The organism is Lapidilactobacillus concavus DSM 17758 (genome assembly GCF_001435835.1).
GTDB lineage: Bacteria > Bacillota > Bacilli > Lactobacillales > Lactobacillaceae > Lapidilactobacillus > Lapidilactobacillus concavus.
Genome location: NZ_AZFX01000094.1, coordinates 14,161 through 71,831, shown reverse-complemented (window position 1 = coordinate 71,831; position 57,671 = coordinate 14,161). Strand labels below are relative to the sequence as shown.

50 protein-coding genes and 1 tRNA gene (1 of these 51 running past the window's edge) are annotated in these 57,671 nt (G+C 44.4%); 18 read left to right on the top strand and 33 right to left on the bottom strand.

The window, feature by feature from the left end:
* Together FC15_RS08465 and FC15_RS08460 are read right to left on the bottom strand one after the other, a co-directional pair.
* Positions 1–3,086 carry the 5' portion of an MMPL family transporter gene (locus FC15_RS08465; protein WP_057825760.1) on the bottom strand. Its footprint begins 676 nt before the window's first position, so 3,086 of the gene's 3,762 nt are visible here — the first part of the coding sequence; it begins with the start codon at positions 3,084–3,086; its stop codon lies beyond the left edge, outside the window.
* A gap of 48 nt (positions 3,087–3,134) precedes the next feature.
* On the bottom strand, positions 3,135–3,701 hold the full coding sequence (locus tag FC15_RS08460; RefSeq protein WP_057825759.1) for a TetR/AcrR family transcriptional regulator: 567 nt from the start codon (positions 3,699–3,701) through the stop codon (positions 3,135–3,137).
* Between the two features lie 204 nt (positions 3,702–3,905).
* On the opposite strand from FC15_RS08460, the gene FC15_RS08455 reads away from it, so the two are divergent.
* On the top strand, positions 3,906–4,652 hold the full coding sequence (locus tag FC15_RS08455; RefSeq protein WP_057825757.1) for an NADPH-dependent oxidoreductase: 747 nt from the start codon (positions 3,906–3,908) through the stop codon (positions 4,650–4,652).
* An 85-nt stretch (positions 4,653–4,737) separates the two neighbouring features.
* Here FC15_RS08455 and FC15_RS08450 read toward each other — a convergent pair whose 3' ends face one another.
* A complete protein-coding gene (locus FC15_RS08450) occupies positions 4,738–5,211 on the bottom strand; it encodes an 8-oxo-dGTP diphosphatase (protein WP_146979109.1) in 474 nt (157 codons plus the stop codon).
* A gap of 240 nt (positions 5,212–5,451) precedes the next feature.
* Here FC15_RS08450 and FC15_RS08445 point away from each other — a divergent pair, with 240 nt between their 5' ends.
* The 5 genes from FC15_RS08445 to FC15_RS08425 all read left to right on the top strand — a co-directional run bounded on the left by FC15_RS08445 (position 5,452) and on the right by FC15_RS08425 (position 10,752).
* Positions 5,452–6,090, top strand: a complete 639-nt coding sequence (locus FC15_RS08445; RefSeq protein WP_307724955.1) for an NAD(P)-dependent oxidoreductase — start codon at positions 5,452–5,454, stop codon at positions 6,088–6,090.
* A gap of 607 nt (positions 6,091–6,697) precedes the next feature.
* Positions 6,698–7,636, top strand: coding sequence for an oligopeptide ABC transporter permease (gene opp3b, locus FC15_RS08440; RefSeq protein WP_057825756.1), 939 nt, complete (start codon positions 6,698–6,700; stop codon positions 7,634–7,636).
* Positions 7,633–8,661 (top strand): ABC transporter permease, encoded by a 1,029-nt coding sequence (locus tag FC15_RS08435; protein WP_057825753.1) that lies wholly within the window; start codon positions 7,633–7,635, stop codon positions 8,659–8,661. The genes opp3b and FC15_RS08435 overlap by 4 nt, the downstream gene beginning before the upstream one ends.
* 20 nt (positions 8,662–8,681) lie before the next feature.
* A complete protein-coding gene (locus FC15_RS08430; RefSeq protein WP_057825751.1) occupies positions 8,682–9,770 on the top strand; it encodes an ABC transporter ATP-binding protein in 1,089 nt (362 codons plus the stop codon).
* The gene (locus FC15_RS08425; protein WP_057825750.1) at positions 9,757–10,752 is read left to right on the top strand and encodes an ABC transporter ATP-binding protein; all 996 of its coding nucleotides are present in this window, start codon (positions 9,757–9,759) and stop codon (positions 10,750–10,752) included. Before FC15_RS08430 ends, FC15_RS08425 begins: the two co-directional genes overlap by 14 nt.
* Positions 10,753–10,853: 101 nt before the next feature.
* Here the strand turns inward: FC15_RS08425 and FC15_RS08420 are convergent, their stop codons facing one another.
* From FC15_RS08420 to dapD, 6 genes are all read right to left on the bottom strand, one after another.
* Positions 10,854–11,957, bottom strand: a complete 1,104-nt coding sequence (locus FC15_RS08420) for an aspartate-semialdehyde dehydrogenase (protein WP_057825748.1) — start codon at positions 11,955–11,957, stop codon at positions 10,854–10,856.
* Position 11,958: 1 nt separating this feature from the next.
* On the bottom strand, positions 11,959–13,155 hold the full coding sequence (locus FC15_RS08415; protein WP_057825744.1) for an aminotransferase class I/II-fold pyridoxal phosphate-dependent enzyme: 1,197 nt from the start codon (positions 13,153–13,155) through the stop codon (positions 11,959–11,961).
* Positions 13,156–13,189: 34 nt separating this feature from the next.
* Positions 13,190–13,939, bottom strand: coding sequence for a 4-hydroxy-tetrahydrodipicolinate reductase (gene dapB, locus FC15_RS08410; protein WP_057825742.1), 750 nt, complete (start codon positions 13,937–13,939; stop codon positions 13,190–13,192).
* Positions 13,940–13,941: 2 nt separating this feature from the next.
* Positions 13,942–14,814 carry a 4-hydroxy-tetrahydrodipicolinate synthase gene (gene dapA / locus FC15_RS08405; protein ID WP_057825740.1) on the bottom strand — a complete coding sequence of 291 codons (873 nt, stop codon included), beginning with the start codon at positions 14,812–14,814 and terminating at the stop codon, positions 13,942–13,944.
* A 28-nt stretch (positions 14,815–14,842) separates the two neighbouring features.
* Positions 14,843–16,012, bottom strand: a complete 1,170-nt coding sequence (locus tag FC15_RS08400; protein ID WP_057825737.1) for an N-acetyldiaminopimelate deacetylase — start codon at positions 16,010–16,012, stop codon at positions 14,843–14,845.
* Positions 16,013–16,087: 75 nt separating this feature from the next.
* A complete protein-coding gene (gene dapD / locus FC15_RS08395; protein WP_057825735.1) occupies positions 16,088–16,804 on the bottom strand; it encodes a 2,3,4,5-tetrahydropyridine-2,6-dicarboxylate N-acetyltransferase in 717 nt (238 codons plus the stop codon).
* Positions 16,805–17,120: 316 nt separating this feature from the next.
* Here dapD and FC15_RS08390 point away from each other — a divergent pair, with 316 nt between their 5' ends.
* A complete protein-coding gene (locus tag FC15_RS08390) occupies positions 17,121–18,500 on the top strand; it encodes an aspartate kinase (RefSeq protein WP_057825733.1) in 1,380 nt (459 codons plus the stop codon).
* 56 nt (positions 18,501–18,556) lie between these two features.
* On the opposite strand, the gene FC15_RS08385 is transcribed toward FC15_RS08390, so the two are convergent.
* From FC15_RS08385 to FC15_RS08360, 6 genes are all read right to left on the bottom strand, one after another.
* The gene (locus FC15_RS08385) at positions 18,557–19,051 is read right to left on the bottom strand and encodes a hypothetical protein (protein WP_057825731.1); all 495 of its coding nucleotides are present in this window, start codon (positions 19,049–19,051) and stop codon (positions 18,557–18,559) included.
* A gap of 99 nt (positions 19,052–19,150) precedes the next feature.
* On the bottom strand, positions 19,151–20,326 hold the full coding sequence (locus tag FC15_RS08380; RefSeq protein ID WP_057825803.1) for a cation diffusion facilitator family transporter: 1,176 nt from the start codon (positions 20,324–20,326) through the stop codon (positions 19,151–19,153).
* A gap of 50 nt (positions 20,327–20,376) precedes the next feature.
* Positions 20,377–20,922, bottom strand: a complete 546-nt coding sequence (locus FC15_RS08375; RefSeq protein WP_057825729.1) for a DNA-3-methyladenine glycosylase I — start codon at positions 20,920–20,922, stop codon at positions 20,377–20,379.
* 136 nt (positions 20,923–21,058) lie between these two features.
* On the bottom strand, positions 21,059–21,646 hold the full coding sequence (locus tag FC15_RS08370) for a sugar O-acetyltransferase (protein ID WP_057825727.1): 588 nt from the start codon (positions 21,644–21,646) through the stop codon (positions 21,059–21,061).
* Positions 21,647–21,817: 171 nt separating this feature from the next.
* On the bottom strand, positions 21,818–22,303 hold the full coding sequence (locus FC15_RS08365; RefSeq protein ID WP_057825725.1) for a universal stress protein: 486 nt from the start codon (positions 22,301–22,303) through the stop codon (positions 21,818–21,820).
* An 88-nt stretch (positions 22,304–22,391) separates the two neighbouring features.
* On the bottom strand, positions 22,392–23,540 hold the full coding sequence (locus tag FC15_RS08360; protein ID WP_057825723.1) for a glycerate kinase: 1,149 nt from the start codon (positions 23,538–23,540) through the stop codon (positions 22,392–22,394).
* Positions 23,541–23,611: 71 nt separating this feature from the next.
* Between FC15_RS08360 and FC15_RS08355 the strand changes: the two genes are divergently transcribed.
* From FC15_RS08355 to queG, 3 genes are all read left to right on the top strand, one after another.
* Positions 23,612–24,397: a tyrosine-protein phosphatase gene (locus FC15_RS08355; protein WP_057825722.1), complete on the top strand. Its 786-nt coding sequence runs from the start codon at positions 23,612–23,614 to the stop codon at positions 24,395–24,397.
* A gap of 738 nt (positions 24,398–25,135) precedes the next feature.
* Positions 25,136–25,660, top strand: coding sequence for a hypothetical protein (locus tag FC15_RS08350; protein ID WP_057825720.1), 525 nt, complete (start codon positions 25,136–25,138; stop codon positions 25,658–25,660).
* Positions 25,661–25,665: 5 nt separating this feature from the next.
* A complete protein-coding gene (gene queG, locus FC15_RS08345) occupies positions 25,666–26,850 on the top strand; it encodes a tRNA epoxyqueuosine(34) reductase QueG (protein WP_057825717.1) in 1,185 nt (394 codons plus the stop codon).
* A gap of 232 nt (positions 26,851–27,082) precedes the next feature.
* Here the strand turns inward: queG and FC15_RS08340 are convergent, their stop codons facing one another.
* Genes FC15_RS08340 through FC15_RS08330 form a run of 3 tightly spaced genes read right to left on the bottom strand, consistent with a single transcriptional unit; the run spans position 27,083 to position 29,497 of the window.
* Positions 27,083–27,886 carry a hypothetical protein gene (locus FC15_RS08340; RefSeq protein WP_057825715.1) on the bottom strand — a complete coding sequence of 268 codons (804 nt, stop codon included), beginning with the start codon at positions 27,884–27,886 and terminating at the stop codon, positions 27,083–27,085.
* Positions 27,870–28,649, bottom strand: a complete 780-nt coding sequence (locus FC15_RS08335; RefSeq protein WP_057825713.1) for a type I 3-dehydroquinate dehydratase — start codon at positions 28,647–28,649, stop codon at positions 27,870–27,872. The genes FC15_RS08340 and FC15_RS08335 overlap by 17 nt, the downstream gene beginning before the upstream one ends.
* A 14-nt stretch (positions 28,650–28,663) precedes the next feature.
* A complete protein-coding gene (locus FC15_RS08330) occupies positions 28,664–29,497 on the bottom strand; it encodes a MerR family transcriptional regulator (RefSeq protein ID WP_057825711.1) in 834 nt (277 codons plus the stop codon).
* A gap of 284 nt (positions 29,498–29,781) precedes the next feature.
* Here FC15_RS08330 and FC15_RS08325 point away from each other — a divergent pair, with 284 nt between their 5' ends.
* On the top strand, positions 29,782–31,143 hold the full coding sequence (locus FC15_RS08325) for a hemolysin family protein (protein WP_371861345.1): 1,362 nt from the start codon (positions 29,782–29,784) through the stop codon (positions 31,141–31,143).
* Between the two features lie 111 nt (positions 31,144–31,254).
* Positions 31,255–31,327, top strand: a tRNA-Ala gene (locus tag FC15_RS08320).
* A 471-nt stretch (positions 31,328–31,798) separates the two neighbouring features.
* On the opposite strand, the gene FC15_RS08315 is transcribed toward FC15_RS08320, so the two are convergent.
* The 3 genes from FC15_RS08315 to FC15_RS08305 all read right to left on the bottom strand — a co-directional run bounded on the left by FC15_RS08315 (position 31,799) and on the right by FC15_RS08305 (position 37,536).
* Complete coding sequence (locus FC15_RS08315) at positions 31,799–32,776, bottom strand: polysaccharide deacetylase family protein (protein ID WP_057825707.1); 978 nt, start codon at positions 32,774–32,776, stop codon at positions 31,799–31,801.
* Between the two features lie 320 nt (positions 32,777–33,096).
* Complete coding sequence (locus tag FC15_RS08310) at positions 33,097–35,748, bottom strand: cation-translocating P-type ATPase (protein ID WP_057825705.1); 2,652 nt, start codon at positions 35,746–35,748, stop codon at positions 33,097–33,099.
* 207 nt (positions 35,749–35,955) lie between these two features.
* On the bottom strand, positions 35,956–37,536 hold the full coding sequence (locus tag FC15_RS08305; protein WP_057825703.1) for an ATP-binding cassette domain-containing protein: 1,581 nt from the start codon (positions 37,534–37,536) through the stop codon (positions 35,956–35,958).
* 126 nt (positions 37,537–37,662) lie between these two features.
* Here FC15_RS08305 and FC15_RS08300 point away from each other — a divergent pair, with 126 nt between their 5' ends.
* The 3 genes from FC15_RS08300 (at position 37,663) to FC15_RS08290 (ending at position 39,610) form a co-directional block, all read left to right on the top strand.
* A complete protein-coding gene (locus FC15_RS08300) occupies positions 37,663–38,709 on the top strand; it encodes an Rgg/GadR/MutR family transcriptional regulator (protein WP_057825701.1) in 1,047 nt (348 codons plus the stop codon).
* Positions 38,710–38,846: 137 nt separating this feature from the next.
* Complete coding sequence (locus FC15_RS08295) at positions 38,847–39,224, top strand: iron chaperone (protein WP_057825699.1); 378 nt, start codon at positions 38,847–38,849, stop codon at positions 39,222–39,224.
* Positions 39,225–39,262: 38 nt separating this feature from the next.
* Complete coding sequence (locus tag FC15_RS08290; protein ID WP_057825697.1) at positions 39,263–39,610, top strand: DUF2200 domain-containing protein; 348 nt, start codon at positions 39,263–39,265, stop codon at positions 39,608–39,610.
* 88 nt (positions 39,611–39,698) lie between these two features.
* Here the strand turns inward: FC15_RS08290 and FC15_RS08285 are convergent, their stop codons facing one another.
* The 8 genes from FC15_RS08285 to FC15_RS08250 all read right to left on the bottom strand — a co-directional run bounded on the left by FC15_RS08285 (position 39,699) and on the right by FC15_RS08250 (position 47,256).
* Positions 39,699–40,283, bottom strand: a complete 585-nt coding sequence (locus FC15_RS08285; protein WP_057825695.1) for a peptidylprolyl isomerase — start codon at positions 40,281–40,283, stop codon at positions 39,699–39,701.
* Positions 40,284–40,409: 126 nt separating this feature from the next.
* Positions 40,410–41,348 (bottom strand): competence protein CoiA, encoded by a 939-nt coding sequence (locus FC15_RS08280; RefSeq protein WP_057825693.1) that lies wholly within the window; start codon positions 41,346–41,348, stop codon positions 40,410–40,412.
* A gap of 105 nt (positions 41,349–41,453) precedes the next feature.
* Positions 41,454–42,152, bottom strand: a complete 699-nt coding sequence (locus FC15_RS08275; RefSeq protein WP_057825691.1) for an adaptor protein MecA — start codon at positions 42,150–42,152, stop codon at positions 41,454–41,456.
* 226 nt (positions 42,153–42,378) lie between these two features.
* Entirely contained in the window at positions 42,379–42,777 is a 399-nt protein-coding gene (gene spxA / locus FC15_RS08270) for a transcriptional regulator SpxA (protein ID WP_057825689.1), read from the bottom strand.
* A 338-nt stretch (positions 42,778–43,115) separates the two neighbouring features.
* Complete coding sequence (locus tag FC15_RS08265) at positions 43,116–43,850, bottom strand: MBL fold metallo-hydrolase (protein WP_057825687.1); 735 nt, start codon at positions 43,848–43,850, stop codon at positions 43,116–43,118.
* 26 nt (positions 43,851–43,876) lie between these two features.
* Positions 43,877–45,937, bottom strand: coding sequence for an FtsX-like permease family protein (locus FC15_RS08260; protein WP_057825685.1), 2,061 nt, complete (start codon positions 45,935–45,937; stop codon positions 43,877–43,879).
* Positions 45,915–46,688 (bottom strand): ABC transporter ATP-binding protein, encoded by a 774-nt coding sequence (locus FC15_RS08255; RefSeq protein WP_235803373.1) that lies wholly within the window; start codon positions 46,686–46,688, stop codon positions 45,915–45,917. Before FC15_RS08255 ends, FC15_RS08260 begins: the two co-directional genes overlap by 23 nt.
* 67 nt (positions 46,689–46,755) lie before the next feature.
* A complete protein-coding gene (locus tag FC15_RS08250; protein WP_057825683.1) occupies positions 46,756–47,256 on the bottom strand; it encodes a nucleoside 2-deoxyribosyltransferase in 501 nt (166 codons plus the stop codon).
* A gap of 475 nt (positions 47,257–47,731) precedes the next feature.
* On the opposite strand from FC15_RS08250, the gene FC15_RS08245 reads away from it, so the two are divergent.
* The 3 genes from FC15_RS08245 to thiD all read left to right on the top strand — a co-directional run bounded on the left by FC15_RS08245 (position 47,732) and on the right by thiD (position 50,512).
* Positions 47,732–48,406 carry a response regulator transcription factor gene (locus tag FC15_RS08245; RefSeq protein WP_057825681.1) on the top strand — a complete coding sequence of 225 codons (675 nt, stop codon included), beginning with the start codon at positions 47,732–47,734 and terminating at the stop codon, positions 48,404–48,406.
* A 78-nt stretch (positions 48,407–48,484) separates the two neighbouring features.
* A complete protein-coding gene (locus FC15_RS08240; RefSeq protein WP_057825679.1) occupies positions 48,485–49,561 on the top strand; it encodes a sensor histidine kinase in 1,077 nt (358 codons plus the stop codon).
* A 138-nt stretch (positions 49,562–49,699) separates the two neighbouring features.
* On the top strand, positions 49,700–50,512 hold the full coding sequence (gene thiD, locus FC15_RS08235) for a bifunctional hydroxymethylpyrimidine kinase/phosphomethylpyrimidine kinase (RefSeq protein ID WP_057825676.1): 813 nt from the start codon (positions 49,700–49,702) through the stop codon (positions 50,510–50,512).
* 353 nt (positions 50,513–50,865) lie between these two features.
* Here the strand turns inward: thiD and FC15_RS09195 are convergent, their stop codons facing one another.
* The 4 genes from FC15_RS09195 to FC15_RS08215 form a co-directional block, all read right to left on the bottom strand.
* Positions 50,866–51,036: a hypothetical protein gene (locus tag FC15_RS09195; protein WP_157051258.1), complete on the bottom strand. Its 171-nt coding sequence runs from the start codon at positions 51,034–51,036 to the stop codon at positions 50,866–50,868.
* Between the two features lie 894 nt (positions 51,037–51,930).
* Positions 51,931–52,515 (bottom strand): anaerobic ribonucleoside-triphosphate reductase activating protein, encoded by a 585-nt coding sequence (gene nrdG / locus FC15_RS08225; protein WP_057825672.1) that lies wholly within the window; start codon positions 52,513–52,515, stop codon positions 51,931–51,933.
* Positions 52,516–52,601: 86 nt separating this feature from the next.
* Entirely contained in the window at positions 52,602–54,824 is a 2,223-nt protein-coding gene (nrdD, locus tag FC15_RS08220; RefSeq protein WP_057825670.1) for an anaerobic ribonucleoside-triphosphate reductase, read from the bottom strand.
* Positions 54,825–55,189: 365 nt separating this feature from the next.
* Positions 55,190–57,337 carry a heavy metal translocating P-type ATPase gene (locus FC15_RS08215; RefSeq protein ID WP_057825668.1) on the bottom strand — a complete coding sequence of 716 codons (2,148 nt, stop codon included), beginning with the start codon at positions 57,335–57,337 and terminating at the stop codon, positions 55,190–55,192.
* Positions 57,338–57,671 lie beyond the last annotated feature (334 nt).

Here is a 57,671-nt window from a genome sequence, read left to right as displayed (position 1 = left end):
ACAATCGTGAATTTCGTGATCTTCTTGTCTTCAGACATATAGTTCTTGATTGCAGGTGCGAAGGATTTGCCGTGAATCTCGCTCTTAGGAATATAGAAGGATAACCCAGCGGCTGAATCTTGTAACCCAGTCAAATAACTGTTGGCTGTTTTAACACCGTCACCGATTGTAGTTAAACCGTCAGAAGCAGCACCGAGGCCACTTTGCAACTCACTCATTTGTTGAACGGTGCTCTGTAGCGTCGTGTACATTTGTTGCTGACCATCACGAACTTGTGTCAATCCGCTAGTCAAAGTTGGAATCTGACCATTTAATTGCGTCATACCACTGGCTAATTGACCAGCACCACTCTTAAGCGCACCGGAGTTAGCATTCAATTGGCTAGCACCTGCTGCAACTTGGTTAACACCATCGATATACGTGCGCATTCCAGATGATAATTGGTTCAATTGTGACAACATCGTCGACTGACCAATCGTTGCCTCGATGGTCTGTTGGTTCTTGATGTTGACGCCTTGTCCATTAACACCATCGTTCAATTGGGTTGCAACAGAGGCAGCCTGATTTGAAGCAGTCTGTAACTGTGACAAAGCTTGTGTTAATTGAGTCATGGCAGATGACAATTCCTTCAACTTCGAGGCCTGCGCGGTTAAACTCTCGGCCTGGCTCAACAACGAGTTAGCTTGTTGAATCATCTTTTGGACATTTGCAAGTTGTGCATTAATTTTGGTAATCTCCTTGTCTGACGGCATAGCCTTCATCAATTTTTGCATATCACTCAATACTTCTGAATCAATTGTCAATCTTGAGAGATTCTTCGAAAGTGCCTGTAAAGTTTGACCGTTAGCTTGGGCTTTACCAAAAGCAGTTTGCGCTTGCTTGATAATATCTCCAGCTGCAGCCTTTGCATCAGCAGAAGATGATGGATCTTTTGCAATCTTTGTCGCATCAACAATAATCTGTTTATTAGCTTTAGCACTCGCCGTGTCATTATCGCCCACCGATCCTAAAGCTTTCGTCAAATCTTGCTTCATCCCTGCTAAATCACTTGCAGTTTGAAGCAAGTCTTGCAATTTGGGACCGTCTTGTTGTAAGAGCGTCAATAATTGGGACATGTTTTTTAGTTGACCACTCATTCCACTAAGTGAATTGAGCTGTGCTTTCATCTCTGAAGTTGCTTCGGATAAGCTTGAAATCTTGCCCTCCATGGCTGCAAGCTCATTCAAATCAGCAGATTTCGATTTCAAAACCTGATTCAATTGGTTGACGCCATTGTTAATGCCGTTGTTATAGGCTGCTAATCCAGCAACAGCCATTGGCAACTGTTGACTCTGGCTCACTAACGTCTGGATACCAGAGGTGATTTTCCCAGAATTACCCGCTAATTGTGAAGTCCCGTCGTACAATTGGCCAACACCAACAACATACTTATCAAGGCCGTTATTCAGTGTTGCGGCTCCAGAAGCTAATTGAGTGGTTCCTTGTTGTAAGGTCTTCCCGCCTGCGAGCAACTGATTAGTGCCTGCCACTAATCGCTGCACATCGTTCAAGCCACCAGCCATGTCACTAGCTGCAAGTTTCTGATTAGCTTCAGTCAACCCGGAATTAATCGTCTTGATGCCTTTACGCGCATCCTTCATGCCATCAGTGACCGTATTCATTTGATCTTTCACGTAAAGCTTCTTGATTTTGCTACCACCCGGCTCTGTAACCGATGCAACTGTTTGGACTCCATCAACCGCCTGTAGGGCTTGCGTCAATTGATCGATGGCCTTCAGATCGGCTTCATTATCTAAAGTGTGGTTGCTACGAAGATAAATAGTCGTTTGCTCTGCGGTCCCTTTCGAGAAGTGTTTCTCAACGACTTCGAACCCACGTTTTGCGGCGACATCATCGCCTAATTCTTGTAAGTTGTCATAATTCAAACTGTTGTTATACGTGATAACAAAAGGCACCGTTACGACTAGTGCAATTGCCAACGCAATTAAGGGATGTAACACGCTTTGAGTAGCCAAGCCATGCCACATCTTGCTTGATGAGTGGCCGTCAAAGTTCTTGGATGGCCAGAACATTTTTTTACCCATTAAACTCATGAAAAATGGGTTCAAGGTCAATAGAACGGCAAGGAGTACAATAACGCCGACGGCAACACCGACAGCTGAACGATAAATAGAGAACTTTGCCAAGCCTAGAACAGTGAACCCAATGAGAATCGAGGAGCCCGAATAAAGAATTGTCTTCCCAGCTTTATGTTGTGCACGCCGCGTTGCTTCCCAATTCGAGAGGCCTTGACTCAGTTCCTCTTTGAATTGATCATAGAGCAGAATGTTGTAGTCCGTCCCAATCCCGAACAGAACCACAACCATAAACACTTGCGTAAAGTTAGAAAATGGAAAACTAAATTTATCGACTAAATTAGTCACGATACTCAATGAGGTGATCAGTGAAACACCGACGGTCAGTAATGAGATCACCGGCACGATTGGCGAACGGAAAACAATGATCAACACGATGAAGATGAAGACTGCCGCAATCACTTCTGTTTTCTGGATCCCACGCTGTGTCTTCAAGTCGAATTCATTGTTTAAAATATCTGCACCGGTCACATAAGTTTTGACACCCGGTGTTTTAACAGCTTTCATGAGTTCGTCGTTGACCTTCGTGACGGAACCATCATCATGATCCTTGTCAACCAACAATTGAACCAATTGTGTTGACTTATCTTTTGAAATCAACTGTGCTTTCGTTTCGGCATTGTCATTCGGTGCCAGCACAGATTTGATCCCGTATTTCTTTTTATATGCACGTAGATCATGAATTGTTTGCTCGATCCGCGCTTTTTGCGTTGCAGATAGCTTCTTGTCACCATTATTAAAAATTGCAACAATCTGTCGTGTATTTCCTTGTCCACGACCCCAATCATCTTGGAATAGATCGGCCATTTTACTTTGAACGTTATCTGGTAATTCCGTTTGGCCTTTATCATGAACCAGCTCAGTGATGTTTGGTAACATAACGATAGCCACGATTACAGCGATGAGCCAGCCAATCAACGCGCCAAAATGATTTTTGAAAAATTTCTGCATAACTTAATTTCTCCCTTAATCCTAAAATCGATTCCCTTTTAAAATGATTCAGACAAAGGCATCCGTTGTGATTTCTAAAACGCGACGAAAGCTCTCGTTCGTGTGTGGCACGTCATAAGTTTCAAAAAGGCCCATTGATTCGACCAAGGTAAAGCCAAGCACTTGACTAATGAAGGCCTGTAGAAACGCCACGCGATCAATCTTAATATTCTTCTGACCATCGATGATCTGCGAGATGATCTGCAGAACTTGCTCCATCGCCTTCACGAAATCAGAATCACGTGGATAATTCGGTATGGTATGAATCGTTCTGACGAGCTTGCCTTGTTTCAAGAAAAATTGATGCGCAATTTCACCATATTTCAACAAAGCCTCACGTCCGGAAAGTCCAATCAAGCCTGTGGTTAACTCTTCATATAAGGCATGCATCAGATCTGCGCCTAAATATTCGAGCAGCTCATCGGAATTGTGAAAGTAATTATAGACGGACTGTGATTTAATGCCTAACTTTTTTGCAAGATTACCAAATGTTAAAGCCGGCATTCCTGAAGCCTTTACGATCTCTCGAGCAGCATCAGCAACCTTGTTCTTGTCCAGGACACGTCGTTGAGTCATGAGTTTGACCTCCTTCACTAATTTACATTTACAAATAATATACCTACGATTAGAAGTTGTCAATCTACAAATTGTAGTTTGTTGAAAAATATTGAAATTATTTGTTTAACTTTGAAAACAGCACAAGTATGACCCTATTTACTTACTTTAAATTAATGATGTATACTTAGAACAGTTTTCAAAACGAAAGGAGCACTGACGTTCATGAATTCAGCCATCGAACATCAATTACATCACCGCACCATTCGTGCCTTTACCGCTCAAGAAATTCCCGCGACAACTATCGACACGTTAATTGACGTGGCAAGACACACCGCGACCTCCGAATTTCTGCAAGCTTTTAGTGTCATCAGCGTCACTGATCCCCAGTTAAAAAAAGCGATTGCCGCAATTTCTAAGCAAACTTACGTCGGCGACAATGGCCATCTTTTTATTTTCGTGGCGGACCAACATCGTAACGCTCAGATTGGTCACGAAATGGGACAAGACGAAAACAAAGTCGGCGGCACTAACAAGTTTCTCGCGGCTGCCTCCGATGCTATCTTAGCCTTGCAAAATACCGTCGTTGCCGCCGAAAGTATGGGACTGGGCACGGTCGTTCTCGGTAGCATTCTGAACGATGCCGGTCAGCTAATCGACTTGCTACATTTACCACAACTAACCTTCCCAATACTGGGTTTAGCCATAGGTTATCCCGATCAGGAACCGCAATATAAACCACGATTACCGAAAAAGTTCATGCATTTTGAAAATAGCTATCAGCTTTCGACACCTCTGATTCCGCAATTAAAGGCCTATGACGCCGAAGTCCACGAATATTACGATCTGCGCGAAGCAAACCGACGTGTTGATACGTTTACGAACCAAGTCAACCGCAGTCTGCTCAATGTTCCTGAGAAGCGTCATGAACTCTTACAGCTCCTTCATCAACAAGGTTTTCTGTTAGAATAAAAAAGCTTTTCACTCAGACATGATTAACTCATATCTGCCGTGAAAAGCTATTTTTATGTCGCAAATCTGTGTTCGCTCAACTCGATTAGTTGAATTGCGTCGTGCTATGACCCATTTGATCAGTTAAATAAATTAATTCAGAAATTTCAGGCGTCTCAAAAACCGTCAAAAAATCAGACATTCCTCCGCCCAATTGAACCTCCCGTAACTTCTTCCGTGGCATCCAGTAAACTTCACCCTCACGACTTGCTTTTAACTCCCCCTTGAAAGTTTGTGTGCGATAGAAATAGATCACACGGCGAAAGTCCACGTCTTCTGCACTCTGATCAAGGTATTGGCACAGACCGACGAGTTGAAGCTTGGCAATTTCTAAACCAGTCTCCTCACGAGCCTCCCGAACCGCAGACGCCACGAACGACTCATTAGGTTCCACGTGTCCGCCCGGAAACGTAATTCCCGGCCAATCTGGCTTACGTCGATTCTCAACCAGTACTTGATCACCATCTTCAATCATAACCATATTCAAAAATAATGCTTTCTCAGGAAAATGCTTTGCCATTTCGTCACCTCCAACAACCAGTTATTCTTAGATCTTCTTTAAAAGATAGTTTAACGTTTTTTAATTCGAAAGAATAGTCGCCCTAAAGTCAAAAATAAAATTATTTCTAATTTCACAGGCCGTTTTCGCTTGTAAAAACATCCTAAGTCGCCTATGATTAAGTTATCTTGAAACCGCTATCAACAAATCGGTTTTATGGATTGAAAAGTAATTAATCTACCCTTAAAAGGAGATCGATGAATGATGAAAATTGGAATTATAGGTGCAACTGGACATGTTGGTTCATTCTTGACGGAAGAGGCGTTGCGTCGCGGGCACGAAGTTGTTGGCATCGTGCGGAATGCGCCAAAAACAATCGTCGAAGACAATCTGACTTTTCTCCATAGCGACCTGTTCAACTTGACCAATGAGAATATCAAAGACTTCGATGTTTTGATCAGCGCCTACAATGCACCTGAAGGCGAAGAAATCCAGCATCTCGCAGCCATGAAGCATTTAGTTGAGATTTTAGCAGGCACCGATGTTCGTTTACTGGTGGTTGGTGGAGCGGGCAGTCTTTATGTCGATGCAAATTTGACCAAGCATCTATACGATACAGATGCTTTCCCAGATGCCTTCAAACCAACCTCGATCAATATGGGTAAAGCCTTCGACTATCTTCAGGCGTCCAAAGATGTTCGCTGGACTTATTTAAGTCCTTCTGCGGATTTTCTCGTCAATGGTGCTCGAACTGGTAAGTACAAGGTCGGTCAGGAACAGCTTTTGATCGATAAATATGGTAAGAGTGAAATTAGCATGGCGGATTATGCGATTGCCATGTTAGATGAGATTGAAGCGCCAGAACATCAACAACAACGCTACACAGTTTGCTCAATCTAACTGAATCTATTTCTTCATACGTATAGACGAGTTGAACCAATTGTTTGAATTGGCACAGCTCGTCTATTTGTCTACACCAAGCACTGCAACTCAACTTGGGTGTGCCATCAAATTTTCTTCATGAATTCGTCGAGGATTACTCGATTTTGTGGCAAATTTATTTCATAGTCAGACCTTATAATGTAAATATAGAAAGTTGAGGTTGCAATCGACGACTTACCCGGTCATTGACTGTTGCACTTCAAATTAGCTTTCTATCTCCCAATAAGCTCAATTACGTTAATTTTTTTCTTTTTTATTCCTCCCTTTTAAAATTTTGATTGAAGTGCCCGCTTTGATCATTGTTTGTACTTCCTCCAAAACACCAGGTTGCCCGCCTGGTGTTTTTTTTCGTGTCTTAAGAACACGCACGTCAACTGCAACTTATTCAGGGCCAATGAGTTGCCATGATTTTACAAACAGTAAGTAAACAGGTAAAATTTTAGGGAACGCACTATCAATAAGTTAGCTATTCGCCTCGCTTTTTCAAAGGTCGATTACTTTTTTAGAATTATTCATTCAGATTAAAATTTTAAACCATCATATTTCAAGTCAGGAAGTGGCATCTATGGGGAAATATATTCTCAAACGTGTGGGGTATATGATTCTCACACTGTTCATTATCGCGACGGCGACATTCTTCTTAATGAAGCTGATGCCCGGTTCACCTTATGCCAATCAGGCGAAGATGACGACTGAACAAATTAATATCATGAATCATCAATATGGCTTGGATAAGCCAACCTTTCAACAGTACCTCATCTACCTTGGGGGCTTATTACATGGCGATCTAGGCACATCATTTCAGTTCAACAATCAACCTGTCTCTTATTTAATTGCGAGTCGAATCGGGCCTTCGATGCAGATTGGCTTGCAAGCAATCATTCTAGGTACCTTATTGGGAATTTTATTGGGTGCCATTGCCGCAATTCGCAAAAACTCGTGGGTAGATACGGTTGCCACATTCTTTGCCATTATTGGTCGTTCAATCCCCAACTTTGTTTTTGCCGTCCTGCTTCAATTCTTCTTGGCCTTTAAATTACATCTATTCCCAATTGCATTGTGGGAAGGATTTACCTCGAGTATTCTGCCAACAATTGCTCTGGCGATGGCGCCACTCGCAACGACCGCACGTTTCATGCGCACCGAAATGGTCGACGTCCTAAACTCTGATTACATCGAATTAGCACGTGCAAAAGGTAATACCCCTTGGCAAACCGTCGCTAAACACGCTTTGCGTAACTCTTTGATTCCCGTCGTCACGATTATCGGGCCAATGGCGGTCGATTTGATGGTGGGATCAATGGTGGTCGAAAACATTTTTTCAATTCCTGGAATCGGTGATCAGTTCGTTAAGTCAATTACAACCAACGATTATTCGACTATCATGGGATTAACAATGCTTTATTCAACTATGTTAGTCGTTGTTATTTTAATCGTGGATATTCTATATGGCTTGATTGATCCGCGAATCAGACTTAGTGGAAGCGAGGGGTCACAATCATGAGCGAACAAGCAGATAAATTAGAGCTCACACCAGATTCATTTAAACGTGTTGGCGCCAACGATACCGATGCACAAGAGAAGATTTCTGCGCCATCATTAACCTTCTTTCAAGATGCCATTCGACGTCTGAAACAAAATAAAGCCGCCATTATTTCTTTCTGGTTATTGGCAATCATTATTTTAATTTCAATCGTTTCAATTTGGTGGACACCTAGCGATCCCAACGCGCAACATGTTGCCTACGCAAATTTGCCGCCAAAGATTGGCAATGGTATTCCCGGTTTCACAGGTCAGGCCAATGTCGGTGGTCAACTTGTTGACAAGTATGCACAGGCCAATGTTCCCAAGGGAACGTATTACATTCTCGGAACCGATTACTTAGGGCGTGATTTATTTTCACGCTTGATGAAAGGTATCGCGCTGTCACTTTTGATTGGCATGCTCGCAACGCTCTTTGATCTCATGATCGGCGTGCCCTATGGTATTATTTCTGGCTGGCGTGGGGGTCACACTGATACGATCATGCAACGTATCATCGAAATTATTTCTTCGATCCCGAATCTTGTCGTTGTCATTTTGATGTTGTTGCTGTTCACGCCAGGGCTTGGGTCCATCGTCGTCGCAATGGGGATCACCGGTTGGATCACGATGGCTCGTTTAATTCGAGCAGAAACGCTGACGTTGAAAACGCAGGAATATGTTCTAGCGGCGCGCACAATTGGTGAGTCCCCCTTCAAAATTGCAACTAAACACCTGATACCAAACCTTTCCTCAACAATTATTATCCAGACGATGTTTTCGATCCCGACTGCCATTTTCTTCGAGGCCTTTCTAAGCTTTATTGGGATTGGTATTCCAGCACCCAACGCGTCTTTGGGGACGCTACTTTCCGATGGACAAAAAACATTCCGTTTCTTACCTTATCAGATGTGGTACCCCGCTGCCGCAATCAGCATCATCATGATTGCCTTCAATTTACTTGCGGATGGCTTACGTGACGCTTTTGATCCAAAGACTAACAACTGACGAAAGGAGTAGACACACCGATGGAAAAAATTCTAGACGTTAAAAATTTACAGATCAATTTTGCCACGTTTGCTGGCCAAGTCCAGGCTATTCGCGATGTCAGCTTTCACCTGAATAAAGGCGAAACACTCGCGATCGTCGGTGAATCCGGTTCAGGTAAATCCGTGACTGTCCGCAGTATCATGGGTCTACTCGCCAATAATGCGCATATCGTTGGTGGCGAAATTGATTTTAAAGATCAAGATATCTTGAGCATGACTGATCGTCAAATTGAAAATCTTCGTGGAAATGATATTTCGATGATCTTCCAAGATCCGATGACTTCCCTCGATCCCACGATGCCGATTGGTAAACAAGTCGCCGAACCACTTTTGATTCATGGTCAGATGAACAAGGCAGCCGCCATGGCAAGAGCGGAAGAAGTGCTCGAGCTGGTCGGAATCACCAATGCTAAAAATCGAATGAAGGACTACCCTCATCAGTTTTCCGGTGGACAACGTCAACGAGTCGTCATTGCCATGGCAATCGTCAATTATCCAGAAATCCTGATTGCGGATGAACCAACAACTGCGCTCGATGTGACGATTCAAGCGCAAATCATTGATTTGATGAAAGATCTTCAGCGTAAAATCGACACCTCCATTATTTTTATCACTCATGATCTAGGTGTGGTTGCTGGAATTGCCGATCGTGTCGCCGTGATGTATGCGGGCAAAATTGTCGAATACGGAACGGTCGACGAAATTTTCTACGATCCCAAGCATCCCTATACTTGGGGACTGCTGAACTCAATGCCAACACTTGATACCCATTCTGAAAAACTGTACGCTATTCCCGGCACACCCCCAAATTTATTAGATCCGCCAGACGGTGATGCCTTTGCCCCACGTAACCCTTATGCGCTAGCCATCGATCATGAAGCTATGCCACCTTTCTTCAAGGTGACAAACACCCATTACGCGGCAACTTGGTTACTACATCCAGATGCACCGAGTATTGAACCACCTGCTGCAATACAACAGCGCCAACAGCTTTATCGTGATTTGATTGCGAGTGGTCAAATTGGCACGTTTCCACAGAAGGAGACCGATAAAAATGTCAGCAACTAATTCGGATCGTCCTCGCAAAAAACTTGTTCAAGTTCAACACCTCAAACAATACTTCAATCCTGGCAAACCTAACGAAGTGAAAGCCATCGATGATATCAGCTTCGATATCTATGAGGGTGAGACATTTGGGCTGGTGGGTGAATCCGGATCTGGTAAGAGTACCACCGGACGTAGCATCATTCGGCTGTACAATCCCACCAGCGGCAAAATTTTGTTCGATGGTCAAGACATCAGTCGTATCAAACATCGGGATATGCTGGAATTTCGTCGTGAAATGCAGATGATTTTCCAAGATCCGTATGCATCCTTGAATCCACGGATGAAAGTGAAAGATATCATCGCAGAAGGCTTAGACGTCCATCACCTTGTCAAGAACGACCAGGAACGCGATGCCCGTGTGAACGAACTTTTAAATTTAGTCGGACTCAGTCGTGATCATGCGACTCGTTACCCGCACGAATTTTCTGGTGGACAACGCCAGCGTATTGGGATTGCACGCGCACTGGCTGTTCAGCCTCGCTTCATTATCGCCGATGAGCCTATTTCTGCATTAGATGTTTCCATTCAAGCCCAAGTGGTCAACTTACTTCGAGAAATCCAACAAGAGCAAAACCTGACGTATTTATTCATTGCGCACGATTTATCGATGGTTAAATATATCTCTGATCGAATTGCAGTGATGCATAATGGCCGCTTAATGGAACTGGCAGCCGCGGATGAAGTTTACAATCATCCCCTCCATCCCTACACAAAAAGTTTGCTCTCTGCGGTTCCTAGACCCGATCCAATGTACGAACGCAGTCGACACCGAACCGACTATGATGACAGCATCGAGTTCGACAACCACCCCCGGACACTACAAGAAATTGTCCCTGGACACTTCGTCTTTGCGGCTGCAGATGAGCTTGCGGATTATCAAGCCACAGCTGAAAAATATTTACATGAAGCTTCTGCACTCGGTAAGTCACCGCTGAATGCCTAAAAAGTTCCTCCGAAATGAAATTATAATTTCATTTCGGAGGAACTTTTTTGATAGGCTTCAAAATTTAGATTTTTCCCGTCGGCGCCCCACCATTCAGGTCATCACTCAGTCGCAAATAATGCAGCACTACCCTCTGGAACGCGGACAAGATCATCCGCAACTAATCGTTCTGCAATCTGAACAGAATTCCACGCAGCGCCCTTCAACAGATTGTCTGCAACAATCCACAAATTGTATGCCCCCGGCGTTTCTAAATCAGGGCGGACGCGACCAACAAAGGTTTCACGGCGTCCCTCCGCCGTTTTAGGTTGTGGATATAATTGACTAGCCGGATCATCGACCACGACGAGTCCAGGGAACGCAGCCATCGACTGATGCAACTGAGCAATGGTCGGCTTTTGTTGATCCGCAACTTCAAACCAAACCGATTCCCCATGCCCGACAGATACGGGAACACGTACACACGTCGCCGTTACTTTTATCTCGGGCGAATTCTTATCTCCAAGCATAATTTTCTTCGTTTCATGGATCATTTTCCATTCTTCGTGTGTGTAACCATCCGCTTCGAAGACATCAATTTGTGGTAATAAGTTAAACGCCAGTTGATAATGATGTGTGTCGCCTTTAACTGGCAAAATTGCTGGCGTGACCTTTTCTGAATCGCGATTTAAATAAGCTTGTGATTCAGTTTCGAGTTCATCAATTGCAGACTGACCTGCACCGCCAGCTGCTTGATAGGTCGAAACAATGACGCGCGTGAGTCCATATTTTTGGCGCACCGGTTCGAGTGCCATGACCATTTGGATCGTCGAACAATTTGGATTCGCGATAATCCCGTGGTGCCACGCAAGATCTTTTTCATTCACTTCGGGAACGACCAGCGGTACTTGGTCATTCATCCGAAAATAAGACGTGTTGTCAACACAGACGGCCCCGCGTTTAACGGCTTCTGGCAATAGACGCGCTGAATTCGAACCACCCGCTGAGGCCAGCACCAGATCGATACCATCGAATGACTCTGGTCGAGCTTCTTCGACAACGATGGACTTGCCATTAAAGCTCAATGTCTTACCAGCTGAGCGTGCTGAAGCCAGTAAACGGATCTCACCGACTGGAATCGTAGATTGTTCAAGTTGTTGGATCATGCGTGTTCCAACCGCACCCGTAGCACCTAAAATTGCGACACGATATTTTTCTTTTCCCATTTTAAATTCCCTCTGCTTGTTTAGCTTTCGCGGAGACATACTGCTGAATTCGACGACCAGCTTCTTGAAGATTTTCGGTCGAAGCAGCATAAGAAAGGCGAACGTAACCTTCACCACCTGACCCAAAAACAGAGCCAGGTGTCACACCAACTTTGGCGCTCCTCGCGAGATCATACGAGAATTCAACATCATTTTGAGTCAACGTTGCCGGAATCTTTGCAAAAATATAAAAGGCCCCTGCAGGTTTTGGTGCGGTAAAGCCTGATTGTGTCAAAGCCGCCATGATGAGTTGTTGCCGTTGTAAATAAGTTTCGCGCATTTCTGTTGTCGCGATTTCACCGTGCGCTACGGCTTCAGTTGCAGCCATCATCATCGGCGAGGCCGCCGTGGTGACTAAAAATTGATGCATCTTGCCCACCATTGCAATCAATTGACGCGGTCCCGCGAGATAACCGATTCGGTAACCTGTCATCGCTTGAGACTTAGAAAAACCACTGATCAACACCGTCTGTTCTGGTAACAATTTTCCCAAACTTAGATGTGATTCCTGATAGGTCAATTCTGCATAAATTTCGTCTGAAATAACGACCAAATCAGTCTGACGAATCACTGCTGCCAATTGCTCGAGTTGTTCATGAGTATAAGTCGCACCAGTTGGGTTATTCGGGTAGTTCAAGACGATTCCCTTGATCTCGGGATGCTGGGTCAAGACTGCAGTTAATTTCTCTGCGGTCAATAAAAAGGCTGGCGCGGTATTCACTTCGATCACTTGAATGCCATTTACCTGTGCTACGGTCTCGTATAAAGGAAAGGCCGGTGTGGGTACAAGGATGGTCTCACCGGGATTAAAAAGGGCAGAAATCGCCGCATAAATACCTTCAGTGGCACCGACTGTCACAACAACTTCATGTTCGGGATCATAATGTGCTTCATATCTGCGATCAAGATATTGACTAATCTCTTGGCGGAGTGCGATGAACCCGAACGATGGTGCATAATGCGAGTAATTTTCGTCGATGGCCTTTTTTGTCGCCTGTTTGACTTGATCTGATACAGGAAAGTCCGGCTCCCCCAACGTCAACTTAATCAGTCCAGGGATCGTCGTAATTTCATTGTCAAATTCACGAATCGCGGAAGGTGGCACTGTTGCTAGTCGGCGATTACCCAAATCCATTAAACTCTTTTTTAATTCTGGCATGAAAAGATCCTTTCTTAATACAACCAAAATTCATTTACAGCAAGGCGTCTAATCCAACCGTTAAGCCTTCAGGTAATGTTCTAATTTGGCGTACCGCCAAGAGAACGCCAGGCATGAACGAAGAGCGATCAAACGAGACTTGTTTGATACTCAGACTCTCGCCCTGACCACCAAACAAAACTTCCTCTTGGGCGACATAGCCAGGTAAACGCAAAGCGTGCACAGGGACATCATCCACCCATTCACCACGTGCGGGTTGACTGGTTTCTTCTGGGGCGATTGGTGATTTTTGACGAGCAGCGCTAATCAATTGTGCGGTCGCTCTCGCCGTACCCGAAGGCGAATCGACTTTGTCGGCATGGTGTGCCTCGACCACCTCTGCGTCCGGAAAATATTGTGCAGCCTTTTCAGCAAATTGCATTAACAGCACGGCTGAAATCGCGAAATTCGGTACAATCAATAAGCGCTGGTGATGTGCCACCGCTAATTGACCCAACGCCTTAAAGTCAGCTTGATCTAAACCACTCGTGCCAATAATCACGTTGAAATCATGCTGCAATGCCCATTCAGCGTTCACTTTTGCGACCGATGCAATCGTAAAGTCGACCCAGACATCGGCTTGAACATTAATGTCCTCAACTTTTTGAAAAACTGGAAGCTGACTGGCCAGATTCGTCTGACGATCCAGCCCACCGACAACTTTCAAGTCATCAGTTGCATCGATGGCGGCTTGGACGCGCCGACCCATACTTCCATGAATACCACCAATAAAGACGTTTGCCATGACTACTCCGCCTCCAAAATCGTATTGACTTCTGCTGCCTCATTCTTAGTTAGGGGAATCATTGGCAAACGCAGATTATTTCTGATCTCACCGCGTGCTGCGAGAACCATTTTAACTGGTGCTGGTGAAGGAAATGCGAAGAAAGCATCCATACGTGGTGCTAGCCGTGCCATTTTCTCATCCGCAAGCTGGTCTTCGCCGTGCTCAGCAGCTGTGATCATGTCGTGCATTTCGTTGCCATACACGTGTGAAGCGACCGAGATAACGCCGCGCGCACCCACTCGGAGCGCCGCTAACGTCTGCGTGTCTTCGCCGGTATAAACAGCGAAATCCGGATCCGTATGCTCAACTAAATACTGCAGATCACTAACCGTGGTGCATTGCTTAACCCCTTGAATATTGGGATGTTTAGCTAACTCGATCAACGTTTCATTGTCTAGCCTCACAACAGTTCGTCCAGGGATGTTGTATAGCATAACGGGAACGGCCGAGGCTTCAGCAATGGCAATAAAATGAGCCTTCATGCCTGCTTGACTCGGCTTACTGTAATAAGGATTAACGGCGAGGACTGCAGTGATGCCAGCAATCGCACTCACTTCTCTGGCTAAATTAACTGACTCCGCCGTATTATTATTACCCACATTCGCAACCACAACCGCACGATTGCCGACATAGGTTGTGAAGTGGTTAAACAATTCAATTTTTTCATCATGAGTCAAAGTTGGTGACTCACCCGTGGTGGCACCGATGACGAAACCATCACTATGCTCTTGGATCAGGCGATCAGTCAGGGCATCAAGTGCTAAGTAGTCAATCTCATTTTTATCTGTAAATGGTGTAATTAAGGCGGTTAAAATTCTTTGATTCTCTAACACAGAATCACTCCTCTATTCATGTTGATGATTAATCGATGGACATCCGATGTTCCAGATAACGTACAAAGGCTGCTACCCCGGGCTGTAATGCTTGTTCATCGGGATTTAGTTGTGCGCTGTGCAACGTATGTTTCGGATCATTAACGCCAAGCCAGACCATTGTACCTGGAAACTTCTGCGTCAAAAAGCCGAAGTCTTCGCCGGTCATTGCCGGTTCAGCAAGGGCAAAATCAATGGTGGGGTCTTTCGTCATAAAACTGATTAAATCGGTAGTCAGTGCAGCCGCATTTTCTACCGGCATATAGCCACCCTGAATCAATTTCAAGTCAGCTTTTATGCCATAAGTCTGTGCGACGCCTTCTGCAATTTCGCGAACACGTTGCTGCATCATCAGAATATCCGATTGACGAAAGGCTCGAATCGTTCCGGCTAGTTTTGCCTCGCCAGCAATCACATTCATCACTTCGCCCGCATGCAAACTCCCAATCGTCACAACACCACCGCGAACAGGATCCACGTTCCGTGAAACAACCGTCTGCACCTGCATCACAAACGCACTTGCTGCAACCAGCGCATCTTGTGCCAGCTGTGGATAAGCTGCATGGCCGCTTTGGCCTGTAAACGTCAGATGAATCTCAGTCGTCCCGGCAAAGAGTGTTCCCATTCGTGTGGCGATTTGTCCAGCCGGACGTGCGGGATCATCATGAAGTGCAAAGAATTCATCCGGGCGCCACTCTCCTTCAAACGCGCCGGCCTGATAGACGCGATAGCCGCCATAATCCGCTTCTTCCGCAGGTTGAAAGAAAAAAATCAAATTGTCTTTTGGCGGGTGGTTAATAAAGTGTCGTAGAATGCCCAGTGCGACCGTCATATGAACATCATGCCCACACGCGTGCATTTGTCCGGGTAACGTGGACTGAAATGGCAGCCCTGTCTCTTCAGTGATAGGTAACGCGTCTATATCTGTCCGGTAACCAATCGTACGTTGGGGATCCGTCCCCTGTAGGCGTACCAATATCGCCGTCGGGACTTCAGGAATCATCTTGATCATCATTCGCTCGGTTTGCCAAGCCGTCAGTACCTGCAACAGATACGTATGAGTTAGAGTTTCATGCAGGGCCAATTCAGGAATCGCGTGTAAGTCACGTCGAATCTTGATCAATTCATCTGTCTTTAAATCATGGCTAAAATCAGTCAACTCATGACTTCCCTTCAATACCTTTGAACGTCTCAATCAAAAATCAGAAACATTGTGGATGGTGATTTCTCAGGACTATAATTGACGCAAGGCATCGATCAAGCCTGTTTTGTGCCATGTCTTTTCATCTTTCATCTTGATGATCTTAGCTGGGACACCCGCAACGACTGCATTATCTGGCACGTCATTCACCACGATGGCACCTGCTGCCACGACAGCACCCTTGCCAACGTGCACGCCTTCCAGCACAACGGCGTTCGCGCCAACAAGGACGTCGTCTTCAATGATGACCGGTGTTGCGGAGGCAGGCTCAACAACGCCAGCCAGAACAGCACCAGCACCAATATGGCAGTGCTGTCCAACCGTTGCTCGTCCACCGAGCACTGCGCCCATGTCGATCATTGTCCCTTTGCCAATCACTGCACCAATGTTAATGACAGCTCCCATCATGATTACGGCGTTGTCATCAATCGTCACATGTTCGCGGATAATCGCACCGGGTTCAATTCTGGCATTGATTGATTGGATATCTAAGAGTGGCACACCCGTATTACGACCGGTAACTTCGCAATGAATTTTTGTGATCACTGTTTGGTTCTCGGCGAGCCATGGCTGAATCGTACCGGCATCGCCGAATAACTGACCAGTTTTGACGTCTAAGAAACTCTCGATTGTTTCAGGCACTGGTGTTAATCGCGCAACCTCCCCCGCAAAAATCACGTGCATTGGTGTTTTTTTAGGTGAATTAGCAATGTATTCAATAATTTGTTCGGGCTGAAATTTCTGTGCCATCTCGTCATTCCTCCGTAAATTTTTAGTTTAAAAAAAGTATAGTCTGTTCCCTCGCCATTCGCAAACTAAGGGCGTTTGAGCCTCAATATTTCTTGCTTTAATTGTTCAATCTTAGTTTACCAAAACGGTGTGAAGAAAGAATGACGATGACCCAGTTAATTCACACAAAATCCACAAAATTATTTCTTGAATTGTTCATCTTTTTTCGCTAGCATGAAGTCAATTAGGCAATGTGAATTGGTTACATGGTTTTTGCTTCGTCAAATTCATTACAACCGCCACAGCCGTTCCACACGCAGAAAGTTAGGTAATCAACATGAAAGTGATCAAATTCGGCGGGACTTCTCTCGCAACTGGTGCACAAGTTCAACGCGCCATCGCCATTGTCACGGCAGACGCTGACCGCCGCGTCATGGTCGTTTCTGCCCCAGGTAAACGCCAATCTGATGACGTTAAAGTCACCGATCTTCTCCAGCAGCTCGCTGATCGCGTCGTTGATGGCCTCAGTACCCAGCCAATTGCAGCCCAAATTATTGCGCGTTATCAAGAAATTGCGACCTATTTTGGCTTACCTGCAGAAACCGTCGACTATCTCCAAAAACATCTCGACCTAATTATTCAGCGAGTTTATCCTGATATTCATTATTTATACGCCGCACTGATGGCACAGGGTGAATTCATGAATGCCAAACTAATCTCAGCAGTGATGCAGCATTTAGGCTTACCCGCTCGATTCGTGAGCCCGCGTGACCTTGGATTGATCGTCGATGGCCAACCCCAGGCTGTTCGTATCCGCGAAGAAAGTTATGCCCACATCGCTGATTTTCAACTTACACCTGACGAAATCATCATTGTTCCTGGCTTTTTTGCTTACGACCAGCAAGGCCAGATCACAACATTTGCCCGGGGTGGTTCCGATATCACCGGGTCAATTCTAGCTCGTGGCTTCCACGCTGATCTCTACGAAAACTTTACTGACGTTTCTTGTGTGTATGCCGTGGATCCTAAAATTGTTGCTCATCCTCGTGCAATTAATACACTCACTTACCGAGAAATGCGCGAACTTGCTTATTCTGGCTTCTCCGTTTTCAACCACGAAGCCATCTTGCCGGTTATCGACGTTGGCATTCAAGTCAATATCAAGAACACCAACGACCCGACGGCACCTGGCACGCTGATCGTGCCCGATAAAGATATCAATCATCATCACCGCATTACTGGGATTGCCTTGAACAAAAATTATATCGGTCTTTATCTACATCGTTACTTGATGAACACCGAAGTTGGTTTTACCTTTCGGCTCCTAAAAATTCTGCGTAAATACTCAATCAGCTATGAATATCTGCCTTCTGGCATTGATGACCTCACAATTGTCATCAATAAGGATCAATTACCCGGACATCTTAAAGAACGCCTCTTAACTGATCTCAAAGCTGAGGTTCACCCAGATCAACTTCGCTGGTTCGATGATTTCGCGGTGTTAATGATTGTCGGTGAGGGACTCTACTTACACGCAGATCTCTTGGCAATAATCATGACCAAGTTCTCCGAAAAAAACATCATTCCTTTAATGATCAACCAAGGCGCCTCGAGAATCAGTTTAATGATCGGTGTTCACGCAGAACAGGCAGAAGAAGCCGTTCGAGCAATCTACACGCTCAGCGAACAGCATCAAGACGTCACCACCAAAGATTGACCTCACTTCAAACGAGTACAAAAAAACGACAATGACTTGTCGTTTTATTTTTTGCTTTAATTTTTTGCTTGCCATTCATTGAGTGAATGAGCTGCCAATAATAAACTGATCACGGCGTCCTTTGAAAGATGACTCTTGATAAATTCTGAACCACTGATGGCGACAACAGCGCCAACCACTTCTAACCCGTAAGTAATCAAATTGAGATCTTGGCGTGCGGAATAACCGCCAGTGAAGTTATCTTCGTGATTATAGGCAAAGTTGAGATTATTCTCAGTCAGTGAACCATCTACATGATTGATCAAAATGCGATCCTGCAGGTGACTCATGGGTTCATCCTCACCTTGCAGCGTTAACTTATGGTCAGAAACTGTTCGGTAATAATCATCCTGACTCATCGTGAGATAATCGTTCACAGGACGATCAAGAATTCCAAGTTGTTGAACTAGATCAAATAGTTTTTGAGCATCAAATGCGATTCGGCGTGCAATAATATCGCTGCTATTTTGCTCTAACCAATCTGCATATTGCTTAATGACATCGCGTTCCATGAATGTCCTCCTCGTTGTTTCTCTTTCATTTTACAAGCCTCTGGTTCAGTAAACAAGCTCTTTCGACAAATTGATTCGCAGCCATTAACGCTTATTCACTCAAATCAAGGTATGATCATCACCCATATAATGATGATCAAAAGTCACTTCAGCGGTGACATCACCCAAGATTTGACGTAGGTCATGATTAATGGAAACCAATAATTCATCGTCGCTGGTCGTAATTTCTTCAGGCACAACGACATCAAACTGAATCAGCTCATCTTCATTTGCTAATTCCTCAACGTGAAAATCGTGCGTCGTCAAGCCGAGATCATAATGTTTCACAACGGCTTGTACGGCCTCATAAATCTTTGCATATTTTCTATTATTAATATCAATCGGATCCAAGTGGCACACTAAATGGATTCGTAATTGATGCCAAAAATCGTGCTCGATTCGGTCTGTCACTTGATGCGCGCGATCGAGTGACCAACTGCTGTCCAACTCAATATGGACGGACGCAAAAATCGTATTGGGACCATACTGATGAATCAGCAAATCATGATAACCCAAAATATCATCATAATTAACCAGTTGATGCGTCATGTTTTCAACCAGTTGTTTGGACGGCTGATGACCTAGTAACTCACTAATAAAAGTACGAATCAGACTCACCGCACTGAATAGAATATAAATTGCAACGCCTAGACCGACCCAACCATCCAATTGCCAACCTGTTTGCGCTTGAATCACAGCAGAGAACAAAACAGCAATAGTCGTATAGATATCATTCAAACTATCTTTTGCCGTCGCCAATAAAGTCTCCGATTCAATTTCTTTAGCAATCTGATGATACACGATAACCTGCGCCAACTTGAGGCCAATTGAAATGACTAAGACGACATAGATTGGCCAGCTCATATGCACCACATTGGGGGCAATGATCTGGCTTAACGACGACTTCACGAATTGTAAGCCGACAAAAGTAATCACGATTGAAATTAAAAAACCAGCAATTGACTCCGACCGTTCATGACCATATGGGTGATCATGATCTGGCTTTTTCCCTGCCATCTTAAAACCAATGATAGCCAGTCCAGACGAGAATGTATCCGACAAGTTGTTGACCGCATCCGTGATAATCGAAATACTACCCGAAATCAGTCCAATGATTACCTTGATGACGAAAAGAATTAGGTTGGATCCCAAGCCAATACAACCTGCAAGAATACCGTAGCTTGTTCGTCGCTGGAGTGCTGTTTGATTTTTGATTTTACGTTTGAACCAATGCATCAATAGAAACATCAAATCACCTTTTCATACGTATGTTTGATTAGGCAAGCTTACTTGGCAGAACAACCAACAAGATGATCATTGATCAGTCCAGCGCCTTGCAAGAACGAGTAGATAATCGTTGGGCCAACGAATTTAAAGCCGCGTTTCTTTAAGTCTTTAGAAATTCGCTGCGATAAAGCCGATTGCGCAGGCACCTCCGACGCCGTTAGTGGTTGGTTAACAATCGGCTGCCCCTCAACAAATGACCATAGATAGGTTTCAAACCCTTCGATTGCTTCGAGTTCAATCAACGCTCGCGCATTGATGACAGTGTCTGTCAACTTTAAACGATTGCGGATGATCCGCGGATCCTGCATTAATCGCTCAATGTCGGCGTCAGTCATTTTTGCGACTGATTGAGGATCGAACTGCAGGAAATCTTCTCGAAATGCCGTACGCTTCTTCAAGACTGTCTGCCAACTTAAACCAGCCTGATAAGTTTCCAAACAAAGTAATTCAAATAGTTTTTGAGGATCGTATTGTGGCTTTCCCCACTCCTGATCATGGTAGATTTGTAATTCTGGTGTTGCGCTACCCCAAGGACAATCTGTCATTGTCTGCCTCCATTTAAAATGCATTAACGTTGCAAAATTGAGTCGTTCGATGTGATTTTAGCAATTCCCAAACACCCTGATCCGTATTTACTCACTACAGCGATTGACGACTCAGCTGGAACCGATAAGCGTTAATTTAGAATTGTAATGGTTCGAGATGATCTGCTGCCGTGATTTTTCTGAGGACACGACAGGGATTTCCAACCGCGATCACACCGGCTGGGATGGTTCGCGTCACAACGCTTCCCGCGCCAATCACACTGCCTTCACCAATTTCCACACCACCACAGACGGTCACATTTGCCCCAATCCAAACATCATCACCGATCGTAATCGGACTTGAGGTGCCGATTCCTGCAGCTCGCTGTTCAGCATCGATTGCATGTCCTGAGCAAGCGAGACAGACACCGGGCGCAATGAAAACATTTTGACCAATATGTACAGGTGAAGTATCTAAAATGACACAATTATAGTTGACAACTGTGAGGCCACTAGTATGAATATTGAAGCCGTAATCACAATGGAAACTAGGTTCGATAAACGTTTGAGGATGACAATCACCTAACAGACGCTGCAGTATCTCAGCCCTTTTCTCAGTCTGTTCTGGACTAGTTTGATTATATTGCCAACAAAGCATTTTCGCAGGGCGCTGCAGCTCATTTGGCATGTCTTTATTGTAGCTACTATAAGCTTGTTCTCGTTTCATGGCATCTAAAATAGTCATCGATACACGCCCCTCAGTTTCAAATTTAATCCGATTATTAATTGCATCTGTTTATGAATCTTCCTACTTTATAATTACCCGTTTTGAGACTCAATCACTCGAAAAGTTATCAAAGAAAAAAAGCCGCAACAAAATAATTTGTCACAGCTTAGACGACCTTATTTCATCATTTTATTTTGCCTTATGGTACTCGTTCTCTAAATCCGTCCTGACAATGAGCACATCACAGAGTGCATGCCGATTGACATACTCAGTGACAGAGCCAACGAGCACACGTTCAATGGCGTTCAACCCCGTTGCCCCGATCATGATCAGGTCATTATGATGATCCTCTGGGAAATCACGTGAGATGACGATCTTTGGATTGCCAAAACGCACGTGGATATCAATATCATCATCCTTAAAGCCTTCATGTTTCAACGTGGTTGCCTTCAAATTTTCCAAGTAGCTCTGTGCATCCTCGGCAATTTGATAAATGGCATCACCAGTCAATCCACCGCCGTAATTACCGACAAATTGTTTCGTATCCAAAATTGTTAAAATATCAAGGTGGGCATTGTTGGTCTTGGCCACGCGTTTAGCTTTGGTGAACGCTAACTCTGCTTCAGGAGAACCATCAACTGGGACCAAGATACGTTTATATTCTTGCTCTGACACGTTAACACCTACTTTCTTTCCTCTAAGCAAATCATAACTTTTAAAGGTCAAGAATTCAAGAATTAAGGCATCATGAACCGCTTTATTTTTAGATTAGCTTAGCAACTTCGTGAGTTGTCGCGATTAAGCTTTGTTCCAGTTCGCGATTAGCTGTTGTGACGGTTTCATCGGCAACTGGTAACTTAATGCCCATAATTTTAGGTAAGACAAACGTACTGACATGCGGTAAATTCCATGCTTCGGCTGGTGTGATTCGAATCAGTGTGAACAAGATCGTCCGAATCTGTTGTTGATCGAAGAAGCGTGCCAGCTCGCCAACAAATGATGTTGGAAAACGCGTTTGATTGACTTGATCGATGGCGAGGAAGGCAACGTCAACATCTGCGAAGACTTCGGCAAACTTCAATTGCTCAAATAGCCAAGCATAAGTGCTATCAGTGATTTCAGCCCCGAGACAAGCCAAGGCTCCCGCAATCCCGCCGCCTGCACCAGACCCACTAATCTGGGTCAAATCGAGCTCGCGTTCTTTTCTCATCAATCGGTTGAACGCTGCACTCCGTAAATCAAGACGAACGAGATGTTCTGGTAAAATACCGATTTCCTTACCGGTCTCGACGAGTTGACTATTACCGCCTGTGTAAGTTGACGTTTCACGAGCAAGCACGGTCAACTTGACCCCTTTTAGTAAGTCATCCGGCTTCGAAAAATCAATCTGGTCAAAATTGATCAGCGGATTTTCTCCGACTGGGATTGGATCGCCGCTCTCGTCAGCGATTAATGCGCCGAGAGCTTGCAACATGCCAAGGCCGCCGTCAATCACACACGTGTCATCAATCAGTAAGACCACCTCTTGCGCCTCATTCGTGACGGCATCAAGAATCAATTGCCCCAAGCCATAGCTAGACGCATGGAATAAATCATGTTCATCATAGTGACTGATCGACTGACGATTTGCGAAAACAGAGGTATCGATAATTGCCGTCAACTTACCCGATAATGTCGTCAATAAATAAGTGACACGTGCACTCTCCCAATTCGGCCCGTAGTATGTAAAATCGACTAATTGACCTGAATTCCATTTCTGTAAACCCGCAATTAGATCTTCTTGCTGACCGTCGAAAGGTAATGAAATCAAGTCTGCACCGGCGTAATCAGCAAGTCCTTGCTGCATTAATTGACGACCAACCGCCGCAGAAAGATCAGCAGAAAGATCCTGACTAGCTAAAAGTATTTTCATGAATGACACCTACGTTTTATTTTTTCTGTTATGATTAAATTATCTATTTCAAGAAAGGAACTATCATATCAATGAATTCGAGACTTTTAAAGATTCAAAACGGCTTCAACTTTCGCGAGCTCGGCGGTTACCAAACGCAAGACGGACATCACGTGAAGTCACATAAAATTATTCGTTCCGGTAAATTAGTCGATCTTTCTGATCAAGACTTAACTTACTTGGCCGATTATGGCGTCATCGAGAATATTGATTTCCGTTCACCTAAAGAAGCAAAAAATGAACCTGACCGTTTATCGAAAGGCATGTCTTACATCTTCGACCCCGTTTTTCGCTATGATGAAACTGAAAGTTCTCACGCCGAACAAAAAGAAGATGATGACATGGCAAAAGTAGCGGGTCTTGGTCACAAGAATATGATGAGTGCCTACCACAATCTTATCACGGACACGCATCCACAAAAAGCCTACCAACAATTTTTTGAACGACTCTTAACAAATACGCAAGATAACCAGTCCATTCTATTTCACTGCTCCGCCGGAAAAGATCGCACGGGTATTGGTGCTTATCTATTCCTGCGCGCACTTGGCGTAGATGCTGCAACCGCGAAACAAGACTACCTACTCACCAACGAAGTGACACGTGCGGCGATTCAGGCAAGCCTCGACCAACTCAATTCTAAAGAGCCAATCTTAGTCGAAAACGTGAAAGCCTTGAATTCAGTCAACGAAGATTATCTTGCGCAAGCCATGTCAGATCTCAAACTAATGTCTGGTACTGTCGACAATTATCTTCAAGAAGTTCTTAATTTAAGCACATCTGATCTAAATGATCTCAAGAAAATTTATCTGACCGCATAATCTTGTTTTAAAAAAAGATTAAGTTCTTTTTTAAAATAATTTTTATTCACACTTTTTTCACGTCCATGAGTTATGATATTTAAAGAGTCATGAGAGTGACTTCTCCAATAATTTTGAAGCACAATTCTTTTTCATCATCCCCCCAAGATTTGAAAAAGAGCGTTCATGCTGAACGCAGAAATAGCGGCTGTACGGAGCCGCTATTTTTGTGTTCTTTTTTGCTCGCTCTGGGGAAGTAAGTCGATTAAGGATGAACCCTGCTTCGATCAACTAACACAATCTTATCGATGAACCCAACTACCCTCAACGCTTGTCCAACGTTGAAGATTTAACGTTATCGCCAACTTTTAGAAACAGAAAGCCAAGCTGAGAATGGACAGCTAATCAAATGACGATAATAAAAGTAAAAAAAAAGCCCAATCATTGGGATTATGGTTAGAACTAAATGCGAAGGATAAGTTTTCAACTGATTTATGAAGAAAGTGTAAATTTTAATTGAATTTTTTATGAACTTCAATTCTTGGGTTTATCACTTTCAGCCTCTTACGGTTCATTTTAACAGCTTTTGTTTTTGAATACAATTTTAGCGTGCATCTTTAATTTTTGGTATCTCGTCTCTTGTCCCGAACAATTTGGAATGATTTCAAATTGTAGGTGTATTCGTTATCATTTCGATTAATTTTTGACCCAGATTGTGCTATGATGACGATAATTCTAAAATCCATGATGAGGTGTATTGTGGGACAGACAACAGCAAAACGAATCACCTTTATTGCACTAATGGCGGCCTTAGCAAGTTTGGGCAGTCTAATGACGATCTTTTTACCAAACTTTTCAATGATCCTCGCTTTTTTCTTACTAATCACGACTTTTTCCGGCTTTTCGACGGCCAGTTTAGTCATGATCATCACGATTTTAATTTCCAACCTACGTACAGGCGGTATCGGGCCTTGGACGATCTTCCAACTCATTAGTTACTTATTGATTCTTGGTCTCTGGCAACTGTTCCTAACTAGCCATTTCAGCAACCGTGTGACTTTACAAGTTTCAATTGCTGCGCTGTTGGGGTTCAGTTTCGGTTTTTGGAACGCTATTATGACGGTCTTGTTCTATCATCTTCCTCATTTTGGCATCTACTACGCTCAAGGGCTCTACTTCGACCTCTCGCTGTGTGTAGCGACCGGCATCTTTTATGGTCTTTTTCAACACAGCTTGCTGCCACTTCTTAATCGAAAAATTCCAGAACTTGCCAAAGGGAGATGACGTCGATGAGGCACGATCAACTCAAACAACAAATCATTGATGTGAGTAAAAAAATTGGCATCGACAAAATTGGCTTTACGACTGCCGATAACTTTGAGCACTTACGCCCAAGTTTACTCGCTCAGAAAGCTGCTGGGCACACCACCGGTTTTGAACATCAAAATCTAGACGAGCGTTTGAATCCTGACTTGATTTTTGATCAGCCGAAATCCATTATCGCCATCGCCTTAGCTTATCCCACAAGAATGAATCAGCGGCCAGAACGGACGGCTTATAAACGGGGGCAATTTGCACGCGCTTCTTGGGGAATCGACTATCATCGCATTCTTGACGAAAAGATGGCAGCCTTGATTGAGACGATTCGCGAGTTAATCAGCGCTGAACCATCGATTACTTTTAAGCCGATGGTTGACACGGGGGAATTAATTGATGTTGCCGTTGCCCAGCGCGCTGGCCTTGGTTTCATCGGGCGAAACGGTCTGTTGATCACAGAGGAATTTGGTTCCTACGTTTACTTGGGTGAAATCATCACAAATATCGACTTTACGCCAGATCAGCCGATTGCAAATCAATGTGGAACTTGTCGTCGATGCATTGAGGCTTGCCCGCCTAGTGCGCTACTGGGCGATGGTCGTTTGAACGGACAACGCTGCTTATCTTATCAAACTCAGACGAAGGGTTTGATGGATCCTGAATTTCGCCCGATGATTCGCAATGTAATCTATGGCTGCGACATTTGTCAGATTGTCTGTCCATTTAATAAAGGCAAGAACTTTCATTTTCATCCCGAAATGGAGCCAGACCCCGAGGCCGTCATGCCAGAATTGGTTCCCATGCTCACAATGAGCAATAAGACTTTTAAACTCAAATTTGGGCCAATGTCCGGATCGTGGCGTGGTAAAAAGCCACTTCAGCGCAATGCCATCATTGCCCTAGTCAATCTAAGAGATCGTAGTGTCATTCCCAAGCTGCTCGAAGTCATTGATCACGATCCACGACCAGTTATTCGAGCAACTGCCGCTTGGGGCGTTGCCGAATTGTCGGATTTACAAAATCAGGAACTGTTGCAATTTTTAAAGAATGCAAAAGCACGTGAGGATTCTGCAGAAACAGATATTCTCAACGAATATCAACAGGCAATCGATAAATTAGTTCGCTTGCCAAAATTACCGCAATCACCCGAAAACTAGTTGACTTTCAATAAAAAATTTAGAGAGACAAATTTTCTTGAGACTAAATAAGTGCCCCATCATTGTGGGATATGATCTGCCCCAAAAAGTTAGACCAAAAATCTAACTTTTTGGGGTCAGGATAATACCACAACGATGGGGCACTTTAGATTGAGGCTGATTTCAGCGATTGATTGATACCACCAGTTTTGATGTTTCCGCTTTGCAGGTAGCCATTGATTCACTCACCCATTTAGTCAACACTGTCTGGCATTTGATTCTTGACGTAAATGCTGCTGCTCTGATCTTTGTGACTAGTCAATTGGGTCCATGCTGAATTGACCTCATAACTCTCCTGAGATTTAACCCCATCTTGAGTCGTCAACGTCAAGGTCAATTGGCTTGGATCATTCTGTGCCAGCTCTGCCGTAAACGTCCCACTTTCGACTGTATTGGTCTGTGTGCTAAATCGTTGATAATGACCATCGGGATCGAAATTTGTCGTCAAACGATCAGCAGCATCCTCATCCGTATTCATCCACGTTCCAACCAATTGTTGTGCTGGCGTTTGTGGTGTGGTGTTGATGACATTAGACATCTCTGTTTTAGCAGATTGCGTCAGATTCTGAATCTTACTTTTCGGCGTAAATTCACCAAACCCGACAATATACAACTTTTGATCATTATCACTGAGCTTCATGCCTAAATAATTGCCGATGCCACCAATTGCTTGATCCAGACCATGTAATTTCAATAAGAGTTGCTTTTGATAGGCACCAGCTAGCTGAAATGTCCCACTTGCAGGCGAAGTACTCGTCGACTGATAGGTCCACTTGCCATCATTGCCAAATGAAAAAGTCATGCCATTGGTACTCTGCCATTGACCAATCATCTGAATCGTCGAAAGATCAGTTTTTTTAAGTTGACTCGACTTCACACGTGCAGATGATTGGCTGGCGCGACTCGACGTTTTCGCTTGCTGCTCATTTTGACCACAACTGGCAAGTAAACAAACGCTAGCTAAAAGTGTCATGATCAAACTAACTTTGTGTTTCATGATTGAATCCTCCTTCAGCGTGATCAATTAATAAATCGTCTAATTTTGTTAAGGAGATTTGGCCCGGTGCCGATGCAATTCCGACCGCGCCGAAGCTTAGAACTGAGCCGAATACTGATCCAACTGAGCGTGAGACCTGGCCAGGTTCACCCATGCCCATCGTGATGAGTGAAATAGGTGTGTGGGCACTGACCTGTAATGTCGCGTTCAATAATGATAACATTTCTTGATCGTTATGAACGGCGACCGCTAATTTGACGACGTCGCTGGGTCGTGCCCATGCCAACAGCCGCTGCATAGCGGCCACGGAATCTGTGTAGGTCGAGTGCTGCAAGTTATGATGACTCAAAACCAGTGACCCAGAATGAAGCTGCCACAATGTTGTCCTAGAAATATTAGGCGGTAATTGCGCAGGCATCACATCCAACAAGTCAGCCTCTAAATGCGCAGAGATGAATTGTAATTGTTGCCAATAATCTTCGGCCTTCAGTGCTAATTGGCCACCTTCTGCTCGTGTTCGTAATGTCAACAACAGCGGTTGATTGGGAAAACTAGCACGCAAATACCGGTTGGCACGTTGTAGCGTCTCAAGCTGGTTCAGTTGTCCGACTGGCCAATAATCTAATCGCCACTCAATCAGCAAGGGGTGACGCAGTTTAATCTGCTGAATCGCCTCACACTGTGTCATCAACGCCTGCATAGTTGCTGCGGTGATCGAAACGCCGAGCCATGGTGAGCTAGATGTGAAATCAAACCGTCTCATTGATCGCCTCTAGACTATTTGGACAACATTTTTTGCCACCATGATTTTTTCTTACCATCATGAGCTTGATCGGCATCCTCATGATCAGCAGCAACCGTTGCTGGCGTTAGATCGGTCGATGTCTCACCTTTGCTAGGATCTGCTTGCTCTTGTTCGTCTTCGAAAACCAACCGGTGCGTCTCAACTGCAGTTGATTGATCATCAGCTGCAGCCGTTGGTTCCGTGAATTTCAAATCCGATTCAGTTTTTTCTTTCGCTGGTGCCTCAGTCGTTGGTTCAACCTTAGTGACTGGCGCAGCCGAGGTTTCAGTTGGTGCTTTTTTCTCGCTGTCGTCAACTTTCTGAAGGGTTGATTTCCCTGCCTTGCCGGCTTTTTTGAGGCTTTTGTCACCCTTCGCGTCATGGGGATCAGTCGCAAGCTTGGGAGTTGTATTTGGTTGTTCGATTTGATCGAGTCGCGCACGTAGTTGATCGACTTGAGCCTGCAGTTGTTTAACCGATGTTTGGAGTTGCTTGACTTGAGCATTCAATTTCTGATCGGTCACTGCAGGCATTTCTGAGCCACTTTCTTCGGTAGTCACAACAGCTTGATGATCGCCAAAAATATGTGCGGCCGCTTTCTGCAGCGTTAAATTTTCTTCTTTGCTATAATCAACAAGATGTTGAATATCTTGTAAATTCTGTTCGCTGTATGCCCGCACGTTCTGGTGATTACGCGGGAAATAATTGGTATCATGAGCCGCCTCTTCAATGAGTAGCGAATATTTACGTAGCGTTGGAACACTAATATGTAATTTTTCGGCAAGCTGTGAAGGGGTATAGGTAACGTCTTGTTTTTGATTGTCCATATGAACACTCCTAATGTAATGTGAAGTTGCGATGATTGATGAGTTAGGCGATGATCTGTTCAAAACAGTTGATAAACAGTACTCACGTGATGAAAGACACCGAAATGGGTTCGCGACACTCTGCTTTCATTATAAGCGCCGTTATAACGTCACGCAACAATCACGACGGAATTATCGAAGATATTTCTAGGTTGGTCACCTCATTTGTCACGAACAATGCTAGAATGTAGTTAATCGATTTCGAGATCACGAAATCAATAGAATGATAAATGGAGACTTCTTGCGTGACAAATAACGATTTACTGACTAACTTACTGATTATTTTAATTACTTTTATCGTGGCGTACTTCTTCGTTGCTGCAGAATTTGCCCTCGTTCAAACACGAACGAGTCAAATAGAAGACCAAATGGAACAAGGTTTAGGTAATCGAGCTAAGCTTACACGAGCCTTAAAAATGGTTCAGAATCTAAATGAGTACCTTTCGACCACTCAGGTAGGGACAAGTCTGACTGGTATTATTTTGGGTTGGATCGGTGAAACAACAATTGAACAGTTACTCGTTGATTTCTTCGGCTGGACTCACTTTGCTTCTGGCAACACACTGAACATCCTTGGTGCGGTCCTTGGTGTGATCATCTTGACCTACTTAGAAGTCGTCCTGACAGAAATTGTGCCTAAAAACATCAGCATCGATTTCCCATTGAAGATCTTAATGGCCGTCGTGACACCACTCTACTGGTTCCACACCATTTTTTATCCCTTCGTTTGGTTACTGAACACCTCTGCATCGCTCATCGTGCGTCTCCTCGGATTACCCGTCGCCGACGAAGAGAACGAGGTCTTCTCGCAATCAGAAATCCTACGCTTATCAAAAATCGCCGTTTCTGGGGGTAGCCTCGATAAAAACGATCTACTTTACATGGAACGTGCGTTTGATCTGAATGATCGTGACGCGAAGGACATTATGACCGATCGCACGCAACTGACCGTGATCGATGTTTCCCAGAGCACCGAAGAAGCCATGGGTGTTTACTTGAATGAAGGGTATAGCCGCATCCCCGTGACCAAAAATAACAATAAAGACAATTTGGTGGGCTATATTTATGCTTATGATATCGTTCAACAAGTTGAACAAGGTCATGGTAAATTAGCAATCAGCCATATTTTACGTGCGTTGATCAACGTACCGGAAAGTATGCCGATCCACGAAATCTTGAGCCTCATGATTAGTAAGCAAACGCCAATTGTTGTCGTGGTCGATGAATACGGTGGTACAAGCGGTATCGTCACTGATAAAGACATTTACGAAGAGTTGTTCGGATCTGTTCACGATGAAATCGATGACGTTTCGGATGAATACATCATTAAGCAGCCCGACGATTCGGTTAAAGTCAACGGTAAAACGACGTTATACGATTTTGAACGCTTCTTTCGCTTCAAAGTTCCCGAATTTCAAGACTCTGATATTATCACCATCGGCGGCTACTTCATGGAAAATAATCCAGAATTAACAGTTGGTGAATCAATTCAATTGGGTGGCTTCAACTTCAAACTCATCGAGATCGAACACGGCTTCATGAACTGGTTCAGCGTTACTAAAGTCGTTGCCAACTTAACGCCGGTCAGCGATGACCTTTCAGACTAAGTGTCATTTTTTACACGGCCTGATTTTAAAGTTAGTTGATCAGCTCACGCCTGCTTTTTGAATTTAGGACTAGGCAAACACATCTTTTTGCGCTAAACTAGTCTTATTCACGGGCCTGTAGCTCAGTTGGGAGAGCGCCTGCTTCGCATGTAGGAGGTCATCGGTTCAAGTCCGACCAGGTCCATTTGACATCGAATAAGAACATTTTTCAATTTTAATAAATGCCTTAGAATCAACATTTGTTTAGCTATAACTAATCGAGGACCCACTAAAAAACACTAGATTATCAAATTAGTTGGACAAAAGTATTTTTAAATAATTGTTGTCTATTAACTGATGGACCAGCTTTTTAATACGAAAAAACCGCCGACCAATTTAGGTTAGCGGTTATTTTTTTAAACATCTAGACGATCTCTTAACGCTTCAGTCAAAACTTCGGAGAAATTCAAATTTTCTTTTTTACCAATGATCATTTTGAAATACCCAATATGGGAACGATATGGCAATGGAAACATCAATATGATCTTCATGGATATGAGGGTCCATAACCTCGTGATATCAGAGATAAAAAGACGATTTCATCATTAACGATGAAATCGTCTTTTTTAATTTAATTAGCTTTTTAACTCAACCGAGATGATTGAGTGCTAAATCCTTATGAAAGAATACCGAATTGATAACCATGTTGTTTGTAATAGTCGATAATCTGAGGCAGAATCTGTAACGAAAGTTCTTTGCCAACCGAGTCATGGATCAAAACAACTTCCACGTTAGATTGTGGGAATGAAACGAGTGTCTTTGCATGGTACTGCAACATTGCTGCCGCTGTCTTTGGACCAGAGGCGCCTAACGCGTCCCCAACTGCTGCGTTCCAATCCATCCATGTAATACCTTCTGCACTTAAATTGGCATCAGAAGCCGCTAACCCTCGCCAAGACATGTGGCCGCCTGGATAGCGCCAAACTTTTGAATCAAATTTAGGGCCAAGCACATTTCTCATCGCCGATAGGGTTTGATAATATTCGCGAATGGCACCGCCGGAATTACCGGGTGCATTAAAATTATACGGATGGGTGAAACTGTGAATCGCAATGCCATGACCACTTTCATATTCCTGTTTCAAAACCGGTGCCGTCGTCGAATTAATGGTGTTCCCAACGATGAAGAAAGTCGCATGGACGCCATATTGCTTCAACGTCGCCAGCACACGCGGAGACATACTCGTGTTGACACCATCATCGAAAGTCAGGAAAACAACCTTATGATTGATCGACGTCTTCGCACCTGTCATTGCCACGTGGACTGTCGACGCAGGATACGCATAGGCGTTCGCTGAGGCGATGTGATTCGTACCACTTTGTGTTGCAGCCACAGTTTGGACAATGGCGGATGAACTTGACGAACTGCTTGAAGAAGCACTGATACTGGGCGAACTGCTACTTGAAGACTGGCTTGAGCTAGACCTAACAGATTCCTCGGCAGCCTTCTTCGAACTCGAGTGATGCTTTAGTGATTTTGCTGTCTTCGAAGAGGAAACTGCTCCCTGCTGCTCTGTTCGATTAAAACAACCCGAAAGTCCGGCCACCCCTAAACTAAGCGCTGCGACAGCAAAAAATAAGTTACTTTTTTTCATTCGTGTTCCCCCCTTGAATACTGAATGAAGCTTTGAAGCCAAGAGAACATTGATTCACCCAAAATTTTAGTCCAAACATGATGGACAACATATGACATTTTGACGCATCCTGTCATCTTTGCTTCATCAGAATTGTAACACATCATCCCCTGAAAGCGGCTTAATTTGTCCGATGCTTTAAGTAAACTTTAGGTTAACCTTGATGACCGTTTTTCGTTCCTGAACACCACAAAAAAGCGTCCTAGGAAGTCAATGCACCCTACTCGCTGCACTGATTCTGATCGGACGCTTGTTTTTAAATGATGGCGAAACGATAAAACCTAAAATTCACTCAGTTCTCGCAAGTCATCGGTTGGGCGTACCCAGTCGCTCAACTCGTGTCGATGTTGGAATCGTTTGTAACCTTCAACGACGATCATTGGGATCACCACACTGATCAAGATGACCAGCCAACTCGCGATTGGCATCAGGACAACGCCGAAGATATTGGCAAAGATTGGCGTTAATCCAACGATGAATAAAGCGAGAATCGTACCGAAAATACTGAAGGTCAGCACAGGATTGCTGGTGAACGTTCGCCGACTCATCGGTTGACGAGACTTGATCGGGAAAATATCGATCGCCGAACCTATCGCAAGAACGAAGAACAGCATCGACATGCCTAACACGATATTGTTATCACTTAATACAAATCTACCAAGCGCATAAACACCGAGAATCAAGATCACATAGGTAGCCGTTCGCACGGCCACTCGCTTACCTAGACCCATTTGCCAGATACCAACATGACGTTTGATCGGTGGCAGATTCATGATGCCCGGTTCCGCAGGCTCTTGACTCAAGAAGAAGCCCGGAATCCCATCGGCAAGAATATTGATGATCAACATTTGCTCAGCGGTCAGTGGCGCGCCCCAGCCAATCAGAACGGCTAATAACAACGTAAAAATCTGCGAGAAATTGACTGAAACTAAGAACTCAACGGCTTTCAGGATATTTTGATAGACGGTGCGTCCTTGACGAACTGCAGCGATGATCGTTGCAAAGTTGTCATCGACTAAAATCATATCCGCTGCATTTTTTGAGACATCGGTGCCCGTAATACCCATCGCAATCCCGACGTCGGCTGCTTTAAGTGCCGGTGCGTCATTAACGCCATCGCCGGTCATCGCGACCACTTCACCTCGCTGCTGCCAAAGTTTAACGATTCGTAGCTTGTCACTCGGAGTTGTCCGGGCAAAAACACGAACGTCGTCAATTTTATCAAGCAATTCAGTATCCGACATTGTCGCCAATTCGTCGCCTGAAATCACCAATTCATTCGCCTGCAGGATGCCAATTTCAGTTGCAATCGCACGTGCCGTCTTGACGTGATCGCCAGTAATCATCACGGTTCGAATGCCCGCTTGATGCGCTTTCCGAATCGCTACCGGCACTTCTGGACGCGGTGGATATTGTATCCCCACAAGACCAAGTGGTTCTAAGGCCGTTGCTTGTTCCGCCCAATTTTTACCAGGATAGGCGTCAAAGATCTGGTAGCCAGCGGCCAAAACCCGTAAGCCTGATGCGGCCATCTGGTCGTGGCCGCGCTGTAACGTTTGTTCTAATCGTGGACTGGCAAACTGCAGTCGATCAAATGCTCCCTTGACGACGACCAAATATTTATCCTGATAAGCGTGTAAAGTTGCCATCGATTTCTTTTGCGAATTAAATGGATCTTCATCGAGTTGTGGATATGTCGTCAGAACACGTTCTGCAGTGGGACCAACTTGCTGCACAAATCGCAAGACTGCTAACTCAGTTGGGCTTCCCACATCTTCGTGGGCATCAGCCGTCAACTCCGCACTTGTCGCCAGTGCCCATAATTCAAACCATTCAGAATCACGCTGTAAGGCTTCTTGAGCGTCTTGCTGATTGGTGTGAAGCATTTTACCTTGCGGCGTCCAGAAACGCACGAGAGTCATTTTATTCTGGGTTAACGTACCAGTTTTATCCGAAGCAATGACGGTGACGTTACCAATCGTTTCTACAGCTGCGATTTGACGGACGATTGCATGTTGCTTTGCCATCTGACGCACACCATAGGCCAAACTGAGCGTAACGATCACCGGCAGTGACTCTGGGACGGCCGCAATGGCTAAACCAATCCCGATCATCACACTATCCGCCCAGGAATCACCATACATGAGTGTCGCCATTAAGATTGAAATCATCCCGCCTAAGACGGCAATCACGGATAATCGCATCCCCAGCGAATTCAGTCGCTTTGCTAATGGTGTCTCCTGCCGAACCGTTTCGTTGAGCATGCCAGCAATTTTACCCATTTCAGTCGCCATGCCTGTCGCAATCACGACTGCCTTGGCATTACCCTGCAAAACTGAAGGACCAGAAAAGATCTGTTGCTGGCCGGCATCAGCGTTGGCAGACGTGCGCTTTTCAACTGGCTCACTCTCACCCGTTAAAATCGCTTCTTCAACTAATAAATCTGTAGATGTGATTAGCTGGGCATCAGCTGCTAGGGTGTTGCCGGCCTTAACAAACATGATGTCCCCAGGCACTAGCTCTTGCGCATCGACTTGTTGCCGCGCACCATGACGAACGACCTCAACCGTTTGGGTCGTCATAGATTGTAAACTCGCGATTGCCTTTTCGGCGCGACCTTCTTGCAGTAAACTGATGCCTACATTGATTGCGACGATGGCCGCGATCACCAGCGTTTTCGTCCAACTACCGCCACTCGTCACTGTTAAATAAGCAGACAACACCACGGCAAAAATTAAAACTAGAGACGTGATATCTTTCAAATGACGAAAAATGCGGACAAAAATATTTGCACGTCGTCGTTCAACTAGCTGATTGCGTCCATTTTGTGTCATTCTTCGTGCCGCTTCCGCGTGCGTCAGCCCTGTCTCCGTATTCGTTTTTAAGTCCGTTAACCATTGTTCCGTCGTTCGTGTTTCAGTTCGATCCCCCATGGCCAGCCGCCTTTCTCAATGATCTCTCAAGAATTTGACATGGTAAAACACATGCAAAATTCTCTGCAAGATGATTATATCGAGATTGTGCTGAAAGACTCAATCAAAACAGACGTTATCAAATGACAATCACTTCATACTCGCTTGATGATTTTTCTCCGCAAGACATGCAGCAATACTCAAAAATAATGATTGATTCTGAAAAAACTAACCTAGATTGATGACCTGATCAAATTGATTCTCCCATTCTGGACTGATGTGATGTGCTACCTCGATCACGGTTTGACCAGGTCGGAAAAATTCTTGGTGAATCTCGTCAGCCAGTTTTTCATCCAATGCCGAAGTCGCCTCGTCCGCTAATAAGACCGAACGATGATGTAAGAAAGCACGGGCAATCTCCACGCGCTGAATCTGACCACCGGATAAGTTGTGCCCAGACTCACCCACCTGATAATCCCAACCTTTTTCAGCAATCAAGTCAGTTAAATGCGCCCGTTTTGCTGCAGCGGCCAGTTCCTCATCACTAAAGGATTCCCCCAGCGTTAAATTGAAGCGTAACGTTTCTGCAAACATAAAGGGTGTTTGTTTGATCAAACTGAAATTCTCAATCAGCTGCTGTGCGGGTAGTTGCGCTGCATCTTGGTCATTGATTGTGTATTGTCCCGCAACTAGCGGCACCTCGCCTTGCAAAGCATGTAGAATCGTCGTTTTACCAAAGCCGGAAGGTGCCTTGAGCAAGATATGTTGTCCTGCTTTCACAGTTAAATCAAAGTCTGAGATAATGGTTTTCTCTCCTCTGACCAAACGCACTCCAGACAGTCGCAGTTCGTTAAAATCCGCCGGCGAGATTGGTACTTCTACTTGTTTTGACTGTGGATGAGCAGCCTCGATGCGTTTCAGAATCTGGCGGACCGTATTGCGCTTATTAATGGCGTTCATGCCACTCAGCAATGGATTCGTGATCGAATTTGATAACTGCACGACGCCGATGAATCCAGCGACCGTTAATGCACCAGAAATAATTCGGGCAATCCCCATACCAAAAGGAAATAAAAGCCCAATGGTTAACGCCAAGTAGCTCATAACGACTTCCGTATGTTCCACCAGCGTATTCATCTTTTTGACACTAGTTTCTAATTCCTCACTAGCCGTCGTCATTCGCGCTTTTGCCATCTGATTTGCCTGATAAGTTCGAACCGTATCAAGGCCCGTTAAGATATCCTTTAACCAGCTCGTATAATGGGCATTCTGAGTCGTCCAAGCCATTGACACACGATCAATCGGTTTTTGGGCGATCCCGGAAATCACTACTGGAAATAGTGATCCCAGTACAAAGATTAACGTCGTCAACCAATCAAACCAGATCCCACCAGCGATGGCAAAAATTGCGGTCAAACAATTTTCTAGCAATGTTAACTCACTCTGGATGCCGTTGGTCTCGAGTAGCTTCAAATCATTCGTCATGAACGAAATCGTCTGACCATTATCAGTCGACAAGGGCTCATCATCGATGATCTGCGCCGTCATTCGTCGCTTGATCGTTAAGTTTACCTGCTGTACGACTTGATTACGAATGGTGGCGTGAAACCAATTCATTAGTGATATTATCGTGAATCCGCCGATTGAAATCCCCGCAGCTCTCAGAAAACGTCCCATATCTCCAGCAGTTCCGGCAGCGATAAACTCACTTAAGATCACCGCAATAAAAACCATCTGACCTGCAACAAAGAGGTCAAAGAATATCAACAAAAAGAATTGCCATTTACGTCCGTATTTCCAAATAATCATCTGTTCCACCTCATCTTGGTCATCAATAATTGCAACATTGACTCACCTAAATTTGTAATTTCATTATAGCTGGGTTAAAATTTGATGAATCAGAATTTTCGTATACGAAACGTGAAGGTGAAATTAATGTCAAAAATTCAAATTGGTGCCGCCAGTGAGGCTACCCACACCTCTCCCAACAACACCGAATCAGTGTCGCCACAACTAGGTGAACTGGTCAGAGCAGTTCGGCTCAGTAAAGGACTGACACTTGCTGAGATTGCCGACGAAAAAATCTCAGCCGCCGCATTATCTAAATTTGAAAATGGTAAGGCCGATTTAACACTGACAAAATTTGTGCATTTATTGGAACGCCTGTGGATCACGCCCGAAGAGATGATCTACCGTTACTTTGAAAACATGCCAACTGAAACATTTAATTTCAACGGCTATCCGAGCCTAGGAAATTTATTGACTCGCTGGATGCCTTTTGATCGTGGCGTCACCTTTTCAGATCAACCAGAGGATCAGGCACAGACCGACCAGGCTTTTCAACAATATATTTCGCTGGCCCGTCAGCGTGCCGAACAATCGACGGATCGAATCGTCCAACTGGCATTAGACTTTTGGCAGATGATGCAGCAATTCACGATTGATCTCACACAAGGTCACTTCGGGTTACCACAACCTCAGTATGTCAATCCGGTGCTCCGCTATCTCAATCAGCTTGATGACTGGACCGAGTTTGACCTTTTTTTGTTCACCGGCTTTTCCATTGGCATGACCGATCAGCAGAGCTTGTCCTTGTTTAAGCTCGTCTTATCGCGTGGGCAAAAGTATTTCCACTTCCGTTCAGAACAAGATCTCCTTTTTCGCTTAATCGAAAATCAATTCAATCTGATGATGGGTCATCAAAATTACGAACTGGCTGAATATTATCTCTCGACGTTCCATGAGAACCTTGAAAAAGCAAATAATGCCAGCAATCATATCACCTACTTATTTGATCGCGGCTGGTTCAACCTGCGTGCCGGCAATCCTATCGATGGTGAACGCGATTGTCAACAGGTCCTTACAGTTGCTCGTTTTCTTGATCTCTCGGATCTTGAAGCTGATTTTAAATGGCGATTACATTTCTTTCAGACTCACCCAAGTAACCAAGATTGGAAGACTGTCCAAATCTACCTCAACTAATTAATGTCGCTGTACGACTTCGTTCCGCGTTTTTCAAGTGATGGCCACAGGTCTTTCGTTGACTTACACCCCCTTTCTTGCGTATAATTCAGGCAACTTCAATCAACTTAATCAAACCATCAAGGAGGCAGATTGCTATGGTAAAATATGAGAACTTACCGGAATCCCTCGCCGCAATTCCTGAGACGAAATACGCTGAAAGAATCGCAGATTTCATCAAATGGGTACAGGCGGAATTTCCCAACCTACAATTACGCCTTGCCTGGAATCAGCCCATGTTCACTGACCACGGCACATTCATCCTTGGCCTTAGCGCCGCTAAGAATCACATGGCAATTGCCGCCGAAGATCGTGCCTTCACAAAATTCTTACCTGAAATCGAGGCCGCTGGTTATCCGCACACTAAACAACTCTTCCAAATACCTTGGACCGCCACGATTGATCATGACCTTTTAAAACGTCTGATTCGATTCAACATCGATGATAAAGCCGATGTGACAACGGTCTGGCGTTAATTTAAGACCAACTTTTCTAAGCCAAAGGAGGGGCAGAGATGACTAATTCTCGCCTTTATCAAATGTCATTTGCGAAGATCTATCCACTTTACGTTCAAAAAATCGAACGTAAAGGGCAAGACATCGCCGATCTAAACAAAATCATCGAGTGGCTGACCGGTTATGACGCCACCACGATTCAATCGAAGATCGACCAGGATGTCGATTTGGAAAATTTTTTTGAAGCAGCAATGATTCATCCAAATGCCCAGTTGATTACCGGCGTTATCTGTGGCGTTCGCGTAGAAAATATTGAAGATCCATTGATGCAAAAAATTCGCTACCTTGATAAACTTGTCGATGAACTCGCCAAGGGCAAGGCAATGACTAAGATTTTGAGATCATGATTTAAGACACACAAATACCCCATCTCGTTCACCACTGAAACGAGATGGGGTATTTAAAATGTCATTCAAATGAATCAATGTTTAAAAATTAGTCGGTAATCTCAATCGAAGTCATGACAACATCTTCTTTAGGTTTGTCTTGCGCATTTCGAGCAACAGCACTGATTTCTTTAACGACATCAAGACCAGCGAAGACTTGACCGAAAACCGTATGACGATGATCTAGCCAAGGTGTGCCCCCGTTCTTGTAAGCTGCAATGATCTCGTCTGGGTATCCAGCAGCTTGCATCTGGCTAACCATCTGTGCGGGAACATTCTCATTTGAAACGATGAAGAATTGGCTACCATTCGTATTTGGGCCGGCATTAGCCATTGACAAGGCTCCCTTGATGTTGAAAAGTTCGTCAGAAAATTCATCTTCGAACTCACCACCAAAGCTACTCTCGCCACCCATCCCAGTGCCGGTGGGGTCGCCACCTTGAATCATGAAATCAGGAATGACACGGTGAAAAATAATCCCGTTGTAATAACCTTTTTTAGCAAGCGCAATGAAGTTTGCCACAGCTTTGGGTGCTTGTTCAGGGAACAACCGAATCTTGATCTCACCATGGTTGGTTGTGATCGTCGCAATTGGGCCTGTCGTTGTTGCGGCATCTAATTGTGGAAATGACATGAAATACCTCCTAGAGTTAACCTGTAAATTTAAACCTGAACCTATCTTACCATAATCTCAACTTGAAAATGACGCCAAGTGCTTCCAACGAAATGATTCTCAACCCGTCGACCTATGCACAGCCGTCTAATTAAGCAATGGCCAGTGCGTCGTCAATAATAATTGACTGCGGGTTGCCCAATCTAACGTGCCATTTTGACAAAACCAACTCACTTGTCGTCGAAGTGGTGTGGTCCAACTTAAATAAAGTGGTGGTAAACGTTGAGGTAACCACAGCTCCGACGGTAATTGTTGTAATGAGAATCCATGCTCATAACACTGTGTCTGCAGGGTCAACCAGCTTGATTGTTGAAAATTCAATTGTTGCGCGAGAAAGGCACTCGGATTGAAAGTCAATGGCAGATGGGGTAAGTCAGCTAAGAGCTGACGAGGCTGCTGAACCACGCGGACAAACTCACGCAATGATAATTGTGCAACTTTGAATCGCAACCCAACGTGCGGTGGTTCAAACGCCAATTGGCGAAACAAACGGATCTCACCAAGGTCAGGCAACCAAAAGGCCAAGTAATACCCCCATTCAGACCGATAATCCATAAATTTCAACGCGTTTTTCTTCGGCTGATAACGATTTGTACTCAAATAGGTCTCGCCGAGTAACCAAACATCTTGTGTTTGTAAACGTTGATAGGACTGATGTCGTTCGCGTAACTCCGCCGTAGATAAACTTGCACATTGAAACTCAAACGCGATGGTTTGCCGTTCGGTTAACCAGAGTACATCAGCACGCCGTTCCGAATCGCCGACACTAATCTCGGATTCAACCACCCCGGGCTCCAACTGCAAATAAACTTGCAGCTGTCGCTTACCCTCAACATGTAATCGACTTTCTTGACGCACGACCAATTCTGGCGACTGATGACGAAAATAAGGTCGCCGATGTTCACGCGAATCGATCCACTGAACAATCTTCTGACATTGTGGACAAAAATAATGCTCATGTTGATTCGCGTTGATTGCATAAATCAGTTGATGTTTCGAATCTAATGCCGCATACAATTTAATCACCCATCATCAATTACCCCAAAAAGTTAGAATCTCCTTTCATTCTTGGGAAATTGATGGCACAAAAAAACTTCACCGTTTGCGAGGGTGAAGTCCTTTGTCGTTACGTTATAAGAAATAGTGTCGTGTTAATTCAAGTGCCGTCTGATCCATGATCTTCTCGCCATACTCACTTAAAACTTCAGGCGTGACAGTCGTTTTATTCCCATATTCCTTGGCAATCGTCAAGGCATCATCTGGGTTCATCTCGCGCATTTCATCCGTAAACAAGACCAGCTGAATATAATACGTCCCACGGTAACGATAGAGATTGGACATGCCGGCCTCTAAACGTAAGGCATCGGCTAGTTGAATCATTGCTTCGAAATCGGGGAGTTGCAAGACAACATCCCGAACGTCCACTTCTTCATCGTTTAAATAACGTTCCAAATCATCTTGATCATTGTCATCTGCATCCGAACCTTGCAAAATCTTCTGCAGATCATTTAATTGATGTTGATTCTTAGTCGCATTCTTTGCGCGCTTCAAAACAGCTTTATTCAAAGAATCTTTATCATTTATTTCATCTTCGTCTAACCGACTAATCAATAATTCAAGGCCATTGTGACTAGGCATAACCTGAAAAGTGACTGCATCGTTATCTGCAAAGACGTGGTCGGCATCGACTTCTTCGAGAATACTGTAGAAAAACTTCTCGATTTGTTGATGATTCCCAAGCAGATCCAACATGGTCACACCACGTGCTTCCAAATCGTCGCTACCTAAGACGACGCGAATCGTATTTTCATCGACTCGTTCCATTTCCATCAGGTCCACCTCATTTCTTCAGACCAATTCCATTCAACTTCTATTGTAGCGTTTCTCTTCTTGAGTATACTACATCAACACTGCAAAAAAAACAAAGAATTAAGGTCGACGAGCATGCGAACGCCTCGTCAATTTTCAATTCAGCCACAGATTCCCTAAACTCAGTGCTCAGAAAAACAAAAAAGCCGAGGTATTGCGCCCCGACCATTTCTAAAATCATTATTTGCTAAAATCCTGCCATGAGTTGTGCTTGTTGTAATTCTAATGCGCGAATCTCACGTGGTAAGAAACGACGAATTTCGTCTTCGTTATAACCTACTTGAAGACGTTTCTCATCCATAATAATTGGACGACGCAATAAGCCGGGGTTTTTCTCAACCAAGTTCAGCAATGCATCCATCGTCAAATCATCAATCTTAATCCCTAGTTCTTGAAATACCTTCGAACGAGTTGAGATGATTTCTTCAGTGCCGTCTTCGGTCATACGTAAGATTTGTTTTATTTCATCCTTCGTCAAAGGGTCAGAAAAAATATTCCTTTCTGTAAAAGGTATATCATGATCCTTTAACCATGCACGCGCTTTGCGGCAGGATGTGCAACTTGGAGATGTATATAAACTTACCATACCACTCACTCCTTCACCCACAAATCTATGAAGTTCGATTAAATATCCTCTAATCAATTCACAATTATATTATATCGTTTTTCGGAGTGAATTTCTACCCAATTTAAAAAGAATTTCTATTAAAAAATGAAATAATCAGTCTAAAGTCTTAGGCAAAACCCCATTCTATCAACTTTTTTTATAATCCACGTTACTTTAAACTAAAAGGATTCAATTAGAGATACTTTTTATGTTAACAATAATTTTTTCAAATATTTCAAATGCTTTTTGTGAATTTTAATGAGGACGAAACGCGGTATGATTGGGTTTTGCTTACTTTTTGACAGTGAATAATAAATTCAAATTTCAAATGACATTCCTGTTTGCGCACAGACAATTGGTCTACCTGTCACTTGTTCGGTTGCTTCTTTCAAAAGTTGTTGGTGATCGATCTGTTGTGGCAAATGACTCAGTAAAACACGTTTAGCGCCAGCTTGTTCTGCCAACTTACCAGATTGTGCTGCCGTCATATGCCATAGCTTGCCGGTTTTCGTATGATCAAAGTTGGTGTCGGTGATCAACAGATCCGCATCACGAGCAAAGTCTGCTAATTCTGGGAAGTAGCGTGTATCTGCGGTAAAAACAAGGACCTTTCCCCTGTCATCGACGATTCGCATCGCAAACGTTGGCACCGGATGGATTGTGCGCTGAAAAGTGATCGTTAATGGCCCCAAGTTTAAAGTTGCCTCAGGATCATAAGAACGTCCCTCTGTCGCACCCGCCCAAGTCAGGCTGGCAAAGTTTAGTGGGTCTTCTGTATGCCCATAGATGGGTAACTCAGGCTCCTGACGCTCACCTTGTCGCAATTGCCAATAATACTGCAGAACACCCACGTCCGCGATATGATCGTGATGATAATGCGTCAAGATTGCGGCGTCGAGTCGCAATGGATCCAAGTATTGTTCGAGTACTTTTAACACACCACTCCCACAATCCAATAACAGATGGTAATCACCAGCTGTTAATAAAAAGCCGGTCGTGCCTGCTAGTGGTGTTGGATACCCTCCGTAATAACCTAAGACAGTTAACTTCATGATTAAAAGAATCCTCGCTTCCTAAATTATTTCAGCCGTTGTGTTGACGGCTTGAGTTGTTCGATGATTCGTCGATAACGGCGAATCGTAAAATGATGAAATCCTTCATAAATGATCAGGATAATTCCCGTCAAAAGATAGAGTAATCTGAGTTGTAGATGGTCTAAATTACCGCCGACGACTTGCATGATCAAGAGCCCATTGATGGTGCCAAATAACACTGGAAGCAAATAGACAAAGCGGTGATAATTGACCACAAAACGCGTTAAAGCCGATTGACTGATCCCTATTTTTTTCATGGTCAAATATTCGAAACGATCATTCTGCGCCTCAGCCAGCTGGCGAAGTGAGAAGATACTCGCCCAAGCAAAAGTTGTTAAGATTCCTAAAGTTCCGACGACAAAGACAGCCAAACCCAATGAGCGCTCGATCAAAGCATGAACTGGCCCGCGTACATAGTAGTTATTGCTGAGATAATCGGCCTGATCATCCTGAGGCTCATCGCGTAGCAATGTCATTTGAACATCCTTAAGATGCTTGGCATCGTGATAGATCAGCTGTCGCATCGCGCGATCTTTGAAAGAAGCTTCATCGAGTTCTGTCAATGTTTGGCCGGCTGGCTGTAGTCGCTTCACTTGGTAGGCTAATAGCTCCCGGCTGTTTTTAGATGATAATTGATCGAAGACAGAATCATTGACCACCAACAAGTTATTGAAGAAGAGATAGCCTCCGAGCGGATAAGATCTTGAAAAAGCCTTGATCTGCAAATCAGGAATCCCTGATTGTGCCAGTTTCACCTTATTTTGTAGTAGGACCCGCTCCGGAACGTGCTGTAAATAAAAATCTCGGGAAATATACATACTTTGCGTGCGTTTCAAGTTTAGTGGTAACAAATCATTCTGATGGCGACTCGCTTTTTGGTAATCAGTCAGCGAAATAATTTCCAGAGGCAACGTATGCCCCGCCATAATTTGCTCATGGCGGGGGCCGGTTAATTGTGCTGGCGCAATTTTAATTGAGAAATACGTCAGACGCTTGCTGCGACCACCGGCATCCGCGATCTTCTTCAACACTTGTGCTTGATGTTGGCGATCCGTGACTAAATCAATCGGCACTTCTTCTTGAAGTGAGCGATTTCCGAACGCAAACATTGCCGCCGCAGAACCCAGCATGACGATTGAAGCTGTCACGAATAAGGTCGTTAGACTCAATGATTGATAATGCTGACGAAACTTTTTACCGGCAACCGCGAAATCTAAGAGATGGCGGCGTGTGAATGCCCAGTGTTGACGACGTAACCACGATAAGAAAACTGGCAGCGCATTGCGATAGCACAACCAGACGCCAACAAACAATGCAAAACTAATGAAGTACAACGCAAACGAGCTGGCTTGATCAAAGCGCATGTTTTCGATTGTTGGAAACCAATCAAGTTTGAATAAGCCAACATAGCTGGCAATTAATAGCGCCAAGCCCACGCAAGCAAGTGCAAAATCACGACGTGGATGTGGCGAAGTTGTTCGACTAACACGTCCGTAAACCAGCTGTGCAAGTTTCAATCGCGAAATTCGAAATGAATCGATCAGTGCAATGACAATAAAAATTACTAAGAAGCCAACCACCGTCATCCACAAGGCTTCAAACGAAAACCAACGATCAATCTGCGCTGAAACATTCATTAATCTCAAAAGTAACATGCCATAAAGTTTGCTGAACAGCATGCCTAAGACTAGTCCCGCAACCAATGCTAATCCCTCACCCAGCACATTTTCATACGAAAAAAGGCGGGCAATCTGTCCGCGTGATAGTCCCGAAAGTATCTCAACACCAATTTCTTGATGCTGCTGCTGTAATAAAAACCGATTGGCATAGAAGATAATCAACAAGCTGAAGACCAAGATGGCCACAAATAACACTAGCAACATGACCAACATTGGATTGGAATTAACTAGTGTACGTAAGTGTTCATCCGTATACGCAGTTAGACTCGCATAGGCGGCCATCACGAGTAATGAGATTGCGACCATATACAAACTCCGACTAGCGATATGACGGCGAAAATTTTTAAAAGCGGTTTGTGCGATCACGCCGAACACCTCCACCGATAGCTGCCTGCATGTCAATGATCTGATCGAAGAAATGTTGACGTGAGCCTGAACGCACAACTTCTGAATAGAAAGCACCATCTTTAATAAAAATGATGCGATTGCAGTAACTGGCCGTGAACGCGTCATGGGTCACCATCATGATCGTCGTTTCATCATCCAAATTAATTGTTGCTAAGTATTGCAAGAGTTCCGTTGCCGATTTGGAGTCCAAACTGCCGGTCGGTTCATCGGCAAACAAAATTTGCGGCTTGGTCATTAAAGCGCGCGCTGCGGAAACACGCTGCTTCTGCCCAATCGACAATTCATCCGGATAGCAATCCAATAGATGACCGAGTTCCAACTGTTGACTGAAGTGAGCCAAACGCTTCTGAATTTCTTGACCTGGAACTGCGGTCAGAGTCAATGGAAAAACAATATTCTCTCTAATCGTCAGGGCCGACAATAAATTGAGATCCTGGAAAATAAACCCAATTTGATCTCGCCGCAACGTGGTCAGATCCGATTCAGGTAAGTGGGTAATCTCTTCCCCGGCTAAATAAACCCGCCCTGTTGAAGGCTTGTCAATCGTTGAAACAATATTCAATAAGGTTGTCTTCCCGGCACCGGAAGGCCCCATGATGCCGACAAACTCACCGCGATCAATCCTGAAACTCAGATTATTCAATGCGCGCACGAGTGTCGAACGTGCGCCAAATGTTTTGGAAACTTGTTGAACTTCAACCATACGCATCTTTAAACACACCCCGTACTTAAATCAGACTTCCTTAACCATGACTGATTGCCGGCCGTGAATCAACTTAATTGACCTCACCGACAAAGTCACGTTGTGGAATTTGGTTGAAATCTAATCGCCGCAGATCTAACAGATTCTGGGTGAAATATGTGGTTGCCTTGGCAAGCATCAAGTTAAGCTTATCAGTCGATTGTGCTAATAAGACCACCGGTTTAGGCGTCGCGCCATTCGCTTGTTGCTGAACTTGATTCATCGCATACCAATAGCCCACTTCAAATGCCGTCCCATCATCGGAACCATTCATATTTGTTTCGGAGTCGGCAATCACAACTAAGACGTCGGCTGCCAGAAGCCCTTCCAAGTCGTGTTCGAAAACCGCCTGCTGCCACTCAGCCGACATGAAAGTTAATTGACTGATTACTGGATCCGTGACGTCCTCATCTTTGGGACTGAAAATCGTGTCCACGGTCTCATTACACGAAAGGACTGCCTTAACCTGCGCAACACGTCGTGCTTCAATCCCGAACTTGTCAAAAAACGGACCTGCTAAATAGACTTTAACCACAAAAATCACCTAGTTTCTTGATCAATAATTGACCTATTACTTTGAGCATACTATTTCATCAACAAAATACAATATCAGAATACGAACAGTTTTGTAAGTTTGATTTAAAACCGACGTCATTTAAGCAATAATGGCGTTAGCTTGGACTTTAATCGGCTTCAATTCGACTTTTCAATCTTTACAAATTTTTTTTATGAAGATTGATACGCTAAATGTGACCTTCTCTGTCCCTCCTAAAATTCGTTCATCATGCTGACAATTTTTATTTTTAAATCCTGATAAACTTTGCTGTTTTTCATGCAGTCAGATTTGTATTTTCATCGCAAAACCAGTAACATAAAAGCCAGAATGAAGCTTGTCTCATCGCGTTCATCAGGTCTGTCTTCACATTATCATTTCCATCTTTGAAAATGATTCCGATCGAATTGAGAATCGATGACATCTAACTAGACTAATTATAGGAGGCTATCTCGCTGTGTTTAAAATCATGATTGTCGAAGATGATCGTACTATCGCTAAGTTAATTGCTGAAAATCTTGAAAAATGGCAATTGAAAGCCTACCTCGTTCAGGATTTCGATGAGGTCTTCAATGAATTCAAGTTACAGAAGCCAGATCTCGTCTTGACGGACATTAATTTGCCGGTATATGATGGTTTCTATTGGAATCAAAAGATCCGGGAGAATTCTGAAGTACCCATCATTTTCATCTCATCGCGCAACACCAACATGGATATGGTGATGGCGATGAATATGGGCGCGGATGATTTCGTCAACAAACCTTTCTCGATGGAAGTACTGCTGGCAAAGATCAATGCCCTACTGCGACGAACCTATGACTACCACGAACACAGTACCAGTTTCCTCGAGCATAACGGGCTGAAACTTAACTTACAGAACGGGAACGCTCAAGTTGGCGATCAGACGATCAATCTCTCCAAAAACGAATATAAGCTGCTCCAATTCATGATGCACTCACCAGGAAAAATCATCTCGCGTGACCGGCTTTTACGTGAGTTATGGGAAGACGAGCGCTTCGTCGATGATAATACCCTGACAGTCAATGTTAACCGCCTACGACGCAAAATAGAGGCAACTGGGTTGAAGGATTATATCGTCACTAAAGTTGGACAGGGTTATTTATTGCCTTAATTATTTCACCTTGATTGTGCTTCCTCACCCCATCAATTTAAATCCATTCTCGCCGCTCGTCTGCCTCAGGAGGTACTTATGACTTTTCGCGATTTCTTACGCGACCATCTTTCTCAGATTGCTTTTTGGTTCATTGGTTTGTTTCTACTCAATCTCCTCATTTGGCTTGAGCCGGATCGCGTGCTTTCGTTCGTTAACTTACTCTACTTGGACCTCTTAATGATTCTCGTACTCGCCTTACTGCTGGGAACGATCTATTTTAATCGCATCCATTGGTTTAAAGAAATCGAGCACCGCATCAAGGATCCAGACAATATTTTGAACCGACCACTCACAAATGCCCACTCGAACAGTGAAAAACAAGTTCAGAAATACGGTGAAACCATGATTGAGACCCACCGCCAAGTATTGAATCATGTGGTCGCAGAACAAAATGACCAACGTGAATTTATCGATGGTTGGGTCCACGACATCAAAGTTCCCCTTGCTGCACTTCAACTGATCAGCGATGATTTGGAACTTGATATTGGTGAAGAAAAGTATTATCAACTCACCGATGAAATCAACCGCATCAATCATTATGTCGAGCAAGTGCTCTATTATTCTCGTCTAAGCAATTTTGCCAACGACTACTTGATTCAACAATACGATCTCAAAACCATTATCAATCCCGTCATTCGCGACAACATGAACTATTTCATCCATAAACACATCCAACTTGAGCAAGGCGACTTGAATTACACCGTGTTGACGGATCAAAAGTGGCTGAGCTTCATCTTGCAACAATTAATCACGAATAGCTTGAAATATACGCCGGATTCTGGCACGATCAAAATCAGTGTGACCACGACACCTAATGATCTCCAATTACTGATTCAAGATACCGGCGTTGGCATCCAGTCAGCCGATCTGGCGCGTATCTTCGAGAAAGGTTTCACCGGCGAAAACGGACGCCAAGTCAATACCCGTTCGACCGGGCTTGGCCTCTATCTTGCCCAGAAGCTAGCGCAAAAACTAGGACATGAAATTACAGCGTCCTCAATCGTCGGGCAAGGCACCACACTTGTTGTCCATTTTCCAACCTTGAGTTACTACAACAGTCCAGGCAGTAAACAACAACTCAAACGTTCAACGCATTCAACATTTGCTGATTAGAACAATTAAAAAGTTAGGATAATTAAACGATGATTTCAATTCATTCCCCAAACACAACCAGCTCGATTATCAGGAGTAACGTCTACACCCAGCAACAAATTTTGCATCAACATTTCATTTCAATCGAGGTTTTTTAAAATGACAAACGATTATATCCAAGCATTAACCATTGCAGGTAACGATTCCGACGGCAGTGCCGGCATGCCCGCAGACTTACTCAGCTTCTTCCGCCGTGGCGTTTACGGCATGGGACTTTTGACCTCAGCGGTTGCTGGCAATTCTTATCAAATCGAAGCGGCGGAGATCATGACCGCAGACTTCATCACTCAACAATTCAAGACGCTGGCAAAAGATTTTCATATCCGTGCAAGCAAGACCGGTATGTTAGCAAACGCCGAAGTGATCGAAACCGTTGCTAAAAATTATCAGGAAGTTGACTTCGGCCCGCTAATCGTCGACCCTGTCATCATTACGAAGCACGGCGCGATGTTGCTCGAACAAGAGGCCTACGAAACTTTCCGGGAAAAATTACTCCCAATGGCGGCTGTCATCACTCCCAATTTCTATGAAGCCCAGAAATTGACCGAATTACCCCTTGCGGATAAATCAGAAATCGAGCACGGCGCCAAGCTTTTGCAAAAACTCGGCGCCAAAAACGTCATGATCAAAGGCCGCCACGATGATGCGGAACAAGATGTCGTTAGTGACTATGTCCTTCTCGAAAATGGCGAACACTTCTGGTTGACCGAGCCTTACGTTCATACGAATCGCGTCAACGGTACTGGTGATTCGCTTTCTGCCGTCATCACTGCAGAAATTGCCAAGGGCCGCGATGTCGCTACAGCGATCAAAATTGCCAAGAAGTTTGTCCACCAAGCAATCGCAAACCCAATTGAAGTTGGGCATCAATTTGGCCCTATCAATCACTGGGCACCAACTGACGAAGACTAGATGGATTAACGTGCAATCACCTTCTTCAAGCCGCAACAATTATGGGATTACAATTGTTGCCGTTTAAAAAACAAGCCCGGACTTAAAAATGCGTCAATTTGTAAATGGTGAAATCGAAAGATGACCCGTTTATAAATTGGCGCTATTTTGATTGACGTTTTGAATTTTTATGCTTTTCGCGGTAGTTGCCGAAGCTGCTTTGGTATGCGTTGAACCGAAGTTGCTACAGACAATGGGCATGCTAGCCTGTGGGGCAGGCTGCAGCTCTTTTTGAAACGCGTGAAGCAAGGCAGCAGTCTGCGCTTAACAACAATTTCTAAACGATCCGCAAGCGAATCATTCAGAAATTATCGTTAATGCTCAACTGCAACCCGCCTTGCTTCACGCTCTACTTCAAAAAGTAGCTTTCGCCTAAAAATGAAGCCTTTGTTTTTCAAAGTCTTCATTTTTACCCGTGCTGTAAGCTCACTCACGTGTTGCACACGTTCGTCAGCTAACACCACTGTCACTGCAATCATGCCCATTATCTTTCGCAACTTCTGATTTAGTCGGTAACTCAAAATAACGGGGTGTGATTTGCTGGCAGCCTATTTCTTCGAATATTAAATCATGATCACGTTTAAAAATCGTGATTGCGTCAAATGGCGAAATTTAGATACGATAAATATTCAAATTCACGCCAAATTACTTGCACATTTCGATCGAAAATGACAAGTATTTTGGCGTGAACATTTGTATTCTTCGTGTGTCCAGAATGACAAATTGAGAAAATCGAGTTTTTTTATTGCTATTCACCGAAGTTGCTACGGAAAACGGTCGTTCCTGCTGTGGGGCCGGCTTCCGCCTTTTTGCTGCGCGCTTCGCTTGCTGCAAAAATGGCTCCAGCCTAAAATTGGAGCCTTCGAAATTCGAAGTCTCCAATTTACCCGTTTTGTAAGTCTGCGAAAGGCGTGCAGACTTACAAAACTTTCACAGCATCACAACCATTTTCTTCGCAACTTCCAGTTTAGTTTGAACCATTGAATAACAGGTTCAGTAATCTATGCTAATTTCTACTTCTTAACCTTAAACCACAGTTCCGCCTTCACATCTGAGTCAGGGAACGAAGTGGAAAGTTGTTGCCGTGCTGTGAAATGCAGTTGTTTACGAAAGCTTGCTTTCGCAAACTTACTGCAGGGTCGTATTTGAGCTTCTGCGCTGCAGAATCTCAAATCGAAGGCGGAAGATTTATTCGCCGAGTGCGAAGCACGAGCCGAATAAACCTGCAGCCGGCCCCACAGCGAAGGCAACAACTTTCCACGCAGTGGACTGACGGGTCTGACGGGTCTGACGGGTCTGACGGGTTTGACGGGTTTGACGGGTTTGACGGGCCCGATAGATCTCACAATACCGAGGAGATTGAAGCTAGATAAACCAGCTCATTTCACCAGCTTATCCCAAATCACCACCCGCTTTTGTGCAAGTGACTGCTGCACATCGATAATCCGCTGATTACTACTACCGCGGAATTGCAGTGTCAAATCCTTTTTTGCAAGCAAGAAACGGCCGTCAACAAGAATGTCAATTTTCTGAAGCAATTCCAGCTTGTCTGGTGTTTCCTGCATTAATTCTTCCCACGTATAACCGGTCCACGACCAAACATCTTTGGTATGGCCGTAACGCTCACGTAGGGCATCCACTAATTGTAGGCAGACTTGTGTGTTAACAAAAGGCTCGCCGCCAAGCAGAGTCAATCCTTGCACGTAAGATTGCCCCAAGTCGGTTAAAATTTGTTCTTGCAACTCTTCGGTGTAAGGTTTACCGTAATGAAAATTTTGTGCGGCAGCGTTGTAACATCCTGGACAAGCAAATCGACAGCCAGAAACGTATAAGCTACAACGTACACCTTCCCCATCAACGAAATTAAATGGCTTATAGCTGGCAATATATTTTTGGCTTAATTCTTCGGCTCGCCATTCACCGGGTTGGGGATTTTTAGGTAATTTAATTTTTTCGGTTGGCAAATGGCTTCTCTCTTTTCAACTTGTTTTTTAACTTCAACCCTTAACGTCACTAGTTGGATGATAATTCTGATGCGTTCAGCCTTAACTTAGGCATTGCGGTGCTCGTTGGCCACTTGATTATTGCTGAAAGACAGGTGCTTCACGCGATGAATGATCTCTTCATGACGGCCGTGTACCATTGGGCGTTGGTTGGGATTACCCAAATAACCACAAGTCCGCTTGACCACATCACAACTGGCTGGGTCGCTGTTCCCACATTGTGGACACTTAAAGCCCTTTTCGGTCGGCACGAATTCACCCTTATAACCACACTTGAAACATTGGTCAATTGGCGTATTGGTGCCTAAATAACCGATTCGATCATAGGCAAAATCCCAAACGGCTTCCAAAGCTTTCGGATTTTGTTTGAGGTTAGGATATTCACAATAATGAATAAAGCCACCAGAACAATACTTTGGATAATCTTTTTCGAAGTCGAGTTTTTCAAAAGGTGTTGGATTCTTACGCACATCGTAGTGGAAACTATTCGTGTAGTATTCCTTGTCGGTAATATCCTTCACCTTGCCAAACTTCTGCGTGTCTAAGCGACAGAAGCGGTCGGTCAAACTCTCGGAAGGCGTGCTGTAAACGCTGAAGTGATAACCATATTCTTGTTCCCACGCCACACAGTGATCGTAGAGTGCCTTGACCACGTTGATTGTAAATTGCTTAGCCACTGGATCCTCTTCCCAGGTTGGACCAAAGAAGACAGTCCCCACCTCATAGAGACCGATATAACCTAAAGAAACCGTCGCGCGACTGTTTTTGAACAATTCATCAACTGATTGGTTCTGATCAAGCCGCTTGCCAAACGCACCATATTGATACAAAATCGGCGCGTTAGCAGGATGAGCCTGCTTGGCACGGTTAACTTTGAAAATCAACGCTTCCTTGCAGACACTCAAACGTTCTTCAAGGATCTGCCAGAACTTATCTTGATTCCCTGCAGATTCCATGGCGATCCGAGGTAAATTCAACGTCACAACGCCAAGATTCATTCGACCAGAATTGACTTCCTTACCTGTCTCCGGATCCTGCCAACCCTGCAAGAAGCTGCGGCAACCCATGGGTGCTTTAAAAGAGCCCGTCAGTTCAACGAGTTTGTCATAGTTCAGCACGTCAGGGTACATCCGCTTAGTGGCACATTCGATGGCCATTTGTTTGATGTCGTAATTGGGATCCTCTGGGTTTAAATTGAGCCCGCGTTTCAAGGTAAACACTAACTTAGGAAAAATTGCGGTCCGATGTTCTTTTCCCAATCCCTGAATCCGAATCTTCAAAATCGACTTTTGAATTTCGCGTTCAATCCAATTCGAACCCAAGCCAAAGCCCAACGTGGTGAATGGCGTCTGGCCTTGAGAGGAATACAACGTATTAATCTCGTATTCCAAAGCTTGCATCGCGTCAAAAATATCTTTTTTCGTCCGTTTAATTGCATATTCCTTACGGCGTTCAGGTTCATCGATCCATTCAACGGCTTCGGATTCATGCTTCGCTAAGTTTTTCTCGGCGAAAGGTGCGAGCAACTCATCGACACGATCTGCCGAACAACCACCGTATTGACTGGAGGCAACGTTGGCGATGATCTGCGCCATTTGAGCCGTGGCCGTCTGAATTGAATGGGGTGGTTCGACTTCCGCATTGCCAATCTTGAAGCCGTGGGTCAACATTTCCTTGAAGTCAATCAAGCAACAATTCGTCATCGGGCTGTAGGGTTGGTAATCCAAGTCATGCCAGTGGATTTCACCCTTCAAGTGAGCATTGGCGACTTTGGGTGGTAGCATCTTAAGTCCCATTGCTTTTGCCACGGTACCAGCCGTCAAATCCCGCTGTGTGTTGAAAACCTTACTATCTTTATTCGCATTCTCGTTAACAACCGTTGCATCGCGCGTCAGCAGCTTTTGAATCGTGACATTAATATCAGTCGCCTGACTACGTTCAAAATCACGCTCGGTACGATAATTGATGTAGTCCTGCGCAATTTGATACAAATGGTGATCCAATAAGGTGTGCTCAACGATACTCTGAATCTCATAAATTTTAATATTTTCCGTAAAACGATCTGCGATTTCAGCAAGCACATCGTCCAAAACAAGCTGGAGTTCACTGAGGGTCTTCACATCGACCTCGCCATGATCCAACTCAGAATCAGCAGCTTTACGCATGGCCTGCGCAATTTTTTCCGAATCAAAGTCCATGATCCGGCCATCTCGTTTAATGACCTTAATCGTCATTGTGGGTGCGATTTGATTGGTTTTCAATTCCTGCATCTTCATAACCTCTTCATCGTTATTCTTAGTTCAATGATAACGGCTACACGTTGAATTATCAAGCTAGTTGAAACAATATCTTGTGGATAAAGCTGTGCAAAAGATTTTAATAATACAAGATGTTGTATACAAAAAAATCACAGAATTCAGTCGGTTAACCGAATTCTGTGACCATGATCGCACCAATTTATTCAGAATGTCTGCAACAAAATTGTGGAAAATATTTTTTCCGTCGTCGTTGGAGTTACTTCAGGTCATCAGGTCAGGATCGTATCTGCTATCGTTCATCAGACGCCCAGCAACCTAATCGATGACTGGCTGCATCAATAGGCAACGATCTTTTGGACTTTCAACATAAACACGCACTATTTCTTTAACCGCAAAGTCATGGCATTCAATGCCACCACGATGGTCGATAGCGACATGACAGCTGCCCCAACCGCTGGATTCAAGACAAATCCGATCGGTGCTAAGATACCTGCGGCAAGTGGAATGGTGATCACGTTATAACCCGCACCCCACCATAAGTTCTCAATCATTTTTCGTTGTGTGGCTTTCGCCAGTTTTAAGAAATTGACAACGTCAGCTGGATCACTGTGCACCAAGACGACATCGGCCGAATCAATCGCAACATCCGTTCCCGCACCGATTGCCACGCCAATATTGGCACGAACTAACGCCGGCGCATCATTGACACCATCGCCAACCATCATCACCTTGTCCCCACGCGACTGATAATCGCGGACAACTTTTTCTTTATCTTCTGGCAAAAGCTGTGCTTTAAACTCGTCGATTCCCAATGATGTTGCCACTTTCTTGGCAGTTTGCGCATTATCGCCGGTCAACATGACTGGTGTGATCGACATTGCCTTGAGATCTGCGATGAATTTTTTGGCTTCGGGCTTAATTTGATCACCAACGGCTAGAATTGCTAGGACTTGTTTATCGGAGATTAAGTAGCTCACACTGTTTCCTTGTTGTGCAAGTTGGTCATACTGTCTATCATCATAGTTGATCTCATGTTGTTTCAAAAATGGTGCGGTCACGATTTCATAGGTTTCGCCGGCAATCGTGCCACTCATACCAACACCTTTGATGGCTTGAACGTTTTCTGCAGCTGCTGGTTCAAGCTGCTGAGCCTTTGCTGCCGCCAAGACACCCGTTGCGATTGGATGGCTACTGTGTGCTTCCAAACTGGCGATAAGACTCAAAACCTGATGATCGGTTAATCTTTCAGTCAGACTCTTGATTGTATTGACGGTAAATTTACCTTCAGTCAAGGTCCCTGTTTTATCTAAGAGAACGTGTGAAAGGTGGCGAGCTTTTTCAATTGCTTCGCGCTGTTGGATCAACAAGCCATTCGCCGCCGCGATTGAGGTGCTCCTTGCGACAACCAAGGGAATCGCAACGCCAAGTGCATGAGGACAAGCAATCACTAGCACCGTCACCATTCGCGACAAAGCCGTCGCCAGATCCGCATTGATCCACCAGAAAATAAATGCCAAGACACCAAAAGTTAACGCAGCGTAGAAAAGCCAACCGGCAACACGATCCGCCAACGTTTCGGTTTTCGATTTATCTTGTTGTGCTTTCGAAACCAATTGCATCACTTGAGCGAGATACCCATTTTCACCAGTGCCAGTCACTTCGACCGTTAACGCACCATCACCGTTGATTGAACCCCCAATCACCGTATCGCCAACCTGCTTTTCAATTGCTTTGGCTTCACCAGTGACTAACGATTCGTTAATTGCACTTTGACCAGAGATAATCCGGCCATCCGTCGGTATCGATTCGCCCCCGCGGACAACCACCGTTTGTCCCGTTTGAACATCCGCTAAAGGCCGGTCGACGACTTGCCCATCTTCAGTTTGAACATGAGCCTCCCCTGGCAATAATTGTGCCATTTTTTCTAGCGCATTCCCTGCGTTCATGATGGCATTCATTTCTAGCCAATGTCCAAGCAACATGATGACAATCAACGTAGCTTCTTCTGAGAAGAAATCCATCATGTGACCGCCGACAAACTCGTTCATGATAAAGACATAAACACTATAAATATAGGCAACACCAGTCCCAAGCGTGATTAGCGTCATCATTGCTGGCTTGCGCGCCCGCAACTCACCCCACGCCCCCTTGAAGAACGGCTCACCACCGTAGAAAAAGATGATCGTCGCCGCAACCAAGACGAGCCATTCTGAACCTGGAAAACTCATCGTAAACGGCAGCTTAATTCCCATTACGGGTGAGAATAATAAAATTGGGATCATTAAAACTAGCGAGATCCAAAACTTCTTTTTCATATTGCCCATCGACATCATATGCCCACCATGATTGCCAGACATGTGCTGGTGATCCATGTGTTCCATTTGGTTCATGCCATGATGATCCTCATTTTGTTGCATCTGCATGTTCATTGGATCCATATCTTTCATGTCGGCCATATGTTCTGTGTGGCTCATCTGTTGTGATTGAGGTTTATTTGTTGCGTGTGTTGAATGCTTTTCGTCCATGATTGCCACTCCTGTCTATTTGTTCCAATTTGACTCGCCTATGCCACTAAAAAAGGTTGTGGTTGAATTTACGAGTTAAGTTTACAATTGTAAACTTAACTTTGTCAAGTAATTTACTCGACGGGTTGCTCGTGCTTTGCATGTCTGTCAAACCATCAGACCCGTCAGTCCACTGCGTGGAAAGTTGTTGTCTTTGCTGTGGGGCCGGCTGCAGGTTTATTCGGCTCGTGCTTCGCACTCGGCGAATAAATCTTCCGCCTCAAACATTAGCCTTCGCAAACGTGTGCCACACGCTGCGCGAAGGCTAATGTTTGTCCCATGTTGTAAACCCGCG

Bases quoted from the DNA above. Each gene is read 5' to 3' on its own strand.
- FC15_RS08460 (WP_057825759.1), bottom strand. From the start codon at position 3,701: ATGACTCAACGACGTGTCCTGGACAAGAACAAGGTTGCTGATGCTGCT.
- FC15_RS08455 (WP_057825757.1), top strand. From the start codon at position 3,906: ATGAATTCAGCCATCGAACATCAATTACATCACCGCACCATTCGTGCC.
- FC15_RS08450 (WP_146979109.1), bottom strand. From the start codon at position 5,211: ATGGCAAAGCATTTTCCTGAGAAAGCATTATTTTTGAATATGGTTATG.
- FC15_RS08445 (WP_307724955.1), top strand. From the start codon at position 5,452: ATGATGAAAATTGGAATTATAGGTGCAACTGGACATGTTGGTTCATTC.
- opp3b (WP_057825756.1), top strand. From the start codon at position 6,698: ATGGGGAAATATATTCTCAAACGTGTGGGGTATATGATTCTCACACTG.
- FC15_RS08435 (WP_057825753.1), top strand. From the start codon at position 7,633: ATGAGCGAACAAGCAGATAAATTAGAGCTCACACCAGATTCATTTAAA.
- FC15_RS08430 (WP_057825751.1), top strand. From the start codon at position 8,682: ATGGAAAAAATTCTAGACGTTAAAAATTTACAGATCAATTTTGCCACG.
- FC15_RS08425 (WP_057825750.1), top strand. From the start codon at position 9,757: ATGTCAGCAACTAATTCGGATCGTCCTCGCAAAAAACTTGTTCAAGTT.
- FC15_RS08420 (WP_057825748.1), bottom strand. From the start codon at position 11,957: ATGGGAAAAGAAAAATATCGTGTCGCAATTTTAGGTGCTACGGGTGCG.
- FC15_RS08415 (WP_057825744.1), bottom strand. From the start codon at position 13,155: ATGCCAGAATTAAAAAAGAGTTTAATGGATTTGGGTAATCGCCGACTA.
- dapB (WP_057825742.1), bottom strand. From the start codon at position 13,939: ATGGCAAACGTCTTTATTGGTGGTATTCATGGAAGTATGGGTCGGCGC.
- dapD (WP_057825735.1), bottom strand. From the start codon at position 16,804: ATGGCACAGAAATTTCAGCCCGAACAAATTATTGAATACATTGCTAAT.
- FC15_RS08390 (WP_057825733.1), top strand. From the start codon at position 17,121: ATGAAAGTGATCAAATTCGGCGGGACTTCTCTCGCAACTGGTGCACAA.
- FC15_RS08385 (WP_057825731.1), bottom strand. From the start codon at position 19,051: ATGGAACGCGATGTCATTAAGCAATATGCAGATTGGTTAGAGCAAAAT.
- FC15_RS08380 (WP_057825803.1), bottom strand. From the start codon at position 20,326: ATGCATTGGTTCAAACGTAAAATCAAAAATCAAACAGCACTCCAGCGA.
- FC15_RS08375 (WP_057825729.1), bottom strand. From the start codon at position 20,922: ATGACAGATTGTCCTTGGGGTAGCGCAACACCAGAATTACAAATCTAC.
- FC15_RS08370 (WP_057825727.1), bottom strand. From the start codon at position 21,646: ATGACTATTTTAGATGCCATGAAACGAGAACAAGCTTATAGTAGCTAC.
- FC15_RS08360 (WP_057825723.1), bottom strand. From the start codon at position 23,540: ATGAAAATACTTTTAGCTAGTCAGGATCTTTCTGCTGATCTTTCTGCG.
- FC15_RS08355 (WP_057825722.1), top strand. From the start codon at position 23,612: ATGAATTCGAGACTTTTAAAGATTCAAAACGGCTTCAACTTTCGCGAG.
- queG (WP_057825717.1), top strand. From the start codon at position 25,666: ATGAGGCACGATCAACTCAAACAACAAATCATTGATGTGAGTAAAAAA.
- FC15_RS08340 (WP_057825715.1), bottom strand. From the start codon at position 27,886: ATGAAACACAAAGTTAGTTTGATCATGACACTTTTAGCTAGCGTTTGT.
- FC15_RS08335 (WP_057825713.1), bottom strand. From the start codon at position 28,649: ATGAGACGGTTTGATTTCACATCTAGCTCACCATGGCTCGGCGTTTCG.
- FC15_RS08330 (WP_057825711.1), bottom strand. From the start codon at position 29,497: ATGGACAATCAAAAACAAGACGTTACCTATACCCCTTCACAGCTTGCC.
- FC15_RS08315 (WP_057825707.1), bottom strand. From the start codon at position 32,776: ATGAAAAAAAGTAACTTATTTTTTGCTGTCGCAGCGCTTAGTTTAGGG.
- FC15_RS08310 (WP_057825705.1), bottom strand. From the start codon at position 35,748: ATGGGGGATCGAACTGAAACACGAACGACGGAACAATGGTTAACGGAC.
- FC15_RS08305 (WP_057825703.1), bottom strand. From the start codon at position 37,536: ATGATTATTTGGAAATACGGACGTAAATGGCAATTCTTTTTGTTGATA.
- FC15_RS08300 (WP_057825701.1), top strand. From the start codon at position 37,663: ATGTCAAAAATTCAAATTGGTGCCGCCAGTGAGGCTACCCACACCTCT.
- FC15_RS08295 (WP_057825699.1), top strand. From the start codon at position 38,847: ATGGTAAAATATGAGAACTTACCGGAATCCCTCGCCGCAATTCCTGAG.
- FC15_RS08290 (WP_057825697.1), top strand. From the start codon at position 39,263: ATGACTAATTCTCGCCTTTATCAAATGTCATTTGCGAAGATCTATCCA.
- FC15_RS08285 (WP_057825695.1), bottom strand. From the start codon at position 40,283: ATGTCATTTCCACAATTAGATGCCGCAACAACGACAGGCCCAATTGCG.
- FC15_RS08275 (WP_057825691.1), bottom strand. From the start codon at position 42,152: ATGGAAATGGAACGAGTCGATGAAAATACGATTCGCGTCGTCTTAGGT.
- spxA (WP_057825689.1), bottom strand. From the start codon at position 42,777: ATGGTAAGTTTATATACATCTCCAAGTTGCACATCCTGCCGCAAAGCG.
- FC15_RS08265 (WP_057825687.1), bottom strand. From the start codon at position 43,850: ATGAAGTTAACTGTCTTAGGTTATTACGGAGGGTATCCAACACCACTA.
- FC15_RS08255 (WP_235803373.1), bottom strand. From the start codon at position 46,688: ATGCGTATGGTTGAAGTTCAACAAGTTTCCAAAACATTTGGCGCACGT.
- FC15_RS08240 (WP_057825679.1), top strand. From the start codon at position 48,485: ATGACTTTTCGCGATTTCTTACGCGACCATCTTTCTCAGATTGCTTTT.
- thiD (WP_057825676.1), top strand. From the start codon at position 49,700: ATGACAAACGATTATATCCAAGCATTAACCATTGCAGGTAACGATTCC.
- FC15_RS09195 (WP_157051258.1), bottom strand. From the start codon at position 51,036: ATGGGCATGATTGCAGTGACAGTGGTGTTAGCTGACGAACGTGTGCAA.
- nrdD (WP_057825670.1), bottom strand. From the start codon at position 54,824: ATGCAGGAATTGAAAACCAATCAAATCGCACCCACAATGACGATTAAG.
- FC15_RS08215 (WP_057825668.1), bottom strand. From the start codon at position 57,337: ATGGACGAAAAGCATTCAACACACGCAACAAATAAACCTCAATCACAA.